50 protein-coding genes and 1 riboswitch (1 of these 51 running past the window's edge) are annotated in these 57,671 nt (G+C 71.6%); of the genes, 15 read left to right on the top strand and 35 right to left on the bottom strand.

All coding sequences use genetic code 11. The annotated features are described in order from the left end of the window. Positions 1–1,610: the 3' portion of an alkaline phosphatase D family protein gene (locus tag ACFYQA_RS15515; RefSeq protein WP_388916989.1), read on the top strand. It extends 76 nt beyond the left edge of the window; 1,610 of the gene's 1,686 nt are visible here — the last part of the coding sequence; its start codon lies beyond the left edge, outside the window; it ends in the stop codon at positions 1,608–1,610. A 43-nt stretch (positions 1,611–1,653) separates the two neighbouring features. Here the strand turns inward: ACFYQA_RS15515 and ACFYQA_RS15520 are convergent, their stop codons facing one another. Further along, positions 1,654–2,232 (bottom strand): dienelactone hydrolase family protein, encoded by a 579-nt coding sequence (locus ACFYQA_RS15520; protein WP_388916992.1) that lies wholly within the window; start codon positions 2,230–2,232, stop codon positions 1,654–1,656. A 128-nt stretch (positions 2,233–2,360) separates the two neighbouring features. Between ACFYQA_RS15520 and ACFYQA_RS15525 the strand changes: the two genes are divergently transcribed. Then, a complete protein-coding gene (locus ACFYQA_RS15525) occupies positions 2,361–3,536 on the top strand; it encodes a mechanosensitive ion channel family protein (RefSeq protein ID WP_388916995.1) in 1,176 nt (391 codons plus the stop codon). 7 nt (positions 3,537–3,543) lie between these two features. Here the strand turns inward: ACFYQA_RS15525 and ACFYQA_RS15530 are convergent, their stop codons facing one another. The 6 genes from ACFYQA_RS15530 to ACFYQA_RS15555 form a co-directional block, all read right to left on the bottom strand. Beyond that, the gene (locus ACFYQA_RS15530; RefSeq protein ID WP_388916998.1) at positions 3,544–4,290 is read right to left on the bottom strand and encodes an SDR family NAD(P)-dependent oxidoreductase; all 747 of its coding nucleotides are present in this window, start codon (positions 4,288–4,290) and stop codon (positions 3,544–3,546) included. A gap of 41 nt (positions 4,291–4,331) precedes the next feature. Further along, a complete protein-coding gene (locus ACFYQA_RS15535) occupies positions 4,332–5,918 on the bottom strand; it encodes a Na+/H+ antiporter (RefSeq protein WP_388917001.1) in 1,587 nt (528 codons plus the stop codon). Positions 5,919–6,222: 304 nt separating this feature from the next. Continuing rightward, positions 6,223–6,690, bottom strand: coding sequence for a GNAT family N-acetyltransferase (locus ACFYQA_RS15540; protein WP_388917004.1), 468 nt, complete (start codon positions 6,688–6,690; stop codon positions 6,223–6,225). Then, entirely contained in the window at positions 6,687–7,631 is a 945-nt protein-coding gene (locus ACFYQA_RS15545) for an RluA family pseudouridine synthase (protein WP_388917007.1), read from the bottom strand. Before ACFYQA_RS15545 ends, ACFYQA_RS15540 begins: the two co-directional genes overlap by 4 nt. Positions 7,632–7,686: 55 nt before the next feature. Continuing rightward, complete coding sequence (gene lspA / locus ACFYQA_RS15550) at positions 7,687–8,313, bottom strand: signal peptidase II (RefSeq protein ID WP_388917010.1); 627 nt, start codon at positions 8,311–8,313, stop codon at positions 7,687–7,689. 88 nt (positions 8,314–8,401) lie between these two features. Then, the gene (locus tag ACFYQA_RS15555; protein WP_388917013.1) at positions 8,402–9,379 is read right to left on the bottom strand and encodes a TraR/DksA family transcriptional regulator; all 978 of its coding nucleotides are present in this window, start codon (positions 9,377–9,379) and stop codon (positions 8,402–8,404) included. Between the two features lie 648 nt (positions 9,380–10,027). Between ACFYQA_RS15555 and ileS the strand changes: the two genes are divergently transcribed. Continuing rightward, entirely contained in the window at positions 10,028–13,195 is a 3,168-nt protein-coding gene (gene ileS, locus ACFYQA_RS15560) for an isoleucine--tRNA ligase (RefSeq protein WP_388917016.1), read from the top strand. Positions 13,196–13,485: 290 nt separating this feature from the next. Here the strand turns inward: ileS and ACFYQA_RS15565 are convergent, their stop codons facing one another. From ACFYQA_RS15565 to rsmH, 16 genes are all read right to left on the bottom strand, one after another. Beyond that, positions 13,486–14,802 carry a DivIVA domain-containing protein gene (locus tag ACFYQA_RS15565; protein WP_388917019.1) on the bottom strand — a complete coding sequence of 439 codons (1,317 nt, stop codon included), beginning with the start codon at positions 14,800–14,802 and terminating at the stop codon, positions 13,486–13,488. A 52-nt stretch (positions 14,803–14,854) separates the two neighbouring features. Next, entirely contained in the window at positions 14,855–15,145 is a 291-nt protein-coding gene (locus ACFYQA_RS15570) for a YggT family protein (protein ID WP_332426778.1), read from the bottom strand. Positions 15,146–15,195: 50 nt separating this feature from the next. Continuing rightward, a complete protein-coding gene (locus ACFYQA_RS15575) occupies positions 15,196–15,846 on the bottom strand; it encodes a cell division protein SepF (RefSeq protein ID WP_055593378.1) in 651 nt (216 codons plus the stop codon). Positions 15,847–15,976: 130 nt separating this feature from the next. Next, a complete protein-coding gene (locus tag ACFYQA_RS15580; RefSeq protein ID WP_388917023.1) occupies positions 15,977–16,708 on the bottom strand; it encodes a YggS family pyridoxal phosphate-dependent enzyme in 732 nt (243 codons plus the stop codon). Positions 16,709–16,714: 6 nt separating this feature from the next. Continuing rightward, the gene (gene pgeF, locus ACFYQA_RS15585) at positions 16,715–17,443 is read right to left on the bottom strand and encodes a peptidoglycan editing factor PgeF (RefSeq protein ID WP_388917026.1); all 729 of its coding nucleotides are present in this window, start codon (positions 17,441–17,443) and stop codon (positions 16,715–16,717) included. Further along, a complete protein-coding gene (ftsZ, locus tag ACFYQA_RS15590; RefSeq protein ID WP_388917029.1) occupies positions 17,440–18,633 on the bottom strand; it encodes a cell division protein FtsZ in 1,194 nt (397 codons plus the stop codon). Before ftsZ ends, pgeF begins: the two co-directional genes overlap by 4 nt. A 280-nt stretch (positions 18,634–18,913) precedes the next feature. Next, complete coding sequence (locus tag ACFYQA_RS15595; protein ID WP_388917032.1) at positions 18,914–19,711, bottom strand: cell division protein FtsQ/DivIB; 798 nt, start codon at positions 19,709–19,711, stop codon at positions 18,914–18,916. A 75-nt stretch (positions 19,712–19,786) separates the two neighbouring features. After that, positions 19,787–20,878 carry an undecaprenyldiphospho-muramoylpentapeptide beta-N-acetylglucosaminyltransferase gene (gene murG / locus ACFYQA_RS15600; protein WP_388917035.1) on the bottom strand — a complete coding sequence of 364 codons (1,092 nt, stop codon included), beginning with the start codon at positions 20,876–20,878 and terminating at the stop codon, positions 19,787–19,789. A gap of 6 nt (positions 20,879–20,884) precedes the next feature. Then, positions 20,885–22,237, bottom strand: coding sequence for a putative lipid II flippase FtsW (ftsW, locus tag ACFYQA_RS15605; RefSeq protein WP_388917038.1), 1,353 nt, complete (start codon positions 22,235–22,237; stop codon positions 20,885–20,887). Between the two features lie 80 nt (positions 22,238–22,317). After that, a complete protein-coding gene (murD, locus tag ACFYQA_RS15610) occupies positions 22,318–23,784 on the bottom strand; it encodes a UDP-N-acetylmuramoyl-L-alanine--D-glutamate ligase (RefSeq protein WP_388917041.1) in 1,467 nt (488 codons plus the stop codon). After that, entirely contained in the window at positions 23,766–24,857 is a 1,092-nt protein-coding gene (mraY, locus tag ACFYQA_RS15615) for a phospho-N-acetylmuramoyl-pentapeptide-transferase (RefSeq protein ID WP_388917252.1), read from the bottom strand. Before mraY ends, murD begins: the two co-directional genes overlap by 19 nt. Then, positions 24,857–26,263, bottom strand: a complete 1,407-nt coding sequence (murF, locus tag ACFYQA_RS15620) for a UDP-N-acetylmuramoyl-tripeptide--D-alanyl-D-alanine ligase (protein ID WP_388917044.1) — start codon at positions 26,261–26,263, stop codon at positions 24,857–24,859. The genes mraY and murF overlap by 1 nt, the downstream gene beginning before the upstream one ends. 4 nt (positions 26,264–26,267) lie before the next feature. Further along, positions 26,268–28,007 (bottom strand): UDP-N-acetylmuramoyl-L-alanyl-D-glutamate--2,6-diaminopimelate ligase, encoded by a 1,740-nt coding sequence (locus tag ACFYQA_RS15625; RefSeq protein WP_386400749.1) that lies wholly within the window; start codon positions 28,005–28,007, stop codon positions 26,268–26,270. Positions 28,008–28,059: 52 nt separating this feature from the next. After that, positions 28,060–30,036 carry a peptidoglycan D,D-transpeptidase FtsI family protein gene (locus ACFYQA_RS15630; protein ID WP_388917047.1) on the bottom strand — a complete coding sequence of 659 codons (1,977 nt, stop codon included), beginning with the start codon at positions 30,034–30,036 and terminating at the stop codon, positions 28,060–28,062. A gap of 5 nt (positions 30,037–30,041) precedes the next feature. Beyond that, a complete protein-coding gene (locus ACFYQA_RS15635; RefSeq protein WP_388917050.1) occupies positions 30,042–30,530 on the bottom strand; it encodes a hypothetical protein in 489 nt (162 codons plus the stop codon). A 56-nt stretch (positions 30,531–30,586) separates the two neighbouring features. Next, entirely contained in the window at positions 30,587–31,570 is a 984-nt protein-coding gene (gene rsmH, locus ACFYQA_RS15640) for a 16S rRNA (cytosine(1402)-N(4))-methyltransferase RsmH (protein WP_388917053.1), read from the bottom strand. A gap of 436 nt (positions 31,571–32,006) precedes the next feature. On the opposite strand from rsmH, the gene ACFYQA_RS15645 reads away from it, so the two are divergent. From ACFYQA_RS15645 to ACFYQA_RS15660, 4 genes are all read left to right on the top strand, one after another. Further along, positions 32,007–32,555, top strand: coding sequence for a beta-class carbonic anhydrase (locus tag ACFYQA_RS15645; RefSeq protein ID WP_388917056.1), 549 nt, complete (start codon positions 32,007–32,009; stop codon positions 32,553–32,555). A gap of 297 nt (positions 32,556–32,852) precedes the next feature. After that, positions 32,853–33,926, top strand: a complete 1,074-nt coding sequence (locus tag ACFYQA_RS15650; protein WP_388917059.1) for an AAA family ATPase — start codon at positions 32,853–32,855, stop codon at positions 33,924–33,926. After that, the gene (locus tag ACFYQA_RS15655) at positions 33,926–35,290 is read left to right on the top strand and encodes a DUF58 domain-containing protein (RefSeq protein WP_388917062.1); all 1,365 of its coding nucleotides are present in this window, start codon (positions 33,926–33,928) and stop codon (positions 35,288–35,290) included. Before ACFYQA_RS15650 ends, ACFYQA_RS15655 begins: the two co-directional genes overlap by 1 nt. Continuing rightward, entirely contained in the window at positions 35,287–37,689 is a 2,403-nt protein-coding gene (locus tag ACFYQA_RS15660) for a DUF3488 and DUF4129 domain-containing transglutaminase family protein (RefSeq protein WP_388917065.1), read from the top strand. The genes ACFYQA_RS15655 and ACFYQA_RS15660 overlap by 4 nt, the downstream gene beginning before the upstream one ends. Positions 37,690–37,930: 241 nt before the next feature. On the opposite strand, the gene ACFYQA_RS15665 is transcribed toward ACFYQA_RS15660, so the two are convergent. From ACFYQA_RS15665 to ACFYQA_RS15675, 3 genes are all read right to left on the bottom strand, one after another. Next, entirely contained in the window at positions 37,931–38,341 is a 411-nt protein-coding gene (locus ACFYQA_RS15665) for a DUF3040 domain-containing protein (protein ID WP_386400764.1), read from the bottom strand. Positions 38,342–38,632: 291 nt separating this feature from the next. Next, positions 38,633–39,403: a methyltransferase gene (locus ACFYQA_RS15670; RefSeq protein ID WP_388917068.1), complete on the bottom strand. Its 771-nt coding sequence runs from the start codon at positions 39,401–39,403 to the stop codon at positions 38,633–38,635. 182 nt (positions 39,404–39,585) lie between these two features. Then, entirely contained in the window at positions 39,586–40,224 is a 639-nt protein-coding gene (locus ACFYQA_RS15675; protein ID WP_388917071.1) for an SAV_6107 family HEPN domain-containing protein, read from the bottom strand. A gap of 182 nt (positions 40,225–40,406) precedes the next feature. On the opposite strand from ACFYQA_RS15675, the gene ACFYQA_RS15680 reads away from it, so the two are divergent. Both ACFYQA_RS15680 and ACFYQA_RS15685 read left to right on the top strand, forming a co-directional pair. Further along, positions 40,407–41,036 carry a TetR/AcrR family transcriptional regulator gene (locus ACFYQA_RS15680; protein ID WP_388917074.1) on the top strand — a complete coding sequence of 210 codons (630 nt, stop codon included), beginning with the start codon at positions 40,407–40,409 and terminating at the stop codon, positions 41,034–41,036. Between the two features lie 465 nt (positions 41,037–41,501). Further along, a complete protein-coding gene (locus ACFYQA_RS15685) occupies positions 41,502–43,031 on the top strand; it encodes a phytoene desaturase family protein (protein ID WP_388917077.1) in 1,530 nt (509 codons plus the stop codon). 82 nt (positions 43,032–43,113) lie between these two features. Here the strand turns inward: ACFYQA_RS15685 and ACFYQA_RS15690 are convergent, their stop codons facing one another. The 6 genes from ACFYQA_RS15690 to ACFYQA_RS15715 form a co-directional block, all read right to left on the bottom strand. Further along, the gene (locus ACFYQA_RS15690; RefSeq protein WP_388917079.1) at positions 43,114–44,088 is read right to left on the bottom strand and encodes a hypothetical protein; all 975 of its coding nucleotides are present in this window, start codon (positions 44,086–44,088) and stop codon (positions 43,114–43,116) included. Between the two features lie 56 nt (positions 44,089–44,144). Then, positions 44,145–45,068: a methylenetetrahydrofolate reductase [NAD(P)H] gene (gene metF / locus ACFYQA_RS15695; protein ID WP_388917082.1), complete on the bottom strand. Its 924-nt coding sequence runs from the start codon at positions 45,066–45,068 to the stop codon at positions 44,145–44,147. Between the two features lie 171 nt (positions 45,069–45,239). After that, entirely contained in the window at positions 45,240–45,920 is a 681-nt protein-coding gene (gene thiE, locus ACFYQA_RS15700) for a thiamine phosphate synthase (protein WP_388917085.1), read from the bottom strand. Positions 45,921–46,278: 358 nt separating this feature from the next. Then, positions 46,279–46,644, bottom strand: coding sequence for an Rv2175c family DNA-binding protein (locus ACFYQA_RS15705; protein WP_388917088.1), 366 nt, complete (start codon positions 46,642–46,644; stop codon positions 46,279–46,281). An 83-nt stretch (positions 46,645–46,727) separates the two neighbouring features. Further along, complete coding sequence (locus ACFYQA_RS15710; protein ID WP_388917091.1) at positions 46,728–47,969, bottom strand: NAD(P)/FAD-dependent oxidoreductase; 1,242 nt, start codon at positions 47,967–47,969, stop codon at positions 46,728–46,730. A 39-nt stretch (positions 47,970–48,008) separates the two neighbouring features. Next, positions 48,009–48,353 carry a hypothetical protein gene (locus ACFYQA_RS15715; protein ID WP_388917094.1) on the bottom strand — a complete coding sequence of 115 codons (345 nt, stop codon included), beginning with the start codon at positions 48,351–48,353 and terminating at the stop codon, positions 48,009–48,011. 59 nt (positions 48,354–48,412) lie between these two features. Beyond that, positions 48,413–48,524: riboswitch (TPP riboswitch) on the top strand. On the opposite strand from ACFYQA_RS15715, the gene thiO reads away from it, so the two are divergent. The 5 genes from thiO (at position 48,522) to ACFYQA_RS15740 (ending at position 54,280) form a co-directional block, all read left to right on the top strand. After that, positions 48,522–49,718 (top strand): glycine oxidase ThiO, encoded by a 1,197-nt coding sequence (gene thiO / locus ACFYQA_RS15720; protein WP_388917097.1) that lies wholly within the window; start codon positions 48,522–48,524, stop codon positions 49,716–49,718. Its footprint overlaps the riboswitch before it by 3 nt. Further along, positions 49,715–49,951 carry a sulfur carrier protein ThiS gene (gene thiS / locus ACFYQA_RS15725; RefSeq protein ID WP_388917100.1) on the top strand — a complete coding sequence of 79 codons (237 nt, stop codon included), beginning with the start codon at positions 49,715–49,717 and terminating at the stop codon, positions 49,949–49,951. The genes thiO and thiS overlap by 4 nt, the downstream gene beginning before the upstream one ends. Positions 49,952–49,953: 2 nt before the next feature. Continuing rightward, positions 49,954–50,748: a thiazole synthase gene (locus tag ACFYQA_RS15730; protein WP_388917103.1), complete on the top strand. Its 795-nt coding sequence runs from the start codon at positions 49,954–49,956 to the stop codon at positions 50,746–50,748. Positions 50,749–51,255: 507 nt separating this feature from the next. Next, complete coding sequence (gene pknB, locus ACFYQA_RS15735) at positions 51,256–53,253, top strand: Stk1 family PASTA domain-containing Ser/Thr kinase (protein ID WP_388917106.1); 1,998 nt, start codon at positions 51,256–51,258, stop codon at positions 53,251–53,253. A 145-nt stretch (positions 53,254–53,398) separates the two neighbouring features. Next, positions 53,399–54,280 (top strand): deoxyribonuclease IV, encoded by an 882-nt coding sequence (locus tag ACFYQA_RS15740; protein WP_386400792.1) that lies wholly within the window; start codon positions 53,399–53,401, stop codon positions 54,278–54,280. A gap of 37 nt (positions 54,281–54,317) precedes the next feature. Here ACFYQA_RS15740 and ACFYQA_RS15745 read toward each other — a convergent pair whose 3' ends face one another. After that, positions 54,318–54,965 carry a sulfite oxidase-like oxidoreductase gene (locus ACFYQA_RS15745; RefSeq protein ID WP_388917109.1) on the bottom strand — a complete coding sequence of 216 codons (648 nt, stop codon included), beginning with the start codon at positions 54,963–54,965 and terminating at the stop codon, positions 54,318–54,320. Between the two features lie 184 nt (positions 54,966–55,149). Here ACFYQA_RS15745 and bfr point away from each other — a divergent pair, with 184 nt between their 5' ends. Further along, positions 55,150–55,662 carry a bacterioferritin gene (bfr, locus tag ACFYQA_RS15750; protein WP_388917112.1) on the top strand — a complete coding sequence of 171 codons (513 nt, stop codon included), beginning with the start codon at positions 55,150–55,152 and terminating at the stop codon, positions 55,660–55,662. 11 nt (positions 55,663–55,673) lie between these two features. Here bfr and ACFYQA_RS15755 read toward each other — a convergent pair whose 3' ends face one another. After that, entirely contained in the window at positions 55,674–55,910 is a 237-nt protein-coding gene (locus tag ACFYQA_RS15755) for a bacterioferritin-associated ferredoxin (RefSeq protein WP_388917115.1), read from the bottom strand. 207 nt (positions 55,911–56,117) lie between these two features. Beyond that, complete coding sequence (locus ACFYQA_RS15760) at positions 56,118–57,470, bottom strand: class II 3-deoxy-7-phosphoheptulonate synthase (protein WP_388917118.1); 1,353 nt, start codon at positions 57,468–57,470, stop codon at positions 56,118–56,120. Positions 57,471–57,671: the final 201 nt, after the last annotated feature.

A 57,671-nucleotide genomic window follows, 5' to 3' on the forward strand; every position in this document is an offset into this window, starting at 1 on the left:
GTTCGGTCGTCAAGGCGGCCGCCGCGACCGTGATTCTCGCCGCACCGCTCACCTCCGCACTGCCCGCCCGCGCCGCCACCGCCGTGGCCCCCGTCTTCCTGCACGGGGTGGCCTCCGGCGATCCGCTGCCGGACGGCGTCCTGCTGTGGACGCGCGTGACGCCGACGCCGGAGGCGATACCCGGCTCGGGACTCGGCCCCGACACCGAGGTCGGCTGGACCGTCGCCCGCGACAAGGCGTTCACCACCGTCGTCGCGAAGGGGTCGACCCGCGTCACCGCGGCCACCGACCACACCGTCAAGGCCGATGTCCGCGGCCTCGCGCCGGCCACCGACTACTGGTTCCGCTTCTCCGCCGGCGGCACCGACTCCCCCGTCGGCCGCACCCGCACCGCCCCGGCCGCCGACGCCGCCGTGACCGGTCTGCGCTTCGGCGTGGTCTCCTGCTCCAACTGGGAGGCTGGCCACTTCTCGTCGTACCGCCATCTCGCGGCCCGCGGCGACCTCGACGCCTGGCTGCATCTCGGCGACTACATCTACGAGTACGGGACCGGCGAGTACGGCACGCGCGGCAGGACCGTCCGCGCGCACGCGCCCGCCCACGAGACTGTCACCCTGGCCGACTACCGCCTGAGGCACGCGACGTGCAAAACCGACCCCGACCTCCAGGCGCTGCACGCCAAGGCGCCGGTCGTCGCGATCTGGGACGACCACGAGATCGCCAACGACACCTGGTCCGGCGGCGCCGGGAACCACACCGAGGGTGAGGAGGGCACCTGGGCAGCACGTCAGTCCGCCGCCAAGCAGGCCTACTTCGAGTGGATGCCGGTACGCCCCGCGCTGGCCGGCACCACCTACCGCCGGCTGCGGTTCGGCAGGCTCGCCGACCTCTCGCTGCTGGACCTGCGCTCCTTCCGCTCCCAGCAGGTCTCCCTGGGCAACGGCGGGGTGGACGACCCCGACCGTACGCTCACCGGCCGCGCCCAGCTCGACTGGCTGAAGTCGGGGCTGGCGGCGTCCGACACCACCTGGCGGCTGGTCGGCACCTCGGTGATGATCTCGCCGCTCGCGATCGGCTCGCTCCCGGCCAGTCTGCTGAAGCCGATCGCCAAGCTGCTCGGCCTGCCGCAGGAGGGCCTCGCCCTCAACACCGACCAGTGGGACGGCTACACCGACGACCGCCGGGAACTCCTCGCCCATCTGCGGACGAACGCGATCCGCAACACGGTCTTCCTCACCGGCGACATCCACATGGCGTGGGCCAATGACGTGCCGGTGAACGCGGGCACGTACCCGGCTTCCGGCTCGGCGGCCGCCGAGTTCGTCGTGACCTCGGTCACCTCGGACAACCTCGACGACATCGTCAAGGTTCCCGAGGGCACCGTCTCCGCGGTCGCCTCCCCGCTGATCAGGGCCACCAACCGGCACGTCCACTGGGTCGACACCGACCGCCACGGCTACGGCGTGCTGGACATCACGTCCGAGCGGGCGCAGATGGACTACTACGTGGTCTCCAGCCGCACCGACCCGGGCGCCACGTCCACGTGGGCGCGCTCCTACCGGACACTCCACGGCACCCAGCGAGTAGAACGCGCCGACCGCCCGGTCTGACCCGCACGGTCCGGATACGCCGGTCCGGGCCGCGCGCCCTCCGTCAGCCGTCAGCCAGCGAATCGAGGAAGCCGAGCGCCACCCGCCAGGTGGCCTCGGCGGCCTCCTCGTCGTAATCCGGCAGGCCGGGGTCGGTGTAGAGGTGACCTGCCCCGGCGTACCGGTACACCTCGACGTCGGCTCCGGCGCGGCCCATCTGCAGATACCAGGCGCTCAGCCAGTCGTCGGTCTCGAACGGGTCCGGCTCGGCGACATGGAGCTGCACCGGCAGAGCGTCCACCGCCGCGTTCGCCGCGATGTCCGACGTGCCGTGCAGGAGCAGCAGTCCGCGCGCCCGGCCGTCGCCGAGGGCCAGCGTCTGGGCGACGGAGGCGCCGAAGGAGAACCCGGCGTACACCAGCCCCCGCTCCGAGTAGGGCGCGGCGGCGAGCACGGCCCGCCTCAGCAGTTCGTCCCTGCCGATGGACTCCTGGTGGGCCATGCCCTCCTCGACCGTGTCGAACGTACGGCCCTCGAAGAGGTCGGGAGTCCACACCTCGTGTCCGGCGCCGCGCAACCGGTCCGCGGCCGCGGACACCGCGGGCCGCGGGCCGTAGATCGAGTGAAACAGCATGATGTTCATGACGCCATGGTGCCAGCCGGGTCCGACAGCCGGTGTCTGCCGGCGTCCCGCTCCGGTGCGCCGGCCCTACCCACGGCTCCGCGGATGTCACATGTTCACTGCGCGCGAGGCCGGTTAGGTTCAAGGACATGGAAGACGTGCTCCGCCCCCTGATCGTGTTCGGCGGCTCGGTCGTGCTCACCCTGACGCTCGGCTGGGCCACCGACCGACTGCTGCGCAAGGCCGACGCCCGGCACCCCGAGACCCCCATGTGGGAACTGCTCCGGCGCGGCCGCATCCCCTACCAGCTGCTCATCTGCGCGGCCCTGCTGAGAGGTTCGTTCAGCGAGGCCAGGATGTTCCAGGGGTACCGGGAGAGCATCGGCCGGGTGCTGACGCTGGTGCTGATCGGGTCGGCCGCCTGGCTGGTGATCCGGATCGCGGCGGCCGTCGTCGAAACCTCGTACACCCGGTACGCCAACGTGCACCGCGAGCGCGACCCGGCCAGGGTCCGCCGGGTGCGCACCCAGGTGACGCTGATCCGGCGGGTCGTCTCGGCGATCGTCGGCGTGGTGGCGGTGGCCGCGATGCTGCTGACCTTCCCCGCCATGCGCGCGGCCGGGGCCTCACTGCTGGCCTCGGCGGGCATCCTCGGCATCGTCGCCGGTGTCGCCGCCCAGTCCACGCTCAGCAACCTGTTCGCCGGGCTGCAGATCGCCTTCGGCGACATGGTCCGCATCGGCGACACGGTCGTGGTGGACGGCGAGTGGGGCACGGTCGAGGAGATCACCCTGACCTTCCTCACGGTGAACACCTGGGACGAACGCCGGATCACCATGCCGGTGTCGTACTTCACGTCCAAGCCGTTCGAGAACTGGTCCCGCGACTCCCCGCAGATGACCGGGACGGTGGTCTGGCACCTCGACCACCGGGCCCCGCTGGACGCGATGCGCGACCGGCTCCGCGACATCCTGCGCGAGTGCCCGGCCTGGGACGGCCGGGCCTACAACCTGACCGTCGTGGACACCACGCCCAGCACCATGCACGTGCGGGCCCTGGTGACGGCCAAGGACGCCGGCGACATCTGGACGGTACGGGTCGAGGTCCGCGAGCAGATGATCCGCTGGCTGGCCGAGCGGCATCCCTACGCCCTGCCCCGGATCAGCACCGCCCCGGCCGACCCGGCACCCGTCCTCGACAGGAGCCACCACTCCCCCGGCGGCGCCGCCGGCATCACCCGTCCCCCCGGTATCCCCGGCCCCTCCGGCCCCCCGGAGGGCAGAGCGCCCGCCCACGACCCGCAGGCCGCGGCGCAGGATTACTGACGGCGTTTCAGTGGCCGCGTTCGGCGCCACCGTTGACCTGGATGATCTGCGAGGTGATGTGTCCGGCGCCCGGGGAGGCCAGCCAGTGCAGGGTGGCGGCCACGTCCCCGGGCGTCCCGGCCCGCCTGTCGGCGGTCTCTTCGATCAGCTCCGCCCGCCGCTCCCCGTCGATGCCGTCGCCGAAGAACGCGGTGTCCTCGATGTAGCCGGGCGCGACCACGTTCACCGTGATGCCGTGCGGCCCCAGCTTCCGGGCGAGGTCATGGGCGTACGGATGGAGTCCGGCCTTGGCCGCCGCGTACCCGGTCTGCCCGGAACCCCGGTAGGCGGCGATGGAGCTGAGGAACAGCACCCGTCCGCCGGGCTCGGCGAGCCGGTCCTTGAGGGCCTCCGTGAGCAGGACTGCGGTCAGCAGGTTGAGCCGGAAGTTGACCGTCCAGTGGCGGGCGACGGCGTCGAGCGGATCGTCCGCCCCGGCCTGGCGCTCGAGGAGGCCGTTGCCGCCGGCGCTGTGGATCAGTACGTCGACGGCTCCGAACTCCCGGCCGACGTAGCCGGCGACGCCCCGCACGGCGACCGGATCGGCGAGGTCCGCGGCGTACACCTCGGCCCCCGGCACCTCTGCCCCGGCCCGCTCCAGGACGTCCCCGCGCCGCCCGAGCAGCAGCACCCGGTCCCCGTCGGCGGCGAAGACCCGTGCCGCCGCCAGCCCGATCCCCGTACCGCCCCCGCTGATCACCACGTTCCGCGTCATGCCCCGACCTTACGAACCAAACGCCGTACCGCGGGGAGAACTCACCGCATACTGCGCACATCGAGGTGACGCAGTACCCGGTCCACCACCTCGGGGTCGGCCCCCGCCTCGCTCCGCGCCGCCAGTACCTCGTGCCGTGCGGCGCTCAGCATCTCCCCCCGGATCCGCCGCGCCGCCTTGACCCACTGCGCCCGGTGCCGGTACGCCTCCCGCCGCTCGTCCTCGACGACATCGGGGCTGATCCGCGCCCCGATGTCGAAGGCGCTGCGCAGCATCTGCTCGGCCAGTTCCTCCGGCAGTTCCTCGGACTCCTCGATCTCGCGCAGCCGGTGCTTCGCGGCCTGGGACGCCCGCAGCGCGAGGTCCCGTTCGAGTTCCTTCTCCCGTCTGGTGTCGGCCCGCACCCCCAGCCGTTTCACCAGCCACGGCAGGGTCGTCCCCTGGACCAGCAGCGTCGCCATGATCACGCCGAACGCGATGAAGACGATCTCGCCCCGGGCCGGGAAGTCGCCCCCGGTGTCGGTCTCCAGCGGAATCGCCAGCGCCAGCGCGACGGAGGCCACCCCGCGCATCCCCGACCACCACATCACCACGGTCTCGCGCCAGCTCACCGGGATGTCCTCACCGGTGTCCCGCGCGGCGTGCAGCCGCCTCGTCAGCCAGGTCGCCGGCAGCAGCCACAGCAATCGGACGAGGACGACCACGCCCACGATCACCCCGGCCCAGCCGAGCAGTTCGCCCCAGTGGCCGGACGCGGTCCGGACCGCGTTGTGCAGTTCGAGGCCGACCAGTCCGAACGCGATGCCGGTGACGAGCGTGTTGACGATGTCCCAGAAGGCGTGTCCGGCCAGCCGGGTCATGACGTCGTCGGCGTCGGTGGCGTACTCCACGAGGAACAGCGCGGTGGTGAGCACGGCGAGCACCCCCGAGCCGTGCAGTTCCTCGGCCAGGACGTAGGAGAAGTACGGCACCAGCAGGCTCAGCGCGACCTGCAGGGTCGCGTCCCCCAGCAGGTCCATGAGCCGGTTGGCGCCCCAGCCGAGCACGAGCCCGACCGCGACCGCCACCACGGCCGACAGGACCAGGTTCAGGCCCGCCGCCCAGGGCGAGAAGGTGCCGCTCACGGCGGCGGCGATCGCCACGTGGTACAGGACGATGGCGGTGACGTCGTTGAACAGCCCCTCGCCCTCGAGGATCGACACCAGCCGGCGCGGCAGCCCCAGTTTCCCGGCGACGGCGGTCGCCGCGACCGGGTCGGGCGGTGCGACCAGCGCGCCGAGGGCGACCGCGGCGGCCAGCGGCAGGCCCGGCACGATCGCGTGGGCGACGACGGCCACGCACAGCGTGGTGACGAACACCAGCGCCACGGCCAGCAGGAGGATCGGTCTCGCGTTCGCCGCGAACTGCCGCCAGGACGTCCGGCGGACGGCGGCGTAGAGCAGGGGCGGCAGCAGCAGCGGCAGGATCAGGTCCGGCGGGACGTCCACGTTCGGGACGAACTCCAGGAGTGCGAGGACGATCCCGAAAACCGTCATCAGCACCGGTGCCGGAAGCCCCAGCCTGTCTCCCAGGGGAACGCACACCACGGCCCCGAGCAGCAGGGCGAACAGCAGGGCCAACTGGTCCACGGTCGGTGCTCCGGGCGGTTCGACGGTCAAACGGCAGGGCGCCCAGCCTGCCACGCCGGCGCCCCGCGCCAGGCGTGCGGCGCCGACCGTTCGGCGTCGGGCGTTCGACGCCACTGGTCACCCCGCGGGCCCGGTCACGGGACGCTTACGCGTGCGGAGTCCGACCGGCCGGAGTGTGTAAGACCGGAGTGTGTACGACCGGAGTGTGTACGACCACGGTGACCGGCCTGCCGCGAGGCGGTCCGGGGGTCCGGCTGCCAGACCCCCGGACCGCCTCGCGCCGACCGCTATGTGTCCCGTCCGGTCACAGAGTGCACCGCATGGCCCGGTGCGGCATCCCCGCGTCCGGGAACTCCGGCCCGTAGGCCACGTATCCCAGCCGCTCGTAGAACCCCAGGGCATGGGTCTGCGCGTGCAGGTCGACGGCGGTGAGACCACGGGCGCGGGCCGCCTCCTCGACGCCCCGCACCAGGGCGGCCCCGACGCCGAGCCCCCGCGCCCGGCGCGTCACCGCCAGGCGTCCCAGGGACCCGACCGACGCGTCACCGCCGGTCTTCGCCGCGGCGGCCCCGCCGTGCAGCAGCCGCCCGGTGCCGAGCGCCTCGCCGTCCTCACCGACCGCGAGCACATGCACGGCGCCGGCGTCGTACGCGTCGTACTCCAGGTCCTCGGGCACGCCCTGCTCGGCGACGAAGACCTCCTTGCGCACCGCGAAGCACGCCTCCCGGTCGCCGGGTTCCACCGCCTCGCGGACCACGTACGGGGTGCTCACGCGTAGGTCTCCTCCCGGACCAGGTCGAGCGCCTGGCGCAGGTCCTCGGGGTAGTCGCTGGTGAACTCCGCCCACAGGCCGTCCCCGGGGTGCTCGAAGCCGAGCCCCACCGCGTGCAGCCACTGGCGGGTGAGGCGGAGCCGCTTGGCGAGCGTGGGGTCGGCGCCGTAGGTCAGGTCGCCGACGCAGGGGTGCCGGTGGGCGGCCATGTGGACGCGGATCTGGTGGGTGCGGCCGGTCTCCAGCTTGACGTCGAGGAGCGAGGCTGCCCGGAAGGCCTCGACGAGGTCGTAGTGCGTGACGGAGGGCTTGCCCTCCGCGGTGACCGCCCACTTGTAGTCGTGGTTCGGATGACGACCGATGGGCGCGTCGATGGTGCCGCTGGTCGGGTCGGGGTGGCCCTGGACCAGGGCGTGGTAGCGCTTGTCGACCGTGCGCTCCTTGAACTGGCGCTTCAGCGACGTGTACGCGTACTCCGACTTGGCGACCACCATCAGACCGGAGGTGCCGACGTCGAGGCGGTGCACGATGCCCTGGCGCTCGGCGGCGCCGGAGGTCGAGATGCGGTACCCGGCGGCGGCGAGGCCGCCGATCACGGTCGGTCCGGTCCAGCCCGGCGAGGGGTGGGCGGCGACCCCGACCGGCTTGGCGATCACGACCACGTCGTCGTCGTCGTGCACGATCTCCATGCCCTCGACGGGCTCGGCGACCACCCGCACCGGGGCGGGCGCCTGCGGCATCTCCACCTCGAGCCAGGCGCCCCCGCTCACCCGCTCCGACTTGCCGACCACCGATCCGTCGACCGTGACCTTCCCCGAGGTGGCGAGTTCGGCCGCCTTGGTACGGGAGAAGCCGAACATGCGGGAGATGGCGGCGTCGATGCGCTCGCCCTCCAGTCCGTCGGGCACGGGCAGGGTTCGGATCTCGGGAATGGTGCTCACCCGTCGAGTATGCCGGACCGGCCCGGCAACCCCGTACCCGCGCTCCCGGTCCTGCTCAGTCCTTGTGGACGGTCCCGTCCGGGTCGAGGCCCCGGAAGGACAGCAGGACGATCAGGATGCCGCCGCAGACGATCGCCGAATCGGCCAGGTTGAAGACGGCGAAGTGCTTGGGCGCGATGAAGTCGACGACCGCTCCCCGGAAGACACCCGGGGAGCGGAAGATCCTGTCCGTGAGGTTGCCCAGGGCACCGCCGAGCAGCAGGCCCAGCGCGATCGCCCAGGGCAGGCTGTACAGCTTGCGGGCCAGCCGGACGATCACCACGATCACCGCCGCCGCGATCAGCGTGAAGATCACGGTGAAGGCCTCGCCGAAGCCGAAGGCCGCGCCCGCGTTGCGGATCGCCTCGAACCTCAGCCAGTCCCCGATGATCTCGATGGGCTCGTGGTGCTCCAGCTCGGCGACCACGATCATCTTGCTGATCAGGTCGAGGGCGTAGGCGACGACGGCGACGGCGAACAGCACGGCCACCCGCCGCTTGCCGCGGGGCGTTTCGGCCGCTGCCTCCGCATCCTGGGCGTCGGCCCGGACCTCCTCGGCCCGGTCGTGCTCGGCACGGTCCTGCCCGTCCCGGTCCGCGCCCGGGGTCTCCGGCGTACCGATGATGCGTTCCGCCTCTGCCACGTGAGTCCCTCAACCTAGGTACCTGACTGAGGACGAGGGTACGGCACACCCCGCGCGACTCTCGTGCTCAGGCGGTGTACAAGGGTGCTCAGTACCGGCGCTCCTGTTTCTGCTTGCACTCGACGCACAGCGTGGCCCGGGGGAAGGCCTGCGTCCGGGCCTTGCCGATGGGGTTGCCGCAGCTCTCGCACAGGCCGTAGGTGCCGGCGTCCAGCCGCTGCAGGGCGCGCCCGTACTGGGTGAGCATCTCGCGTGCGTTGGCGGCGAGCGCCAGTTCATGCTCGCGCGTGACGTTCTTCGTGCCGGTGTCGGCCTGGTCGTCACCCGCCCCGTCCCCGGAGTCCCGCATCAGGCCGGCCAGCGACCGTTCGGACGAGGTGATCTCCTCACGCAGCCGCAGCACCTCGGCCGTCAGCTCGGTCCGCGCGTCCTCGACCTCCTCCGGTGTCCAGGGCTCCTCGCCCGGACGCACCGCGAGGTCGCCGGGCTCCACTGCAGCGAACCGCGCCTTGGGCACGGCGGTCTTCGCCGTCGTCGCCGTGCCAGGAGTCTTCTCAGCACCCACCGTCGTCGCTCCCGTCTGCGTCGCGGCCTCGGCCGCACCCGCGTCAGTGGCCGTGCCGTGCCCGGCCGTGTCCTGTGTGCCCCCGCTGGTCCTGGTGGTGCTCCTGCTCGTACCGCCCCCGCGCGCGGCATCCCGCTCGGCGCCGGCCTCCGTCCCCCGGGCGGCCGCCTTCTTCCGGGAACTCCTGGCCTCGGCGGCTCGGGAAGCCGTCGCTTTCGATCGCGTGGCTCCGGAGGCCGCCGTTCCCTTCTCTTTCTCCTTCTCCGCCTCCGTTTTTGTCTTCGTCTTCGCAGAGGCGGAGGCGGAGGCGCCCTTCCCGGCCCCGGTCTCCCCCGCCGTGCTCTTTCCCGCCCCGGCCTTCCCGGGTCCGGCCTTCCCGGCCGACTGCTTCGTGGCCGCCTTCCCCGCCTGAGCCTTCGCCTTCGTGTCCTCCCGGGACTCCTCGGCGGGCACGGCTCCGCCGGACGCCGACTGCTGTACGGCGGTCTTCTTCGCCACCATGGCCGCGGCCCCTTTTCACATACTGTGATCTTGCGCACGCATCATGCTGGGACGATAAATCGACTTGGGTCCCGCGGCAACGGGGCGCACCGCCCGATTCACCCGCCCCGCGGCCACCGCGCGGCGGACCTTCATGCGTTGTGCCCAGCTCCCCGCCGGGTATGCCACCAAGTCGGACGCCATAGAATCCGAACACCCGTACCGCTCCATTCGGTGGCATGTCTCACTATTTGCGACTCGCACGGCATGCGCACGGACTCCCCCTGGCCCTGCCCGGGCCCACTCACCGCCCGCGGGAAATCCGGTCGGCCGCTGTCCGCTCCGCGCCGTACACTGGGCGGAGCGAAAAGCATGGATGGGGACGAGTAGCGGCGTACGCAGCCCAGAGCGACCCGGGGACGGTGTGAGCCCGGGGGCGAGCGCGACGCGAAGATCACCCCTGAGCCGCCGGAAGAAAGCCGCAGCCTGACAGCAGCGGCGAGTAGAACCGGCATCGCGACCCCAATGAGGGGGTTCACCGGCGCACACGACGCACCGGGGGACCAAGGAGGGTGGTACCGCGGGAGCGCGCCGACGACGGCGCAGGGATCGACACGGCTCTCGTCCCTCCGGACGGAAGGCAGCAAGTCCGCCGGAGGAAACCCGCTGATGACAACGCCGATGTACCGACAGGTGCCCGCCCAGGTCGACCTGCCCGCTCTCGAGCACGCTGTGCTCGATTTCTGGCAGGAACAGAAGACCTTCGCCAAGAGCCTGGAGCAGTCCGAGGGCCGCCCCGAGTGGGTGTTCTACGAGGGCCCGCCCACCGCCAACGGCATGCCGGGCGCCCACCACATCGAGGCGCGCGTCTTCAAGGACGTCTTCCCCCGCTTCCGCACCATGCGCGGCTACCACGTGGGCCGCAAGGCCGGCTGGGACTGCCACGGCCTCCCGGTGGAACTGGCGGTGGAGAAGGAACTCGGCTTCTCCGGCAAGCAGGACATCGAGGCGTACGGCATCGCCGAGTTCAACGCCAAGTGCCGCGAGTCGGTGACCCGCCACACCGACGCCTTCGAAGAGCTCACGACCCGCATGGGCTACTGGGCCGACCTCCAGGACCCGTACCGCACGATGGACCCGGAGTACATCGAGTCCGTCTGGTGGTCGCTGAAGGAGATCTTCGACAAGGACCTGCTGGTCCAGGACCACCGCGTCGCCCCCTGGTGCCCCCGCTGCGGCACCGGCCTGTCCGACCACGAGCTGGCGCAGGGCTACGAGACGGTCGTCGACCCGTCCGTCTACGTCCGTTTCCCCCTCACCTCCGGCCCGCTGGCCGGCGAGGCCGCGCTCCTGGTGTGGACGACCACACCGTGGACGCTGGTGTCCAACACCGCGGTCGCCGCGCACCCCGAGGTCACCTACGTCGTCGCGACGCAGGGCCCCGAGGGCACGGAGAAGGTCGTCGTCGCCGAGCCGCTTCTCGCCAAGGCCCTCGGCGAGGGCTGGGAGACCACCGGCGAGAGCTTCACCGGCGCCGAGATGGAGCGCTGGACCTACCAGCGTCCCTTCGAGCTCGTGGAGTTCCCGGCCGAGGCGCACTACGTGGTGAACGCCGACTACGTCACCACCGAGGACGGTACGGGTCTGGTCCACCAGTCCCCCGCCTTCGGTGAGGACGACCTCAGGGTCTGCCGCTCCTACGGTCTGCCCGTGGTGAACCCGGTGCGCCCGGACGGCACCTTCGAGGAGGACGTCCCGCTGGTCGGCGGCGTCTTCTTCAAGAAGGCCGACGAGAAGCTGACGGAGGACCTGGGCGACCGGGGCCTGCTGTTCAAGCACATCCCGTACGAGCACAGCTATCCGCACTGCTGGCGCTGCCACACCGCGCTGCTCTACTACGCGCAGCCCTCCTGGTACATCCGCACCACGGCCGTCAAGGACCGCCTGCTCGAGGAGAACGAGAACACCAACTGGTTCCCGGACTCCGTCAAGCACGGCCGGTACGGCGACTGGCTGAACAACAACATCGACTGGGCGCTGTCCCGCAACCGCTACTGGGGCACCCCGCTGCCGATCTGGCGCTGCGAGGACGACCACCTCACCTGCGTCGGCTCGCTCGCCGAGCTGACCGGGCTGACCGGCACCGACCAGTCGGGGCTCGACCCGCACCGCCCGTTCATCGACGAGGTCGTCTTCGCCTGCCCGCAGGACGGCTGCGGGCAGACGGCCACGCGGGTGCCCGAGGTCATCGACGCCTGGTACGACTCGGGTTCGATGCCGTTCGCGCAGTGGGGCTACCCGCACAAGAACAAGGAACTGTTCGAGAGCCGGTACCCGGCGCAGTTCATCTGCGAGGCCATCGACCAGACCCGCGGCTGGTTCTACACGCTGATGGCGGTCGGCACCCTGGTCTTCGACAAGTCCTCGTACGAGAACGTCGTCTGCCTCGGCCACATCCTCGCCGAGGACGGCCGCAAGATGTCCAAGCACCTGGGCAACACCCTGGATCCGGTTCCGTTGATGGACCGGCACGGCGCGGACGCGGTCCGCTGGTTCATGGCGGCCGGCGGTTCCCCGTGGGCGGCCCGCCGGGTGGGCCACGGCACCATCCAGGAGGTCGTCCGCAAAACGCTCCTGACCTACTGGAACACCGTCGCCTTCCAGGCGCTGTACGCGCGTACGTCCGGCTGGGCCCCGTCCGGGGCCGACCCGGCACCCGCCGACCGCCCGCTGCTGGACCGCTGGCTGCTCTCCGAACTGCACGCGCTCACCGATCAGGTGACCCGGGCGCTGGACAGCTACGACACCCAGCGCGCCGGCAAGCTGCTGTCCGCGTTCGTCGACGACCTGTCCAACTGGTACGTCCGCCGCTCCCGGCGCCGCTTCTGGCAGGGCGACAAGGCCGCACTGCGCACCCTGCACGAGGTCGTCGAGACGGTCACCAGGCTGATGGCCCCGCTGACCCCGTTCATCACCGAGCGGGTCTGGCAGGACCTGGTGGTGCCGGTCACCCCCCACGCCCCGGAGTCCGTCCACCTGTCCTCCTGGCCCGAGGCCGACCTGACGGCGATCGACCCGAAGCTGTCGCAGCAGATGGTGCTGGTGCGCCGCCTGGTGGAGCTGGGACGGGCCACCCGCGCGGAGTCGGGCGTCAAGACCCGCCAGCCGCTCAAGCGCGCCCTGATCGCGGCGAGCGGCTTCGGCGACCTCCACCCCGAGCTGCACACGCAGATCACCGAGGAGCTGAACGTCGAGTCCCTGGCGTCCCTGTCCGAGGTGGGCGGCTCGCTGGTGGACACGACGGCCAAGGCCAACTTCCGTGCACTGGGCAAGCGGTTCGGCAAGCGCGTCCAGGACGTCGCCAGGGCCGTCGCGAACGCGGACGCCGCCGCGCTGTCCCTGGCGCTGCGCGAGGGCACCGCCTCGGTGGAGGTCGACGGTGAGACGATCACCCTCGCCCCGGACGAGGTGATCATCACGGAGACCCCGCGGGAGGGCTGGTCGGTGGCGTCCGACGCCGGTGCCACGGTCGCCCTGGACCTGGAGATCACCGAGGAGCTGCGCCGGGCCGGTCTGGCCCGGGACGCGATCCGGCTGATCCAGGAGGCTCGCAAGAACAGCGGCCTCGACGTGGCCGACCGGATCGCCCTGCGCTGGTCGGCGACGGAGGACGCCACGGTCGCGGCCCTGACCGAGCACGCCGGTCTCATCGCCGACGAGGTCCTCGCCGTGGCCTTCGTGAATGAGCACAGCGCCCGGGGCGAGACGGACGACACCTACGGTCAGCCGTTCACCGACGAGGGCCTGTCCCTGACGTTCCGCCTCCGCAAGGCGTAAGTGTCCTCAAGGGCGTAACGCCCTGGGGCGCGGATCACGCCGGTGCGCCCAGCGCGTCCCGCCCCGCCCTGCACAGCGAAGGGCCCGGGTCCACCGAGAAGAACTCGGTGGACCCGGGCCCTTCGGCGTTGCGTCCCGAGGACAACTGCCCCACACCTTGAACAACCACCGCATCCACCGCAAAGGGGCCCCAACGCGCGTAGCACGAGGGCGGGGCCCCGGGTTCTCCAACCCGGGGCCCCGCCCTGAACGCTGTCGGCCGCTACGCCGTACTCATGGCCATCAAACCGTCAGTTGTCGTCCTCGTCGATCAGGAACCCGCGCATCGGCGAGGGCGCCTGGCCCATCGGCGACGGTCCCTGCGGACGCACCGGCGCCATGGGCTGGGTCATCGCCGGCTGCATCTGCTGCTGGCCACCACCGTAGGACGGGCCGGGCTGTCCGGGGCCGCCCATCTGCTGGTTGCCGCCGTAGGACGGCGCACCGGCACCGGCCGGGGCCATCGAGGGTGCCGGGGACGGCGGCAGCGACGGGGCGGCGGACTGACGCGGCGGGGCGAGCGAGTCGTCCGCCTGGGTCTCCAGCTGACGCAGCTGCGATTCCAGGTAGGACTTCAGCCGCGTGCGGTACTCGCGCTCGAAGCCGCGCAGGTCCTCGACCTTGCGCTCCAGCGTGGCGCGGGCGGACTCCAGGGAGCCCATCGCAACGCGGTGCTTCTCCTGCGCGTCCCGCTCCAGGGCGTCCGCCTTGGAGCGGGCGTCCCGCTCGAGACCCTCGGCACGCGAACGCGCCTCGCCGACAATCTTGTTGGCCTCGGAACGGGCCTCGGCGATCGCCTGGTCGGCGGTCTGCTGGGCCAGCGAGAGCACGCGGGCCGCGCTGTCGCCGCCGGGAGGACCGCCCTGCTGTCCGGGGAGGCCGGGAGGGCCGCCCATGGGACCGCCGGGACCGCCCATCGGACCGCCGTGGCCCATCTGCCCCTGCATCGGACCGCCGTGGCCCATCTGCCCCTGCATCTGCCCCTGCATCGGACCGCCGTGGCCCATCTGCCCCTGCATCTGCCCCTGCATCGGACCGCCCTGGCCCATCTGCCCCTGCATCTGCCCCTGCATCTGCCCCTGCATCGGACCGCCCTGACCCATCGGGCCGCCCTGACCCATGGGACCAGGACCCTGGCCCATCGGGCCGGGACCCTGCGGACCGCCCTGACCGCCCTGCCCGGCGGGCAGCTGCGGCGCACCGCTCGGCAGCTGGGGCGGTCCACCCATGGGGCCACCCATCTGCTGCTGCGGCGGGCCCGATATGCCGGCGGGCACCGGGCCGCCGGGACCTCGCATGCCCTGCTGGGGCATCCCCTGGGGCGGCCCCTGCTGTTGCTGCTGCTGGTCCTGCGGTTCCGGAGGCTTGCGCATGTTCTGCTGGTTCTGGGCAGCAGCGCGCGTGGCCGCGGCCAGTTTGGCGCGCAGGTCCTCGTTCTCTCGGAGCAGGCGCGTCAGTTCGGCTTCGACCTCATCGAGGAAGGCATCGACCTCGTCCTCGTCATAGCCTTCTCGGAGGCGGACGGTCGTGAACTGCTTGTTCCGCACGTCCTCGGGGGTCAACGGCATCTCTTCACCTCAACGTAGTCATCGGCAGTCGGCAGGCCCATGTCGTCCACAGTCACCTCAGCGCATTGCCCACGAGGGAGATCAGGATGTAGACGATGATCATCAGCACGAAGAAGGACAGGTCGAGCGCCACGCCCCCGAGACGCAGCGGCGGGATGACCCGCCGCAGAAGCTTCAGCGGTGGATCGGTGACAGTGTAGGTGGCCTCCAGGACGACCACCATCGCCTTGCCGGGTTGCCACGAGCGGGCGAACTGAAAGACGTAGTCCATGACCAGACGGAAGATGAGCACGATGAGGAACACCATCAGCGCGATGTAGATCACCTGCGCGAACACGCTCATGGTCTGGTTGTCCCTCTCCCCTGTGCACTGCTTCTGTCCGGTCCTGCGTCTCAGCTCTGGTTGAAGAACCCGCCCTCTGCGATACGGGCCTTGTCCTCCGCCGTGACATCGACGTTAGCAGGAGACAGCAGGAACACCTTCTGCGTCACCCGCTCGATGCTGCCGTGAAGACCAAATACCAAACCGGCCGCAAAGTCGACAAGTCGCTTGGCGTCCGTATCGTCCATCTCGGTCAAATTCATGATCACCGGCGTGCCTTCACGGAAGTGTTCCCCGATGGTACGGGCCTCGTTGTAGGTCCGCGGGTGAAGTGTGGTGATCCGGTAAGGCTCTCGTTCCGACACGACCTTGGGCATGATCACCGGTGCGTTCTTCTCCAGGCTGGCGCGTTCTTGTGTGATGGATGCCACGGGCGCGATACGCGCCGGGCGTGCCGATTCAGCGGGAAGCGAAGCGGACCGGGCGACCGGCTCGCGAAGTGGGGGCGAGGGGGCGACTCTCACCTCTTCGTCCCTTTGGAGTTGATGTGCACCATGTACACCGTGCGACTGGTGCGACGGCTCGTGCCGCCGGTGATCCCGCTCGGGCTCCGGGTCGAGTTCGGGTTCGAAGTCGTCGTCTGGGTCAAATCCGCGGCCGTCGTACCCATCGTCCTCCACGAGGCCGAGGTAGACCGCCATCTTGCGCATCGCGCCGGCCATTCTCCGTGCCCTCCGCTCTGTGGTGGATCCGCTGACGACCGCCAAGTGCCCGCGATCCACAAGGTCCTCAAGTCCGCCCGATCAGCGGCAATGACCATATTTTCTGCTGTGGTCCGACTTCCTGGCGACGTTACCCGAGCCTGGGTCGGACTCCGAGTACCGCACTGCCTACGCGCACATGTGTCGCTCCGGCCGCAACAGCCTGTTCGAGATCCGCACTCATTCCCGCGGAGACCATGCTCGCAGCAGGATGGGCCGCGCGCAGGTCGGTCGACAAATCCATCAAGCGCTCGAACGCCGCCTGTTGACGCCCGGCGTACTCCCCGGTGAGCGGAGCGACGGTCATCAGTCCGTCCAGCCGCAGGCCTTCGGCCCCGGCGACGAGACGAGCCAACTCCGCGACACCGCCCGGCGTCACGCCGCCGCGCTCCCCCCGGCCCCCTCCCGTCGCGGGCTCATCGGCGTCGAGCGCGACCTGAATGAGGCAGCCCAGTTCACGCCCGGTGCGCACGGCCTCCTTCGAAAGGGCCGTGACCAGTCGGGAACGATCGATGGACTGCACGAAATCGGCATAACTTGCCACAGATCGCACTTTATTGGTCTGAAGTTGCCCGACAAAATGCCACTTAAGGGGCAAGTCGGCACATTCGGCGGCTTTCGGGGCGGCGTCCTGGTCGCGGTTCTCGGCGACATGACGCACACCGAGTTCCGACAGGATCCGCACATCACTCGCGGGGAAGGTCTTGGTGACCACGATCAGAGTCACCTCCTCCCGCCCGCGCCCGGCGGCCGCGCACGCGGCGGCGATCCGCTCCTCCACATCCGCGAGGTTCGCGGCGAGTTCTTCCTTACGCTCCGTCATGCCTCATCAGTCCAGCCACACATAGCCCGCGAGCCGCCCGGTGGTGCGGTCCCGCCGGTACGAGAAATGATCGTCCGACTCCAGCGTGCACACCGGCGACCGCTCCCGGTCACCCACCCCGAGCCGTTCGAGCTGGGCGTGCACACCCCCGGCCACATCGACCGCCGGCGTACCCCAACTCGTCTCGGCGTACGCCGCCGGCTCGACGGCGGCCACCTCGGCACGCATCTGCGACGGCACCTCGTAGCAACGGCCGCAGACGGCGGGGCCGGTACGGGCGACGATGCGGGCCGGGTCGGCGCCGAGTTCCGTCATGGCGTGCACGGCGGCGGGGACCACTCCCGAGACCAGTCCGGGCCGGCCCGCGTGGGCCGCCGCGGCAACACCGGCGGCGGGGTCGGCGAGCAGCACCGGGACGCAGTCGGCGGTGAGGACGGCGAGGGCGAGGCCCCGCCGCGCGGTGACCACCGCGTCGGCCTCGGGAACGGGACTCCCGCCCCACGGCTCGTCCACCACGACCACATCGGCTCCGTGCACCTGGTTCATCCAGACCACCCGCGCCGGGTCGAGGGCGAGGGACTTCGCGGCCAGTTCGCGGTTGGTGCGCACCGCGCCGGAGTCGTCGCCGACCGCACCGCCGAGATTGAGCTCCGCATACGGAGCGGCGCTCACCCCGCCCCACCGGTCGGTGAGGGCGAAGTGCGCGCCGCGCACGCTTTCGCGCTGTCCTATCACTTGAGGAAGTCCGGTACGTCCAGTTCCTCGGCCGCGCTGTCCGCGTAGGTGCGGGACGGCGGGACGGGCGGCTGGGCGACCGGGATGTCGCTGACCGGCTCGGGTGCCTGCTCCGGCTCCTCCCTGGGCGTGACGCTGCCCAGGGAGCCGAAGGACGGGCGGCCCTCGGGCTGCCGCGCGGGGGCGGGCTCCTCGCGCTTGGCCGAGGACGAGCCGAGGACGTTGTCCCGCTTCGAGGGCGGCTGGCCACCGTCGAAGCCGGCCGCGATCACCGTGACCCGGACCTCGTCGCCGAGGGCGTCGTCGATCACCGCGCCGAAGATGATGTTGGCTTCGGGGTGGGCCGCCTCACTCACCAACTGGGCGGCCTCGTTGATCTCGAACAGACCGAGGTCGCTGCCGCCGGAGATGGACAGCAGGACGCCCCTGGCGCCGTCGATGGAGGCTTCCAGCAGCGGGGAGGAGATCGCCATCTCGGCGGCGGCCACCGCGCGGTCGTCGCCGCGGGCCGAGCCGATGCCCATGAGGGCCGACCCGGCCTCGGACATGACTGACTTGACGTCGGCGAAGTCGAGGTTGATCAGGCCGGGGGTGGTGATGAGGTCGGTGATGCCCTGGACACCGGAGAGCAGGACCTGGTCGGCCGACTTGAAGGCGTCCAGGACCGAGACCTGGCGGTCCGAGATGGACAGCAGCCGGTCGTTGGGGATGACGATGAGGGTGTCGACCTCTTCGCGGAGTTCGGCGATGCCGTCCTCCGCCTGGTTGGCGCGGCGCCGGCCCTCGAAGGTGAACGGGCGGGTGACCACGCCGATGGTGAGAGCGCCGAGCGAGCGGGCGATGTTGGCCACCACGGGGGCGCCGCCGGTGCCGGTGCCGCCACCCTCGCCGGCCGTCACGAAGACCATGTCGGCCCCCTTGAGGACCTCCTCGATCTCCTCGCGGTGGTCCTCGGCCGCCTTGCGGCCGACGGCCGGGTTGGCTCCGGCGCCGAGTCCGCGGGTGAGTTCACGGCCGACGTCGAGCTTGACGTCGGCGTCGCTCATCAACAGGGCTTGCGCGTCGGTGTTGATGGCGATGAACTCGACGCCCTTGAGACCGACCTCGATCATCCGGTTGATGGCGTTGACACCACCGCCGCCGACACCGATGACTTTGATGACTGCGAGGTAGTTCTGCGGTGCTGCCACGTCGAAGGCCTCTCGCCTCGATTTACGTGTCGCCGGCTCGCGGCCGTGCCGCGGTTCGACGACTGATGCCGATGTGGGGCGGTCCGTATTGCCGACCCGAACCCTAACGTTGAAGTTTAGGGTTACCAGTGTGCCTGTTCCCTGGAGTCTTCTGAACAGGACACTAAGTCGACAAGTGGCGCGCGTTCAACGAACACGCCGAACCTCCCGTTTTTCTTTTCACCCTATGTGATCAGCCGTGGCACCCCCCAACCAGGGGGCTGGCCTGCACTGATACCCGTCAACTCCCTGTTGATGCGGGTGCCGTGGGGACACTCACATCGAAGTGCCGTGCGTCCGGCGCCGCTTTCAGCAGAGCGGTGAGGGCACGACCCTTCGCGGCACCATCCTCGCCGCTTCCCCAGGCGATCGTCCTGCCGTCCGCCAGTTCCAGCGAGATGTCGTCGTAGGAACGGACCTTGACGCTCCGCGCGGTACGGGCGACGGCGTCCGGCACCTCACGGGCGACCCGTACCGCCTCGCGCACCAGCCGGCCCTCGCCGAAGCGGCGCAGGCTCGCGGCCGTGGTACCGCTCCGGCGCACGTTCAATTCCAACCGGGGAACACCCTTCGATGCTTGGGGAACCGTGGCGTACCGGACACCTTCGTCGTCGATCTCGGTGAACTCCCCGCCCTTTTCGACCAGAAGAACCGGCGTGCGCTCGGTGATATTCAGCCCGATTTCATGCGGCCAGGAACGGACCACGTCAACTGTGTCGATTCGGGGCAATTTCTCGCGGAGCCGTGCGGCGATCGCGTCCGTGTCCACCGCGACCAACTGGTCCCCGACGGGGACACCGGCGGCCTCGCGCACTTCCCCGGGGGTCAGGACCCGGGTGCCGGACACGGACACCCTCTCCACCCGGGCCAGATCGGACCCGTACAGCAGCCAGAACGTACCGCTGCCGAGGAAGGCCAGGGCGACCGCCAGGATGATGATCAGACGAAGATGTCTCCGCCTCAACCGCCGCCGCCCGGGCGGCGGCCCGGACGACTCCCGCCGGCGTTCACCGCGCTCGGCGGCAGTCGATCCGGCCACAGCACTCCCTTTCCCGCGGCGCGGTCCGCCTCCGGGGCGCCACGGCCGCGCCCCTTCGGCTCACTCGCCGGTGTCCTAGCGGTGACGTGAGGCGATCGCCTCGTACACCATGCCGACGAGCAGGTCGTCGGCGTCCCGGCGGCCGAACTCGGTGGCGGCTCGGGACATCTCGTACAGCCGGTGCGGATCGGCCAGGACGGGCAGCACGTTCTGCTGGACCCACTCCGGCGTCAGCTCCGCGTCGTCGACCAGAAGTCCGCCGCCGGCCTTGACCACCGGCTGGGCGTTCAGCCGCTGTTCGCCGTTGCCGATGGGCAGCGGGACGTAGACGGCCGGGAGCCCGACGGCGGAGAGTTCGGCGACGGTCATCGCGCCCGCGCGGCAGAGCATCATGTCGGCCGCGGCGTACGCGAGGTCCATCCGGTCCACGTAACCTACCGGGATGTAGGGGGGCATTCCCGGCATCTGCTGCACCTGGGGCAGTTCGTTCTTCGGGCCGACCACGTGCAGGATCTGGACGCCGGCCTGCTGGAGCCACGGCGCGACCTGCTGGACGACCTCGTTCAGCCGACGGGCACCCTGCGAGCCGCCGGAGACCAGCAGCGTGGGCAGGTTGGGGTCGAGCCCGAACGCGGCACGGGCCTCGGGCCGCACGGCGGCCCGGTCCAGGGTGGCGACGGAGCGGCGCAGCGGAATCCCGATGTAGCGGGCGTCGCGCAGCTTGCTGTCCGGGGTGGAGACGGCGACCCTGGCCGCGTACCGGGAGCCGATCTTGTTGGCCAGGCCGGGGCGGGCGTTGGCCTCGTGGACGATGATCGGCACACCGAGCCGCTTGGCGGCGAGGTAGCCGGGCAGGGCGACATAGCCGCCGAAGCCGACCACGGCGTCCGCCTTGGTCCGTTCCAGGATCTGCTCGGTCGCCTTGATGGTGCCGCGCAGCCGGCCCGGGACGGTGATCAGCTCGGGGGTGGGCTTGCGGGGCAGCGGCACGGCGGGGATCAGCGCCAGTTCGTACCCGCGCTCGGGTACCAGACGTGTCTCGAGACCGCGTTCCGTGCCCAGGGCCGTGATGCCCACGGACGGATCCTGCCTGCGCAGGGCATCCGCGAGGGCGAGCGCGGGCTCGATGTGGCCCGCGGTTCCTCCGCCGGCGAGTACGACATGCACCGAAATTCACCGCTCTCCGGACGAACGTGCCACCATGGCGCGCCGTCGCATCGTGTTCCATCTGTGGGGTCTTTGAGTACCCCGGTCCCGCTTTCTACCAAAGCGAGGTTGCCGCATCGCAAGCGCCGCCCGCGCAGCGGGCTCGTCACGCGCGAAGGCGATCAGCAGCCCGATGGCGAACATGGTCGGCAACAGGGCGGAGCCCCCGTAGGAGAACAGCGGGAGGGGAACGCCTGCGATCGGCAGCAGCCCGAGGACCGCACCGAGGTTGATCACGGCTTGGGCCATGATCCAGGTGGTCACGCCTCCCGCGGCATACCTCACGAAGGGGTCCTCCGTGCGTCCGGCCACGCGGATACCCGCATAGCCTAGAGCCGCGAACAGGGCGAGCACCGACAGCGTCCCCGCCAGGCCCAGTTCCTCACCGGTGATGGCGAAAATGAAGTCGGTGTGGGCTTCCGGTAGTTGGCCCCATTTCTCCACACTCGCGCCGAGTCCGGACCCGAAGATCCCGCCGGACGCGAGTGCGTAGATCCCGTGCACGGCCTGCCAGCAGTCGACGGGACCCGTCTGGGGTTCGGTGGCGCCGAGACAGGCCAGCCGGGCCATGCGGTTCGGGCTGGTCCTGATGAGGAGCGCGCCGATCAGCGCGGCGACGGCCAGCACGCCGGCGAACAGCCGGGTGGGCGCCCCGGCCAGCCAGAGCAGGCCGAAGAGGATCGCCGTCAGGATGATCGCCGTGCCCATGTCGCCGCCGAGCATGATCAGTCCCAGCAGCATGAAGGCGGCCGGAACGAGCGGCACCAGCATGTGCTTCCACTGGGACAGCAGCCGCCTCTCCTGCTTGCGGGCGAGTAGGTCGGCGCCCCACAGCACCAGGGCGAGCTTGCCGAACTCGCTGGGCTGGAGCTGGAAGGAGCCGCCGACGCCGATCCAGTTCTGGTTGCCGTTGACCTCCATCCCTATCCCCGGCACCTGTACCAGGATCATCAGGAAGACGGCGCCCGCGAGAATGGGGTAGGCCAGCGCCCGGTGCAGCTTCACCGGCATCCGGGAGGCCGCGAGCAGCAGCACGGCCCCGATGCCGGCGGCCAGGAGCTGCTTGCGGAAGAAGTACGAGCCCGGCAGCGACATCTGCAGCGCGGTGATCTGGGAGGCCGAGTAGACCATCACCAGGCCGAGCACGGTGATCAGCGCGCTGCCGCCGAGGATCAGGTAGTAGGCGGTCAGCGGCCGGTCCCAGGCCCTGTACGCCCGCGCGTGGAGGGCCCTCAGGGGGTTCTCGCGGGCCGGCCGGGCGGCGGCGGGGCGGCGGGGCGCCCGCCGCACGGGAGGCCGCCCGGTACGGCTACCGGGCATGCCGGCCTCCGCTGTGCGCCCCATGGTGCCTCGACGGTCCCACGCGTCCCTCCCAAGGTCGCCCGGCGCAGGCAGCCGGGTCAGGCACCGAGTTCGCGCACCGCCTGTGCGAACGCCTCACCGCGCCTGTTGTAGTTGGCGAACATGTCCATCGAGGCGCAGGCCGGGGCCAGCAGCACCGTGTCGCCGGGTCGGGCCAGCCGCTTCGCCTCCTGAACAGCCTGGAGCATCGCCCCAGTGTCGGTCCGGTCGAGGTCGACCACGGGTACTTCCGGTGCGTGTCGCGCCAGGGCTTCGCGGATCAGCGCGCGGTCCGCGCCGATCAGGACGGCGCCGCGCAGGCGTTTCGCCGAGCTCGCGACCAGTTCGTCGAAGGTGGCGCCCTTGGCGAGTCCGCCGGCGATCCACACGATCGACTCGTAGGCCGCCAACGAGGCCTGTGCGGCATGGGTGTTGGTCGCCTTGGAGTCGTCGACATAGGCGACCTCGTCCACGTCGGCGACGTGCGCGATGCGGTGGGCGTCCGGGGTGAAGGCGCGCAGCCCGTCCCGTACGGCCGCCGCCGGCACTCCGTAGGCGCGCGCGAGGGCGGCGGCGGCGAGGGCATTGGCGATGTTGTGCGGGGCGGGCGGGTCGACGTCGGTGACCTCGGCGAGTTCCTGGGCGCTGCCCCGGCGGTCCTCGACGAAGGCGCGGTCGACCAAGATGCCGTCGACGACGCCGAGTTGGGAGGGTCCGGGGGTGCCGAGGGTGAAGCCGACGGCGCGGCAGCCCTCTTCGACGTCGGCCTCCCGGACCAGGTCCTCGGTGGACGGCTTGTCGGTGGCGTCGGCGTTGTAGACGCAGGCGATGCGGTTGCCCTCGTAGACGCGGCCCTTGTCGGCGGCGTACGCCTCCATGGAGCCGTGCCAGTCGAGGTGGTCGGGGGCGAGGTTCAGCACCGCCGCCGAGTGCGCGCGCAGGGAGGAGGACCAGTGGAGCTGGTAGCTGGACAGTTCCACGGCGAGCACGTCGTACTGCTCGTCGCCGAGGACCGCGTCGAGGAGCGAGACGCCGATGTTGCCGACGGCCGCGGTGCGCAGGCCCGCCGCCTCGAGGATCGAGGCGAGCATCCGGACGGTGGTGGTCTTGCCGTTGGTGCCGGTGACCGCGAGCCAGGGCGGGGCGTCGGGGCCGCGCAGCCGCCAGGCCAGTTCGACGTCGCCCCAGACCGGAACGCCGGCCTGTGCGGCGGCGGCGAACAGCGGCTTGCCGGGCTTCCAGCCGGGGGCGGTGACGACGAGTTCGGTGCCCTCGGGGAGGGTGCTCGCGGCCTGCTCGCCGAGGCGGACGGCGATGCCGAGCCGTTCCAGTTCGGCCGCCTGGGTCCGGGCGAGGTCGTCGTCGCCGTCGTTGACGACCGTGACGTGCGCGCCGAGGCCGTGCAGCGCCCTGGCCGCCGGGACGCCGGAGACGCCGAGCCCGGCGACGGTGATGCGCCGGCCCCGGAACCGGTAGGGCTCCGGGGACTGCGATGCCACTGGTGCGGTCACTTGTCCGCTGCCCATCCCGCGTAGAAGATGCCGAGTCCGACGATCACGCAGATGCCCTGGATGATCCAGAAGCGGACCACGACAAGGACTTCGGACCACCCCTTGAGTTCGAAGTGGTGCTGGAGCGGTGCCATCCGGAAGACGCGTTTCCCGGTGAGCTTGAAGGAGCCGACCTGGATGACCACCGACATGGTGATGAGGACGAACAGGCCGCCCAGAATGGCGACCAGCAGCTCGGTGCGGGAGCAGATCGCGAGGCCCGCGAGGACGCCGCCGAGGGCGAGCGAACCGGTGTCGCCCATGAAGATCTTGGCCGGCGAGGTGTTCCACCACAGGAAGCCCAGGCAGGAACCCATCAGCGCGGAGGCGACCACCGCGAGGTCGAGGGGGTCCCTCACCTCGTAACAGGCACCCGGGTTGGTCAGGGTCGTCGCGTTGGCGCAGGACTCCTGGAACTGCCAGACGCCGATGAAGGTGTAGGCGCCGAAGACCAGGACGGAGGCGCCGGTGGCCAGGCCGTCCAGGCCGTCCGTCAGGTTCACGCCGTTCGACATGGCGAGGATCATGAACAGCGCCCAGAGGACGAACAGCACCGGGCCGATGGTCCAGCCGAAGTCGGTGATGAACGACAGCTTCGTGGACGCCGGGGTGTTGCCTCGGCTGTCCGCGAACTGCAGGGCGAGTACGGCGAAGGCGATACCGACGATCAGCTGGCCGGACATCTTGGCCTTGGCCCGCAGGCCCAGCGAACGCCGTTTGACGATCTTGATGTAGTCGTCCAGGAAGCCGACGATGCCCATGCCCACCATCAGGCCGAGCACCAGCAGACCCGAGAAGGTCGGCGACGCGTCGGCCTTCGGGTCCACGTAGTCCGTGACCAGTTTCGCCAGGAAGTACGCGGCGACCGTCGCCAGGATGAAGGCGATACCGCCCATCGTCGGCGTACCGCGCTTGCTGGCGTGCTCGCGCGGGCCGTCGTCGCGGATGTACTGCCCGTACCCCTTGCGTGCGAGCAGCTTGATCAGCAGCGGGGTGCCGACCAGCGTCAGAAAGAGGCCAATGACTCCTGCGAACAGGATCTGCTTCATCATCGGGCGACGACCTCGCCCTCGGTACCGGTCGCGAGCAGCGCCTGCGCCACACTCTCGAGACCGACCGACCGGGACGCCTTCACGAGAACGACGTCTCCCTGGCGCAATTCACTGCGCAACAGGTCGACAGCCGCCTGTGCGTCGGACACGTGCACCGACTCCTCACCCCACGAACCCTCGTTATATGCGCCCAGTTGCAGCCAGGCGGCTTCCCTGCCCCCGACCGCGACGAGCTTGCTGACGTTGAGCCGGACGGCGAGCCGTCCGACCGCGTCGTGCTCGGCGAGCGCCTCGTCCCCGAGCTCGGCCATCTGGCCGAGCACCGCCCACGTACGACGTCCCTTGCCCATGGACGCGAGCGCGCGCAGGGCGGCTCGCATGGACTCGGGGTTCGCGTTGTAGGCGTCGTTGACGACCGTCACGCCGTCCGGGCGCTCGGTGACCTCCATCCGCCAGCGGGAGAGGGAGCCCGCTTCGGAGAGCGCGAGTGCGATCTCGTCTGCGGACATGCCCAACTCGTGGGCGACGGCGGCCGCTGCGAGCGCGTTCGACACGTGGTGCTCACCGTACAGGCGCATGGTCACATCGCTTGCACCGGAGGGTGTGTGAAGCCTGAACGACGGCTGTCCGCTGTCCATGAGTCGTACGTTCTCGGCCCGAACGTCCGCTTCGTCGCTCTCTCCGAAGAGGAGCACCTTCGCCTTCGTGCGGGACGCCATGGCGCGTACGAGCGGGTCGTCCGCGTTGAGGACCGCGGTGCCGTCCTCGGGGAGGGCCTCGACGAGTTCGCCCTTGGCCAGGGCGATCTGCTCCCGGCCGCCGAACTCGCCGATGTGCGCGGTTCCCACGTTGAGCACGAGGCCGATCTTCGGCGGGGTGAGACCGGTGAGGTAGCGGATGTGGCCGATCCCGCGGGCGCCCATCTCCAGCACGAGGAACCGGGTTTCCCCGGTGGCGGTGAGCGCGGTCAGCGGCAGCCCGATCTCGTTGTTGAGGGAGCCGGGGGTGAAGACGGTCGGTGCCTTGCGCCGCAGCACCTGTGCGATGAGGTCCTTGGTGCTGGTCTTGCCGGCCGAGCCGGTCAGGGCGACGAGGGTGGTGCCGAGCCGCCGTACGACGTGCCGGGCGAGGGCACCCAGCGCGCTCTGGACGTCCTCGACGACGATCGCGGGCACCCCCACGGGCCGGGAGGCGAGCACGGCGGCCGCACCGGCCTCCACGACCGCGGCCGCGAAGTCGTGGCCGTCCACGCGTTCACCGGCGAAGGCGACGAACAGGCTGCCCGGCACCACCTCCCGTGAGTCCCGGACCACCGGCCCGGTGACCGGGACGGACGGATCCGGTATGTCGTACGTCTGTCCGCCGACGACTTCTGCAATCTCGGCGAGGGAGAGGGCGATCACAAGTTCATCCCTGGGTCTGCTGGATAGCTTCGCGAAGCACCTGGCGGTCGTCGAAGGGACGCACCACCCCGGCGATGTCCTGTCCCTGCTCGTGGCCCTTGCCGGCGACCAGCACGGCGTCGCCGGGCTGTGCGCGGGCGACGGCCGCGGCGATCGCCGCGGCCCGGTCCTCGAAGACCTGCACCTCGCCGCGCTCGTGGGCGGGCACGGAGGCCGCGCCCTCGAGCATGGTGGCGAGGATCGCGAGGGGGTCCTCGGAGCGGGGGTTGTCGGAGGTCAGTACGGCGGTGTCGGCAAGCCGGGCCGCCGCGGCGCCCATCGGCCGGCGCTTGGTGAGGTCCCGGTCCCCGCCGCAGCCGAGCACCACGTGAACCTTGCCCTCGGTGACCCTGCGCAGGGCGCGCAGCACCGATTCGACGGCGTCGGTCTTGTGCGCGTAGTCGACCACCGCGAGGTACGGCTGGCCCGCGTCCACGCGCTCCAGCCGGCCGGGCACGCCGGGGACGGCGGCGACGCCGTCGGCGGCGGTCTGGGGGTCCAGCCCGGCGGCGGCGAGGGCGACGATCGCGGCGAGGGTGTTGGCCACGTTGAAGGGGCCCGGCAGCGGCGACCGGGCGGTGATCCGCTCGCCCTCGGGGCCGGTCACGGTGAATGTGGAGTCGGTGGGGCCGACCACGACGTCCTCGGCACGCCAGTCGGCGTCGGGGTGGCCCTCGGCGGAGTAGGTGATGACGGGCACGCCGGCTTCCTTGGTGAGACGGCGGCCGTACTCGTCGTCGGCGTTGACCACGGCGAGGCGGCTGCGCAGCGGAGTGAACAGCTGCGCCTTGGCCCCGAAGTAGTCCTCCATGTCGGAGTGGAACTCCATGTGTTCCGGGCTCAGGTTGGTGAAGACGGCGATGTCGAAGACGCAGCCGTCCACCCGGCCCAGTACCAGGGCGTGGCTGGAGACCTCCATGGCGACCGCGTCGACACCGCGCTCGCGCATGACGGCGAACAGGGCCTGGAGGTCGGTGGCCTCCGGCGTGGTGCGTTCGGACTTGATGCGTTCGTCGCCGATGCGCATCTCGACGGTGCCGATCAGTCCTACCCGTCGCCCACCGTCGTCCTCGGCCGTGCCGCGGACGGTCTTCAGGCCGCCCTCGACGAGATAGGCGGTGGTGGTCTTGCCCGAGGTGCCGGTGATGCCGATCTGGAGCAGATCGCGGCCCGGGTGGCCGTAGATCGTGGCCGCCAGTTCGCCCATGCCCGCGCGGGGGTCGTCGACCACCAGGGCGGGCAGCCCGGCCGCGGCGACGCGTTCGGCGCCGCTCGGGTCGGTGAGCACGGCGACCGCGCCGAGGCCCGCGGCCTGGTTGACGAAGTCGGCGCCGTGCACGCGGGCACCGGGGAGGGCGGCGTACAGGTCGCCGGGGCGCACCGCGCGCGAGTCATGGGTGATGCCCGTGACGTCGGCGGTCCGCTGCGGCACGGTGGTACCCAGTTGACCGGCGAGTTCCGCGAGAGGGGTGGCGGTGACCCGCGCCGGCCGGGGCGGCCCGGGAAATGTCACGGGATGGCCCTTCTGAGTGGTTCGGGACTGATCAGCGTGTGGCACGGCGGTGAGCGTACCGGGCGCACCCGCCGCGGAGCGAAAGAGGGGGCCTCGCGCGGTGCCGTCCGGCGGGGAGCCGTGCCCGGGGGCGGGGTCCGGTGCGGGGCGGGGGGTGTTCCGCTCCCCGGGGTCGGGGGTGATCGTTGTCACGGGCTGTTCCTGGGTGGTTCCGTGCCGGCCGGGCGCGAGGGTTCGCGACCGGTCAGCGCTTGAAGGTGACCGGGAAATTGGCCGGTTCGGCGCCGGTCGGCGGCACCTGGAGGGTCTTGAGGGCGAACTCCATGACCTGCTTGTAGACGGGTCCGCAGATCTGGCCGCCGAAGTAACTGCCCTCGGTGGCGTTCTGGATGACGCAGGAGACGGTGACGCGGGGCTGGTCGGCGGGTGCGAATCCGGCGAAGGAGGAGGTGTAGCCGTGGTACTTGCCGGTGGCCGGATCCACGCGGTTGGCCGTACCCGTCTTCCCCGCCACCCGGTAGCCGGGGATGCGCGCCTTGGTGCCGGTGCCCTCCTCGTCGTCCACGACCGACTCCAGCATCCGGGCGAGCGTCTTCGCCGTCTTCTGGCTGACGACCCGTGTCCTCTCCGGCTTCGGGGCGGGGGTGAAGTTTCCGTCGGGTTCGTTGGTGCCGCGCACCAGTGCGGGTTCGACGCGTACGCCGCCGTTGGCGATGGTGGAGTAGACGGACGCGGCCTGCATGGCGTTGACGGACACGCCCTGACCGAAAGGAATCGTGTACTGCTGGGAGGTCGACCAGGTGTCGGGCGGGGCGAGGATGCCCTTGGTCTCGCCGGGGAAGCCGAGTCCGGTGTGGCTGCCGAGGCCGAACGCGCGCAGGTAGTCGTAGAGCACCTTGTTGGCGGCGGCCTGGGTCTTGCCGAGCTGGCCGGTGGCCAGAATGGTGCCGATGTTGCTGGACTTGGCGAGCACTCCGTTGAGGGTGAGGTACCAGGTCGGGTGGTCGACGTCGTCCTTGAACAGGCGGTCGCCGCGGTGCAGCCGGTTCGGCACGACGACATGCGTCTGCGGGGTGGCCGCTCCCTCCTCCAGTACGGCCGCCATGGACATGATCTTGGCGGTGGATCCGGGCTCGAAGGCGTCCTGGAGGGCCGCGTTGCCGAGGGCCGCCGGATCGGCCTCGGAGAGGTCATTGGGGTCGAAGCCGGGTGCGTTGGCCATGGCGAGGACCTCGCCGGTGCGGGTGTCCTGGACGATGATGTAGCCGCGGTCGGCCTTCGACTTCTCCACCTGCTCGCTGATGGCGTTCTGCGCGGCCCACTGGATGTCGCGGTCGATGGTGAGCTCGACATCGCTGCCGGGGACGGCCGGCGTCTCGCTGGAGTCCACGGTCGGCACCAGACGGCCGCCGGACTGGGCGTAGCGGATCTTGCCGTCCTCGCCGGCGAGCCGCTTGTCCATCTGGAGTTCGATACCGCCGCCGCCCTTGCCCTCGGCGTTGACCCAGCCCAGTATCCCGGCGGCGAGTTCGTTGTTGGGGTACACCCGCTTGCTGGTGGGCACGGACAGGACGCCGGCGAGGACGTTGACGGAGGACGCGTCGGTCTCCGCCTTCTTGGCCAGCGCGGACTTCAGGTCCTTGATCTGCTGCCACACCTGGGGGGTCTGACGGCTCGCGAGTTTGACGTAGCGCAGGGCCTTGTTCTCCGGCCGCAGCTTCTCGACCAGCCGGTCCTGGTCCTGGCCGAGAATCGGGGCGAGGAGGGCGGCGGCCTGTTCGGGGCCGTCGGCGATCTCCAGCTGGTCGGGGGCGAACAGCGTGGGGTCGGCGGTGATGTCGTAGGCGTCCTCGCTGGTCGCCAGGGCGACGCCGTGGCGGTCGGTGATCCTGCCGCGCTCGGCGTCCAGCACCTGGCCGACGTAGAGGTTCTGTCCGGCCTTCGCGGCGTAGGTGTCGGCCTTGACGGCCTGCACCTGGAGCAGGCGTACGACGAAGACGCTCAGGACCAGGGCCAGCGCCAGACCGACCAGGCGCAGCCGGGGGCGCGGGCTGCCCAGCCGGATGACCTTCGGGGCCGCCGGGCCCGGCGGCCGGGGGCGCGGGTCCGGGCGGGGGGTACGGGCCCGCCGGGTGCCGGGTCCGGGGCGCTGCCCGGCGCCCGGGCGGGCGGGCCGGGCGGGGCCGGGCACGCGACGGCGGGGCGGTTCCCTGTCGGACACTTCCGTCACCTGCCGGGAGTCGATGCGGGGGTGGACGTGGGGTCTGCTGCCGCGCCGGGCGTCGTGCCCGGAAGCGGGGCCGTCGCGGTGGCCGGCGCCTCGGGGGCGAGCACCAGGGGGGCGCGGGAGGCGGTGGCGGGGCCGGGGACACCCTTGACCTTGCCGTCGGGGTTCAGGAAGGCGGGGTCGCCGCCGGGCACCATGCCGAGCTCGCGGGCCCGGCGCTGGAGGGCGTCGGGGGCGGAGTAGGCGTCGATGTCCCGCTGGAGGGCCTGCTCCTCGTCGGTGAGGCTCTTCTTCTCCCGCTTGAGGTCGTCGAGCCGGAACGCGCCCTCACTGAGCGCCGAGTTCAGCACCAGGAGCCCGATCAGGCCGCCGCCCAGGAGAAGGACGACCAGCAGCACGAAGGGGGTACGGGCCGCCTGGGCCCGTCCCGTGGGGAGGAACTGCGCGAGACGGGCCGCCCTCCCCCTCAGTTCGGGTTTCCTGCTCACTCACACTCCCCTGGGTTCGCCCGAAGCCTGCCTTCCGCACCCGAGTGCCCCGCACGTCATTCGAGGTGCTCCCGGACGCGCTGGGCGCCCCGCAGCCGCGCGGGTGCCGCTCGCCGGTTCTCGGCGATCTCCTCCTCGGTGGGAAGTTCGGCACCGCGCGTGAGCAGCTTGAGCCGGGGCTGGTAGCGCTCGGGCACGACCGGCAGCCCGGGGGGTGCGGTGATGGCGGCGCCCGCCGCGAGTACCTGCTTGACCAGCCGGTCCTCCAGGGAGTGGTAGGACAGCACGGCGATCCGGCCGCCGACGTCGAGTGCCCGCACCGCGGCCGGGATCGCCCGCTCCAGCACCGAGAGCTCGCCGTTGACCTCGATGCGCAGGGCCTGGAAGGTGCGCTTGGCCGGGTTGCCGCCGGTGCGCTTGGCGGCCTGCGGCAGCGCGTCACGGATCAGCTCGACCAGGCGGGCACTGGTGGTGAACGGTTCCTTCTCCCGCTCGCGCACCACCGCGGCCACGATCCGCTTGGCCTGCTTCTCCTCGCCGTAGGCGCGCAGGATGCGGACGAGGTCGCCGGGCGGGTAGGTGTTGAGGACCTCGGCGGCGCTGATGCCGGCCGACTGGTCCATGCGCATGTCGAGCGGGGCGTCCTGGGCGTAGGCGAAGCCGCGGTCGGCCTCGTCGAGCTGCATGGAGGACACGCCCAGGTCGAACAGGACGCCCTGCACACGCGGGACGCCGAGCCGGTCGAGCACGTCGGGGAGTTCGTCGTAGACGGCGTGGACCAGGGTGGCTCGCTCGCCGAAGGGGGCGAGCCGCTCGCCGGACAGGCGCAGCGCCTCCTTGTCCCGGTCCAGGGCGATCAGCCGCGCCTCGGGGAACCGTGTCAGCAGGGCCTCGCTGTGGCCGCCGAGGCCGAGGGTGCAGTCGACGACCACGGCTCCCGGCCGCTCCAGGGCGGGCGCCAGCAGGTCCAGGCACCGCCGGAGCATCACCGGGACGTGCCGGGTCTGCCCGCCCGTGTTCGCATGCGCTTCGCGCCCCATGGGTTCTGGGCCCTCTTCTCAAGGTCCGGCGCGGCCGTGACGCACCGCCGGGTCCCCGCCCCTCCCCCGGTGTGGACGGGGCGGCCGGCCGGCGCCGGAGGCGACAGCCGGCCGGGAACGGGAGGAGGCCGAGCCGTACGTACGCGCAGCGCACGCGGGGGGATCTCCGGGACGCTGCCCGGTTCTCCGGGGGAAATCAGTGCAGCGGGGAGTCTCGCCTCCCGCTTCGCGTCACTTTAGTCCACGGTGTCGCCCGGTCAATCAACCGGCCTGCGCGGCGCGGCCCTCGGCACGAGGACAACCGCATCACAGGGAAGCCACTCGTACGAGGCGGCTCACACCATCCTTGTGGGTCATCTCACACCAAAGACGGATGACGTTCTTTGTCCTGTCTCACAGCGAGCCCGGACGGTGGGTGCCCAGTAACGTCATTGCTATGACGACTTCTGCATCGGTTCCCGCGGGCCCTGAAAGCGCGACAGTCGGCCAGGGCACGGTCACCGACCGCCTGGTGGACGCGAACGAGCAGTACGCCAACGCCTTCGCCGATCCCGGGATGGACGCCCGCCCCGTCCTCCGTGTCGCCGTGGTGGCCTGCATGGACGCCCGGCTCGACCTGCACGCCGCGCTCGGTCTCGAGCTCGGTGACTGCCACACCGTCCGCAACGCCGGAGGCGTCGTCACCGACGACGTGATCCGGTCGCTGACCGTCAGCCAGCGGGCACTCGGCACCCGCAGTGTGGTGCTCATCCACCACACCAACTGCGGCCTGGAGTCCATCACCGAGGAGTTCCGGCACGACCTGGAGATGGAGGTCGGCCAGCGTCCCGCCTGGGCCGTGGAGGCCTTCCGGGACGTGGACCAGGACGTACGGCAGTCGATGCAGCGGGTGCGCACCTCACCGTTCCTGCTGTACACCGACGACGTGCGCGGATTCGTCTTCGACGTGAAGACCGGTCTGCTGCGCGAGATCGACCCCACCTGACCCGCCGGCCCGCTCCGAGGCCTTCCTTCGTCGAGGGTTCGCGCGCCCGTTCTCCGGATTTCAGAAGGTCGAACGACATTCACAAAAGTCGTATGACCTGACATACCACCGCCAGTTATCCACAGGCGAGTGACACGAATCGGTAACGGCGGCAAGAATGCGGGAGTGGTGCCGTGTGGAACTTTTCCCGCGCGGCGTCCGTGATTCGGGGTGGGCCGGTCCACACAGCAAGGCGTCGGCCCGGACATTTGTGGCCCTCGTTCCTTCGGAGCGGGGGCAAAGGCCTAGGAGGGCCGGGTGACGACCTATGAGGATCGTGCGAGCCATGGGGGCGCCCCCGACCGAGCGTATTCGAGGGTGGGGGACGATCTGACCGCCGTGGTCGAGCGCGTGCGGGATTCGGTGGAGAGCGTGATCGAGGGCAAGCCCGAGGTCGTACGGCTCTCGCTGACCGTGCTGCTCGCAGAGGGGCATCTGCTCATCGAGGATGTCCCGGGCGTCGGCAAGACGATGCTGGCCAAGGCGCTGGCGCGGTCCATCGACTGCTCGGTGCAACGCATCCAGTTCACACCGGATCTGCTGCCGTCGGACATCACCGGTGTGTCCATCTGGGACCAGCAGCGCCGCGACTTCGAGTTCAAGCCGGGAGCCATCTTCGCGCAGGTGGTGATCGGCGACGAGATCAACCGCGCGTCGCCGAAGACACAGTCCGCGCTCCTGGAGTCGATGGAGGAGCGACAGGTCACCATCGACGGTACAACCTATGAACTGCCCAGCCCCTTCATGGTGGTGGCGACGCAGAACCCGGTCGAGATGGAGGGCACCTATCCGCTGCCGGAGGCCCAGCGCGACCGGTTCATGGCCCGCGTCTCGGTCGGCTACCCGAGCCCCGAGGCCGAGCTGGAAATGCTGGACGTGCACGGGGGCGTCTCCCCGCTGGAGGACCTCCAGCCGGTGGCGCACGCGCACGAGATCCTGAAGCTGATCGAGACGGTGCGCGCCGTCCATGTGGCCGAGCCGGTCCGCCGGTACGTGGTGGAGCTGGTCTCCGCCACCCGCACGCACCCCGACCTCAGACTCGGCGCCTCCCCGCGCGCGACGCTGCACCTGCTGCGTGCCGCGAAGGCGGCCGCGGCGCTGAACGGCAGGGAGTACGCGCTGCCGGACGACGTGCAGGCGCTCGCCGCGGCCGTCCTGGCGCACCGGCTGCTGCCCACCGCCCAGGCCCAGCTCAACCGCCGCACGGCCGAGCAGGTGGTGCAGGAGATCCTGCAGCGCACGCCGGTACCGGCCGCAGCCCCGCACGAGACCGGCATCGGCATGGGCCGTGGCGGCCTCAGGTACGGCCGTCAGCAGCCGCGGAGGCTGTGATGACGACCGCGGGATCGGTCCGCGTGGAGGGCGACCACAGCGACCGGGGCGGCCTGCGCACAGCCCTGGCCGGGCTGACCACCCGCGGGCGCTCCTTCCTGGCCGCCGGTGCGGCCGCCGCGGCCTGCGCCTACGTGCTCGGGCAGAGCGATCTGCTGCGGGTCGGGCTGCTGCTGGCGGTGCTGCCACTGCTGTGCGCGGGCGTGCTCTACCGGACCCGCTACCGGGTCGCCGGCAGCCGCCGGCTCTCCCCCTCGCGGGTACCGGCCGGCTCCGAGTCCCGGGTGCATCTGCGGATGGACAACGTGTCACGGATGCCCACGGGCCTGCTGATGCTCCAGGACCGGGTGCCCTACGTACTCGGGCCGCGGCCCCGGTTCGTGCTGGACCGGGTGGAGGCGGGCGGGCGCCGCGAAGTGTCCTACCGGGTCCGCTCCGACCTGCGCGGCCGCTATCCGCTGGGCCCGCTGCAGCTGCGCCTGTCCGACCCGTTCGGGATGTGCGAGCTGACCCGGTCCTTCTCCACGCACGACACGCTGACGGTGATCCCGCGCGTGGAGCCGCTGCCGCCGGTGCGGCTGAGCGGTGAGGCCAGGGGGCACGGCGACGGGCGGCAGCGTTCGCTGGCGCTGGCCGGCGAGGACGATCTGATCCCGCGCGGCTACCGCTACGGCGACGATCTGCGCCGGGTGCACTGGCGTTCCACCGCGCGCTACGGCGAGCTGATGGTGCGCCGTGAGGAGCAGCCGCAGCGCGCCCGGTGCTCGGTACTGCTGGACACCCGCGCCATCGCCTACGACGGCGCGGGTCCGGACTCGGCGTTCGAGTGGGCGGTGTCGGGTGCGGCGTCCGTGCTGACGCACATGCTGGAGCGGGGTTTCTCGGTGCGGCTGCTGACCGACACCGGCACGTCGGTGCCGGGCGAGGGCTCCGACGGGTTCGCGGGCACGAGCCAGGGGTCGGCGGACGCGGCCGGGCTGATGCTGGACACCCTCGCGGTGGTCGATCACTCCGACGGGGAGGGTCTGTCCCGGGCGTACGACATGGTCCGCGGTGGGAGCGAGGGGCTGCTGGTGGCCTTCCTCGGTGATCTCGACGAGGAGCAGGCGGCGTTGCTCGCCCGGATGCGGCAGCGCAGCCGGGGCGCGGTCGCCTTCCTCCTGGACAGCGGGGCCTGGCTGCGGGAACCGCCGGACGGGTCCGGTCCGTCGGACGGTGGCGGGGAGCGGTCGCGGATGCTGCGCGAGGCGGGCTGGACGGTGGTGGGCGTGCCACGGGGCGCCTCCCTGGAGGAGCAGTGGCGGCTGGCGGACCGGGAGCGTTCCGGCCTGGCGGCCGCGAGCGGTGGGGAGGGAGCAGGGTGAGTGGACGACTGCGGCTGACGGTTGCCTCGTGGGCGGCCACGCTGCTGGCCGCGTGCGCGCTGCTGCCACTGGTCGATCCGCCCTTCTGGATCGTGCAGGCGGCTTTTCTGCTGGCGGTGCAGTCGGGCGTGGGCGCGCTGGCCCGGCGGGTGCCGCTGGCGCGTCCGCTGACGGTGGCGGTGCAGGCCCTTGTCGCGCTCGTGCTGCTGACGCTGGTCTTCGCGCGTGAGCACGCGTTCGCCGGCCTGCTGCCGGGACCGGACGCGTTCCGCTTCTTCGCCGAGCTGCTCGACCAGGGCGGGACGGACGTCGGCCGTTATGCGATACCGGCGCCGCTGTCCGGGGGCATCCGGCTGATGCTGATCGGCGGCGTCCTGGTGATCGGGCTGCTGGTGGACGCCCTCGCGGTGACCTTCCGCGGCGCGGCACCGGCCGGGCTGCCGCTGCTCGCGCTGTACTCCGTCGCCGCGGGTCTGTCCGAGGGCGGGGCCGACTGGCTGTGGTTCCTGCTGGCGGCGACCGGTTATCTGATGCTGCTGCTCGTGGAGGGGCGTGAGCGGCTCTCCCAGTGGGGGCGGGTCTTCGGCGGGGCGGCGCAGGGCTCGCCCGGCGAGCCGGGCGGGGCCCGTGCCCCGGTGCGCACCGGCCGGCGGATCGGGGTGCTCGCGGTGGGCGTTGCCCTGGTGGCGCCGCTCGCTCTGCCCACCATGAACGGCGGCCTGCTGGACCCGGCGGGTTCGGGGGTCGGCCCCGGCTCCGGCGGGGGTGGCACGATCTCCGCGGTGAACCCTCTGGTGTCACTGCGCGACTCGTTGAACGTGAACGAGGACCGCCAGGTCCTGTCGGTGCGCTCCGAGGCGGAGAACGTCTCGGACCTGTATCTGCGCATCGTGTCCCTGGACGACTTCGACGGCACCACCTGGAAGCCGTCCAAGCGGTCCATCACCACGGTGCCCGACGGCGCCTTCCCCACCCCGCCCGGCCTCGGCCCGGACATCGAGCGCGAGGAGATCGGCACGACGATCTCGACCGCCGACCGGTACGGGCAGGACTGGCTGCCGATGCCGTATCCGCCGAGCGGCGTGGACATCAGGGGCAACTGGCGCTACGAACCGGTCGGGATGACGCTGGTCGGCGACCACGGCCAGAACACCCGGGGGCTGACCTATCAGGTCCGCAGTCTGAACGTGCGGCCCACGGCGGAGCAGCTGGCCGACGCGTCGGCGCCGCCGGCCGCCCTGCGGCGGGACTACACCGAGCTGCCCGACTCGCTGCCCGCGGTGGTGTCCCGGACCGCCCGCGAGGTCACCGAGGGGGCGACGAACGCGTACGACCGAGCGGTCATGCTCCAGGAGTACTTCACCTTGAGGGGCGGCTTCGAGTACGACACCGAGGTCGACGTCGGCAGCGGCTCGGAGGCTATCGCCCGCTTCCTGAGGGACAAGGAGGGCTTCTGCGTCCACTTCTCCTTCGCCATGGCGTCGATGGCCCGCTCCCTGGACATACCCGCCCGGGTCGCGGTGGGCTTCGCGCCCGGCACCCCGCAGGCGAACGGCACGGTGGCGGTGGGGCTGCGGGACGCGCACGCCTGGCCCGAGCTGTACTTCGAGGGCGTGGGCTGGACCCGTTTCGAGCCGACACCCACACGCGGTTCGGTGCCGGCCTACACCGTGCCGGACACCCCGGACAGCACGCTGCCCGACCCGGCACGGCCGTCCGCGGCGGAGCCCTCGGAGCCCTCGGCCGCCCCGTCGCAGAGCGAGAGCTGCTCGGTGCGGCAGCAGCAGCTGGACGGCTGCGCGAGCGAGGCACCCCTGGCGACGCTGCCCACGGGCGGCGACGGGCCGAAGTGGTACATGGTCCTGGCGTGGGCGCTGGGCGGCCTCGCCGTCCTGGTGCTGCCGCTGGCACCGATGCTGTGGCGGCTGCGGGCCCGTTCGGTGCGCCTGGGCGCGCACGGCCGGTCCGAGGCGGGCACAGCGGCGCACACCCTGGCCGTCTGGGACGAGCTGACGGACACGGCGTGGGACGTCGGCATCTCCCCGGACGAGTCGCTGACCCCACGCAAGGCGGCGGCCCGGATCGGCCTGCTCGGCCGGCTCGGCCCGGACGCCGTGGCCTCGGTGCACCGGGTGGCGGATGCCGTGGAGCAGGTCCTCTACGCACCGCGGCCGCGCCCGACGCCGGGCCTCACGGACGATGTGCGCCGGGCGGCGGCCGGACTGAGGTCCGGGGTCGGCCGGGGCATGCGGCTGCGCGCGCTGTTCCTGCCGCGTTCCACGGTGCGGGTGGTGTGGGCGCTGTCGGCCCGGTGGGCCGCAGTCCGCAACCGCGTCCTCGCCCTGCGGCCGGCATGGCGCAGGACCACGTGGCGCAGGCCCTCGCGACAGCAGGGGTGACGGGGCGGGTCCGAGCCGGTCGGCGCCGGGCCCGGACCCGGGCGGGCGGGCGGGCGGGCGCACGGTGAAGGGGCAGGACGGCCGGAAGCCGTCCTGCCCCTTCACCCCTTCGTACCGCTCCTTGCCATGACCGGCGCCCGGCGTCGGCCCGAGTACGGATATGCGTCAGGGGGTGATCACCGAGCCGGTGGTCACCCCCTGATGCAGGTCCGTGCGCAGGTCCTGAAGTGGTGTGGGGGAGCTACTGCCCGCCGCCCTGTTCGTCGCGGCGGCGCTGCCAGCGCTCCTCTATGCGGTTCATCACGGAGCGCCGCTGCCTGCCCTGCCGGCCGGACTGCGGCACGCCGGTGGAACCGGCGTCGGCCGCCTGCTCACCGGGCTTGGGCGCCTTGCGCCAGCCGGTCACCCCGAGCACCGCGCAGCCCAGCATGACGAGGAAGCCCACCACACTGAGCCAGACCTGCTGGGCGACCATTCCGGCCATGAGGAGCGCAATACCTACGAGGAAGCCCACGATCGCCTGGTAGACCCGCCGACGGGTGTACGTACGCAGGCCACTTCCCTCGAGCGCCGACGCGAACTTGGGATCTTCGGCGTACAGCGCTCGCTCCATTTGCTCGAGCATGCGCTGCTCGTGCTCCGAGAGCGGCACGGCGTCCTCCTCATCGTGCAGTCGCCGGGGCGACCCGGGGGGTCCCTTCAGGATAGGCAGGGATTCGCCCCCATGAAACCCGCCCCTCTGCGCCAATTGGCCGACCGGCACCCGCCATGGGCGTCCTGGCCCTCTCGGGGCTTCTCATTCCCCGACGGCCAGGCCGTCATGCCGAACGGTCTCCCTCGATCATACGGTGCCCAGCCGCCATTCGGGGGGCCCGGGGCGGACTCCATGCATGGTGCGGCCGACGGACGCGTCGCTGATCAGCGACGCGTCACAGGCGGCTGCTCAGGCCCCTTCGGCCCCCGGTGCCTCACCGAGCACATGGAGCTGGGTGGCCACCGAGTGGAAGGCGGCGATTTCGGCCGCCGCGGCCTCCAGCTTCAGCAGCGCGTCGAGGGCTCCGGGTTCGGTGTCCACCAGCCCGCCGGGGACGAGGTCGGCGAAGACCCGCACCCCGTGCACGGCGCCGACCCGCAGTCCCGCTCCCTCGACCAGACCGCTGAGCTGATCGGCGGTGAAGCGGTGCGGCACGGGATCGCCGGTGCCCCATCGGCCGTTCGGGTCGTCGAGCGCCTGCCGGGCCTCCTTGAAGTGACCGGCGAGGGCGCGGGAGAGCACGGCGCCACCGAGGCCGGCGGCGAGCAGACTGAGGACGCCTTCGGGGCGCAGGGCGGCCACGGTGTTGCGCACGCCCTCGGCCGGGTCGTCGACGTACTCCAGGACTCCGTGGCACAGCACCACGTCGTAGCCGCCGCGCTCGGCGACGTCGAAGAGGCCGTGGGCGTCGCCCTGGATGCCGCGGACCCGGTCGGCGACGTCGGCCTCGGCGGCGCGGCGTTCCAGTGCGAACAGCGCGTCGGGGCTGGGGTCGACGACGGTGACCCGGTGGCCGAGGCGGGCCACGGGCACGGCGAAGTTGCCGCTTCCGCCACCGGTGTCGAGGACGTCCAGAGCCGGCCGTCCCGTGGCCTTGACCCGGCGCTCCAGGGCGTCCTGGAGGACCTCCCAGACCACGGCGGTACGGAGAGCGGCGCGGGGGCGCAGGGTGTCCGACACGGCAGTTGACTCCTCGGCGCGGCACCGCCTCGTTCACGGCGGAGCGATCGGGCGGCCTCCCCGGTCCGGACAGGGAACGCGGAGGCTTCAGGCGTCTTCCACCCTATTGCCTGCGCCGCATTGCCCGCGCCGCGCTGCCCCGCCACCGCCGGGCGGGGCAGCGCGGGGACCGGGAGGAGCGCTCAGCCCGCGTCGGGCATCTCGCGGCTCGGGCCGCCGCCCGGGTGATGGCCGTCCGGGCTGCGGCCGCCGGGGTCCCGGCCGCCCGGGTGATGGCCGTCCGGGTGGCCGGGGTGACCGGGATGATCCGCGTCCGTGCGGGGCTGTGGGAGGACGGGCTGGAGCACGAGCATCCGCTCTACCAGTCGCAGGAACATCGCCACGTCCCGTATCAGGTCGTCGGCGTCCCGGCCGCCGGCCGCGCCCCGGATGCCCGCCTCTGCGCGGGCGCGGCGCTGGGCCCCCGAGGCGAACAGGACGCTCCATTCGGTGAGTTCGGGAGCGATCTCGGGGAGCACTTCCCAGGCGCTCCGGATTCTGCTCCGGGCCCTGGGCGAGGTCTCGGGCCGCCCCCGTGCGGCGAGCACGGCGGCGGCGGTGCGCAAGGCGGCGAGGTGGGCCGTCGCGTAACGCTCGTTGGGGGTCTCGAGGACGGTGGCCTCGTCGAGTCCGGCACGGGCCTGGGCGAGCAGGTCGAGGGCGGCGGGCGGGGCGGTGGCGCGGCGCAGCACGGGGTGGACATCGCTTGTGGGGCCGGTCAGTGAGGGGGCAGGGCCGGTGGCGCGGCGCCGGCGGGCGGCGGCTGCGGACGAGTGGGCCATGACGAACCTCCTGTCGTCTTCGTGACGGCTTCTGTGGCCGTATCGGTTCATCGTGAGGTATGCCACTGACAAACCGTTCCGACCTGGACTTTTGCTTCGATCGGCTGTTCGGTGCCGGGTGGGCCGGCCAGGGGGTCGAGCCTGTGGCGGGGCGGGCCGGCGGTGCTGTGAGAATCAGGGGCATGGAACGCAGCAGCACCACGTCGGTCGGCAGCACCCGCCGCGAGGCCACCCGGCAGAAGCTCTACGAGGCGGCCGTCACGCTCATCGCCGAGCAGGGCTTCTCCGCCACCACCGTGGACGAGATCGCCGAGCGGGCGGGGGTCGCGAAGGGCACGGTCTACTACAACTTCGCGAGCAAGTCGGTCCTCTTCGAGGAACTGCTGCGGCACGGGGTCGGGCTCCTCACCGCCTCTCTGCGGGAGGCGGCCGAGCGGACGGCCTGGGCGGGCGGCAGCAAGGTCGACGCCCTGGACGCGATGGTCCGCGCGGGGCTGGTCTTCATCGACCGCTACCCGGCCTTCACCCAGCTGTACGTGGCCGAGCTGTGGCGCACCAACCGGGCCTGGCAGTCCACGCTGCTGGTGGTCCGGCAGCAGGCGGTGGCGGTGCTCGAGGATGTGCTGCGCGAGGGCGTGGACAACGAGGAGTTCAGTGCGGAGATCGACATTCCGCTGACGGCGGCGGCGCTGGTCGGCATGGTGCTGGTGGCCGCGCTGGACTGGCAGGCCTTCCAGCCGGAGCGCTCCCTGGACGACGTGCATTCGGCTCTGTCCCGGCTGCTGCAGGGACGCGTGAGCGGCCACCGCTGAGGCGGCGGGCGGCCGCATCCGGCGACCGGCGGCGGTCGTCGACCGGACCGGGGAGACGAAAAGTGCCGGTCCGACGGTGGCTGCGTCCCCCGCGAGCCACTGCCGGACCGGTGCCTTCCTTGCTTCTCCGTACGTCCCCCTGTGGGACTCCCCTCTCGGTCGTCCCCCGGGTTCCCCCGTGCCTCGCTTCCACCGACACCGTCGGCGGAAGGAGCGGATCGCGGGCACGGTCCGTTCCGGCGCCCCGTGTCGCCGGTTCCGGAGTCGTGTCCCTCTCCGTGGTCTCCACTCTCTCGTTTTCGCAGGCCGTGGCCCATCCGTGCGCGTACTCATCTCGGGGACCAGGTACGGATACTCACTCCTGCGCACCCGGCCCCACACGGCACGGCCGCCGGCCGGCCACCGGGACGTGGGTGACGGTACTCGGGTCCGGGGGTGTCCGTGGGGGCGGATAAAGTCCCTGACATGGCACGGATTGCGGTGATCGGCGCCGGGCTGGGCGCGATGACGGCCGCCGCCAGGCTGGCCGTCGCGGGCCACCGGGTGACGGTGTACGAGCGGACGGACACGTACGGCGGCGCGCTGCGCCGGCTGGAGCGGGAGGGTTTCTCGTTCGACACCGGCCCCGGGCTGCTCCCGCTGCCGGCGGTCTACCGCGATCTGTTCCTGAAGACGGGCAGGGAGCCGCTGGAGGCCCGCGTCGAGCTGGTCCAGGTCGACCCGTCGTCGCACCACGTGTTCGCGGACGGTACGCGCGTCCCGTTGCCGAACGCGTCCCGCGCGGGGGTCGTCTCCGCCCTGGACGCAGCCCTCGGACCTGCCGCCGCCAAGCGCTGGGGCGACTTCCTGGTGCGGGCCCGCGAGGCCTGGGACAGGACCCGCAGGCCGCTCCTGGAGGAGCCGCTGTGGCCCGACTGGCAGGTGCTGGCCGGGCGCGAGCCCTACCCGGCCGTCCCTCACAGGAAACTGCTGCGCACGCGCACGGCGGGCACGCTCGCCGAGGTCGGCGCCTGGGAGCTGCGCGATCCCCGGCTGGTCTCCCTGCTGGAGGGTTACGCGCTCGAGCACGGCCTGGACCCCCGGTCCACCCCGGCGAGCGCGGCGGTGCTGCCGTACATGGAGCACGCCTTCGGCACCTGGTACGTCCGCGGCGGCATGCGGGAGCTGGCCCGCGCGGTGTACGAGCGGTGCCTGGCCCGCAGGGTGGAGTTCCGTTTCGGCGCCGAAGTCACCGGGGTGCTGGAGAAGGACGGCCGGGTGGCGGGCGTGGAGTTCACCGAGGGCGCCTCCCCCGGCTCCGGGAGCGGTGGCGAGGCGGTGGCAGAGGCGGATCATGTGATCGCCGGGGTGACGCCCGGTGCGCTGGACCGGCTGACGCGGGGGGCGCGAGTACGGGGCGAGGGCGAGGTTCCCGGCCGCCTCGGCACAGCGAGCCGTCTGACGGTGCTGCTGGCACTGCGCGGCGGACGTCCCGAGGGGACACCGCACCGGACGGTCGTGCACACCCGGGACCGGGAGGCCGAGCTGGAGTCCCTGTTCGGCTCCCCCGCGGGCCTGCCCGCGCACCCCACGGTCACGGTCCTGCGCCCCGACGACCCGGCCCTGGTCCCCGACACGGACCACGAGGCGGTCACCCTCACCTCGGCGGTGCCCGCGGGCTCCGCGGGGCCGGGCCTGGACGAGCACGCGCGGAACATGATCATCGCCGCCGAGCGGGCCGTACCCGGCCTGCGCGACCGTCTCCTGCACAGTGAGGTCCGCACCCCGGACGACATCGCGGAGGCCACGGGCGCGAAGGGCGGAGCAGTGCCCGTCCCGGCGCTCGCCGCGGCGGGCGGGCGCCTGCTGCACCCGTCCAACAGCACCGGCATACCGGGGCTGTTGACGGTGGGCGGCTGGTCGCATCCCGGCGGGGGCCTCCCGCACGCCGGGATGTCGGGCGCGCTGGTCGCGGGCCTGATCGTGGAAGGACCGGAGTTCCGCGGATCCCAGTGAGCGGCGGCGCACCGAGGCGGTTCACCGGCCGGGACGGATCACCGGCCGGGACCGACGGTCGCGGCGGGCCGGGCCGGCCGGGTCAGTAACGGTACTGCTGCTCGTCGTACCCGTTGCCGTTCCCGTTGCCCGGGGTCTGGCCCTGCTGGCCGTTGTCCTGGTGCGGGTACGGCTGCTCCTGCGGGAGTTCGCCGCCGTACAGGTCGTCGGTGTTGCGCTGCTGCGGGACCCACAGGCCGCCCGCCGGGGTCTCGCCGCCGTAACCGCCGTACTGGTCCTGGCCGTAGCCCTGCTGGCCGTACTGCTGCTGCGGGTCGGTGTATCCGGTGTCGTACGAGGTCCCGTCGTAGGTCGGGTTGCCGATGTACGGGTCGGAGTAGGCCGCGTACTGCTGTTGCTGACCCGTGTCGTAGGACTGCTGCTGGCCGTAACCGGAGTAGTCGTAGGCGTAGTTCTGGCCGGTGTCGTAGCCCTGGTCGGTGCTCTGGGCGGTGGCCGCGTACTGGTCCTGGGCGGGGATGCCGTACCCGTTGTCGCCGTAGACGCCGTACGAGCCGGTGTCGTCGGGCATGGGCTGCGGCTCGTAGACGGCGGTGGTCTCGGCGGCCGTCTGCTGCTCGCCGCGCACGGGCGTGAACACGTCGTCGCGGTCGTAGTCGTCGGCTCCGTAGGAGTCCCGGTCGTGGCGCCGCTCGGCGCCCTCGTCGCCGTACCCGTCGCCGGTGGCCTCCAGGTCGGAAACCTCCAGGGTCGGCTCCTCCCGCCCGCGGTCACCACGGCCGCCCTTGACGGCGGACAGCAGCGGGGCGTTGACCGCCCAGCCGGCCGCGAAGCCGCGGCGGAACGACAGCGTGACGTAGGTCTGGCCGATCGCGAAAGCGATGGCGCCCAGGCCGATCACGACGACGGACGGGATCAGCACACCGAGCACGACGCCCAGAAAGCCCCCGAAGGCGAGCAGCCGCCAGCGCAGGCGTGCCTTGTACTGCAGCAATACCTCGCCGAGCAGCCACAACGCGACCACACCGAACGCGATGTAGAGGACCGTCCAGCCCATGTACGCCCCTCTCCCAGTGGCCGCTACGCAGTGTGTCGTACACCGGTGCGACCGGTCTAGGCCCGCGGTGGGTGATGCAGGCCCAGGTTCTCGTAGATTTCCAGTGTCGCCGTGGAGTTGTTCAGCGTGATGAAGTGCAGTCCGGGCACTCCCTCGGCCAGCAGCCGTGCGCAGAACTCCGTGGCGAACTCGATACCGATGGAGCGTACCGCCGCCGGATCGTCCGCCGCTGTGAGGATCCGCTCTTTCAGGGCATCCGGGAACGACGCGTTACTGAGCTGCGGCAACCTCTCCAACATCTTCACACTGGTCACCGGCATGACCTCCGGAATCACCGGTGTCCCGCAACCCGCCGCGTCGACCCGATCACGCAGGCGCAGATAGGACTCGGGCTGGAAGAACATCTGAGTGATCGCGTAGTCGGCACCGGCCCGGCACTTGTCGACGAAGCGTGCGACGTCCGTGTCCCAGTCGGAGGACCTCGGGTGCATCTCCGGAAAGGCGGCGACACCCACACAGAAGTCGCCCGACTCCTTGATGAGCCGGACGAGTTCGGCGGCGTAGGTCAGGCCCTGCGGATGCGGGACCCAGTCGGCCGTCGGGTCGCCGGGCGGGTCGCCCCGCACGGCGAGCATGTTGCGGATCCCGGCGTCGGCGTACTGGCCGATGATGTTGCGCAGTTCGGCGACGGAGTGGTCGACCGCGGTGAGGTGGGCGACCGGGGTGAGGGTGGTGTCGGCGACGATCTGCTCGGTCTCGTGGACCGTGCCCGCGCGGGTGGACCCTCCGGCGCCGTAGGTGACGGAGACGAAGTCCGGAGCGACCGCCTCGACCCTGCGCAGCGCGCTCCAGAGGTTCCGCTGCCCCTTGGGCGTCTTGGGCGCCGAGAACTCGAACGAGTACATCGTCTTTCCGGCAGCGAGCATGTCACGCACAGTGCGCGCGTGATCAGTCCTGACGGATGCTGTTCCGAGGGCCATACCGGCAGGTTAGCCAGGGGGCGCCGGTCCCCCAACCGGATGCGGGGGATTTGCCGGAATTGCCGACTTGTTGTCCACCCTTTGGACACGCGGTGACGAGCGGGGGCGGCGGGCCGCAGTGGCGGGCGGCGGAAGCGGTGCCGGCGGCGGGTGAAGGGCGCCGGTGGCGCGTCAGGGGCGGGTGGCCGGCGCCGCCTGCCGCAGCCGCCTCGCGAACTCGGCCGCCGCCGCGCCCGGGTCGCCCGCCTCGGTGATGGCCCGTACGACGACGACCCGGCGGGCGCCGGCCTCCAGGACCTCGTCGAGGTTGCCGAGGTCGATGCCGCCGATGGCGAACCAGGGGCGGTCGGTGCCGAGGCCGGCCGCGTACCGGACCAGGCCGAGGCCGGGGGCGTGGCGGCCGGGCTTGGTGGGGGTGGGCCAGCAGGGGCCGGTGCAGAAGTAGTCCACGCCGTCCTGCACGGCGGCCGCGGCGGCCTCGGACTCGGCGTGCGTGGAGCGGCCGATCAGGGTGTCCTCGCCGAGGAGGGCCCGGGCCGCGGGGACGGGGAGGTCGCCCTGTCCGAGATGCAGTACATCGGCGCCGGCGGCGTGGGCGACGTCCGCGCGGTCGTTCACCGCGAGCAGCTTGCCGTGCCGGGCGCAGGCGTCCGCGAGGACCTCCAGGTGTTCCAGCTCCTCGGCGGCCTCCATGCCCTTGTCCCTGAGCTGGACGATGTCGACGCCGCCGGCCAGCACCGCGTCCAGGAACTCCGCGAGGTCGCCCTGCCTCTTGCGGGCGTCGGTGCACAGGTAGACCAGGGAGTCGGCGAGGCGGGCGCGCGGGGCGGTGCCTGCGGCGGTGTCGGGCATGCGGGAATCCCCCTGTGTGTCGGTGCCGGCCGGGCCCGGCCGGCGCGGGGCCGGGTCCTGGTGGGTCGTCGGCGGATGCCCCACGACCCACCGGGACCGGCGGAGCGCACGCCGCAACGGACCCTATGCCGCCGCCCCGGCGACCGGGAGAGCGTCCGCGAGCGGGGCCGGGCGGCCGCCCGGCCCGCGGGGTCCTCCCGGCACCCTGTGGCAGCGGCGCCGGGTGGCGGTTTCACGGCCGGGTACCTGCGCACGAGTGCGAGGGCGGGCCAGGCACGTGCCCGTAACCGGGTGCGGGCGCGCGAGGAGGTGCGTACCGGTGCTGGTGCGGGTCCCGGACTCGGTGTTCCGCCCCGGGTCAGACGGCGAGCGCCTGGGCGCGGCGCTTCACCTCCGTGCCGCGGTTCTCGCTCAGTGCCTGCGCGGGCGTGCCCGGCAGGCTCTCGTCGGGGGTGAAGAGCCATTCCAGCATCTCTTCGTCCGTGAATCCGTCGTCCCGCAGGAGCGTCAGGGTCCCGGAGAGGCCCTTGACGACCTTGTCCTCGTCGATGAAGGCGGCGGGGACGTGCAGTGCGCGGTTCTCACCTCGGCGTACGGCGATGAGCTGGCCGTCCTTGACCAGCTGCCGGACGCGCGTCACCTCGACGCCGAACATCTCGGCGATGTCGGGAAGGGTGAGCCAGGCGGGGACGAGAACATCGATCTTTGCGTCAATCTCGGTCACGGGACAAGCCTGCCATCTGGCACCGACAGCCGGAAGCCGGACCCCTCCACCCGGGCGGACGTTCAACCCGGACGCCCGGATACTCACGCCTTTGCCGACTTCAGGGGTCGCGCCGGGTCGGCCAGCAGCGTCTCGTCCATCACCGTGCCCGCCTCGATCAGCCGGCGCCCCTGGGCCAGGTCGCGGGGGCGGCCCACCGCCAGCAGCGCGACCAGCCGGGACGCACGGAGCCAGCAGACCGTCCACGCCGGGCCGTCGGCCTCCCCCCGCCACACCGTCCGGTCGGCGTCCGCGTGGTGCCCGGCGTACTGGACGAAGCGTCCGAACTGCTCGGACCAGAAGTACGGCACCGGGTCGTACACCGCCGGGGATGCACCGGTGGCCGCCCCGATGATGTTCGCCGCGACCGTGCGCGGGCCCTGGAGGGCATTGTCCCAGTGGTGCACCAGCAGGCGTTCGCCGTACCGCTTCGAGGGGAAGGACGCGCAGTCGCCCACCGCGTACACGTCCGGCACGGAGGTCGTCAGACGGGCGTCGGTGACCACCTCGCCGTGCTCGCCGAGTTCGATCCCCGAGCCGGCCAGCCAGGCGGTGGCGGGGCGCGCACCGATACCGACGACGACGGCGCCCGCGGGCAGTCGCGAGCCGTCGTCGAGCACCACCGCGCCGGGCTCGACGCGCTCCACGCGCGCGTGTGTCCGCAGCACCACTCCCGCGTCGTCGTACCAGGCGGTCATGGGGGCGGCCGCCTCGGCGGGCAGTGCCTCGGCCAGGGGCCGGTCGGCGGCCTCCACGACGGTGACCGTGCAGCCCGCCTCGCGCGCGGCCGTGGCGAACTCCGCGCCGATCCAGCCGGCACCGACGACCACGACGTCCTGCCGGCGCGCGAGCACCGGTCGCAGCCGTTCGACGTCGTCCAGGGTGCGCAGCAGATGGACGCCCGGAACCCCTTCCGCGCCCGGCAGCCGGACCGGCTCGGCGCCGGTCGCGACGACCAGGACGTCGTAGGGGACCGGCCCGGCCTCCGTGTCCAGCTCGTGGTCGGCGGGGCGCAGCCCGAACACCTCGCAGCCGAGCCGCAGTTCGATGCCGAGCGTCTCGAAGTCGACGTCGAAGGCGGAGTTCTCCGCCGTGCCCAGCAGCACCGCCTTGGACAGGGGTGGCCGGTCGTACGGCTGGTGGGGTTCGGCGCCGATCAGTGTCACGGTGCCGGTGAAACCCTGCTCCCGGAGGGCGACGGCGGTCTGTACGCCGGCCATTCCGGCCCCCGTCACCACCACGCGCCGCGGCCCGGACGGTCCCCGTTCCTGCGTCTGCTCGCTCACCTGATCACCATAGACACCTGTCCCATGGCCGGACAGGTGTTAGGGGGCCGTGAGCTGCTCCACCACGCTGGTGCCGCTGCCCGGCTGCGACTCCCACTTCCAGGTCTCCTCCAGCCGCACCCGCCCGTCGGGCAGTTCCACGACCGTCGACTCGCAGTGGCCCGAGGCGGTGGTGCCGTCGTGCTTGAGCTGCACGTACCGGAAGTCCAGCCGGTCCCCCTCCCGGGTTCCCACCAGGTGTCCGCGCACGACGTCACCGCCCGCGTACTCGGCCCAGATCCGGCCGTTCCGCTCGTGGTAGACGAACCGGGTGCGGGTGCCGACCTGCCCCGGTGCCTGGTCGGCGACCGGGGAGAGAACCAGGCCGTCGAGCGAACCAGCCATCTGAGGGCTCCCTGTACGTTCGTTGTTCCGGCATTGTTCCGGGGCTAGGCTGGCCACCGTAAAGCACTCGCGGGAGCCCGGACGCACCGGGCTGAGAGGGAGGCTGGCAGCCTCCGACCGTATGAACCTGATCCGGGTCATGCCGGCGAAGGGAGGGGCTGGACGCCCATGTCGCCCACACACACCTCGGGCTCCCCGCGCGATCCGGGGCGTTCTCCGGACGTCCTCGTCGTCGGGGGCGGGATCATCGGCCTGGTCACGGCCTGGCGGGCCGCGCAGCGCGGGCTGGCCACGACCGTGCTGGACCCCGAGCCGGGCGCCGGCGCCGCCCGGGTGGCCGCCGGGATGCTGGCCGCCGTCACGGAACTGCACTACGGCGAGCAGACCCTGCTCGGTCTGAACCTCGCCTCCGCGCGCCGCTACCCCGGCTTCGCGGCCGAGCTCACCGAGGCCACCGGCCACGACCTCGGCTACCGCCGCTGCGGCACCCTCGCGGTCGCGCTGGACGCCGACGACCGTGCCCATCTGCGCGAACTGCACGTCCTGCAGCAGCGGTCGGGGCTCGACGCGCAGTGGCTGTCCGGGCGGGAGTGCCGACGCCTGGAGCCGATGCTCGCACCGGGTGTGCGCGGCGGGCTGCGGGTGGACGGCGACCACCAGATCGACCCCCGGCGCCTGGCGGCCGCGCTGGTGACCGCCTGCGAGCGGGCGGGAGTGGTGTTGCACCGCGCGTGGGCCGAACGGCTCACCGTCGCCGGGGAGCGGGCCACGGGTGTGGTCACCGCCGAAGGCACCGCGCTGAGCGCCGGGCAGGTGGTGCTCGCCGGGGGCAGCCTCAGCGGGCGGCTCGCGGGGATCCCGGCGGATGTGCTGCCTCCGGTACGTCCTGTGAAGGGGCAGGTGGTCCGGCTCACGATGCCGGACCGGTTCGGCCCGTTCCTGAGCCGGACGGTACGCGCGGTGGTGCGCGGCAGCCATGTGTACCTGGTGCCGCGCGAGAACGGGGAACTGGTGATCGGGGCGACCAGCGAGGAACAGGGCTGGGACACGACCGTCACCGCGGGCGGGGTGTACGAACTGCTGCGCGACGCCCACGAACTCGTCCCCGGGATCACCGAACTTCCGCTCACCGAGACCCGGGCCGGGCTGCGCCCCGGCTCCCCCGACAACGCGCCGCTGCTCGGCCCGTCCGCGCTGGCGGGGCTGGTCCTCGCGACCGGGCACCACCGCAACGGCGTGCTGCTCACGCCGGTCACGGGCGACGTCCTGGCCGAGGTCCTGACCACCGGTGAACTCCCGGCCGAGGCCCGTCCCTTCACACCCCGGCGGTTCACCGCCGCCGCACTCACGGAGCAGTCCGCATGAACGATCCGGCGAATGTCGCGACCGGCCCCACCGTCTCCGTCTCCGTCAACGGGGAGCCGCGCGAGGTGGCTTCCGGTACGGCGCTCGACGCGCTGGTCGCCACCCTGACCTCGGCTCCCTCCGGGGTGGCCGCCGCCCTCAACGAAACCGTCGTCCCGCGCGCGCGGTGGCCGCTCACGTCCCTGTCCGAGGGGGACCGGGTGGAAGTCCTGACCGCCGTCCAAGGAGGCTGACCATGGCCGACGATCCGTTCGTTCTCGGCGGTACGTCCTTCACGTCCCGGCTGATCATGGGGACCGGTGGGGCGGCCGGCCTCGAGGTGCTGGAGCGGGCGCTGGTGGCGTCCGGTACGGAGCTGACGACCGTCGCGATGCGGCGGGTGGACCCCTCGGTGCACGGCTCGGTCCTGTCGGTGCTGGACAAGCTGGGCATCCGGGTGCTGCCGAACACGGCGGGCTGCTACACCGCCGGCGAGGCGGTGCTCACCGCGCGTCTCGCACGGGAGGCGCTCGGCACCGATCTGGTCAAGCTGGAGGTCATCGCCGACGAGCGCACCCTGCTGCCGGACCCGATCGAGTTGCTGGAGGCGGCGGAGACACTGGTCGACGACGGGTTCACGGTGCTGCCGTACACCAATGACGACCCGGTGCTGGCGCGGAAACTGGAGGACGCCGGCTGTGCGGCGATCATGCCGCTCGGGTCACCGATCGGATCGGGACTCGGCATCCGCAACCCGCACAACTTCGCGCTGATCACGCAGCACGCGCGCGTGCCGGTGATTCTGGACGCGGGCGCCGGTACGGCGTCGGACGCGGCGCTGGCGATGGAACTGGGATGCGCGGGAGTGATGCTCGCCTCGGCGGTGACGCGGGCGCAGGAGCCGGTGCTGATGGCCGCCGCCATGCGCGGTGCGGTCGAGGCGGGGCGGCTGGCCAGGCGGGCGGGACGGATTCCGCGGCGGTACTTCGCCGAGGCGTCGTCTCCTGCGGAGGGTCTCGCCGCGCTGGATCCGGAGCGGCCCGCGTTCTGAGCGGCCCGCGTTCTGAGGGGACCGTCGTCACCAGGTTGCTCTCCCGCCCATGCACCGCCCGTCTCCGGTCGGCCGGGAGGCGGGGGCTTCTCATGGGGGTGCGCCGCCATCGGCGGCTGCCGTGCCATGGCCCGGACCACGTCCCACCACGCCCCTGAACCGGAACCCGGCCCGCGTCGGAACGCCTTCCAGGCCGAAGCCGAATCCGCTTCGGAACACGTTCCGGAGCCGGGACGCACTCGCGCCGGAGCCTGACCCCGGTGCCGGGTCGGGCCCGTCGGAACGCGTCGCCGCGCCGGAACCGGACCCGCCGCGGAGCACGGTCCGGGGCCGCACCCGCACCCGCACCCGCACCCGCACGGGGACGGGGACGGGGACGCGTTCCGGAGCCGGAACCGCACCCGCCCCGGCCTGTGTGCGTGGGTTGCGTCACAGGTCGGCTGCAGTCGCGGACCGATCCGCGACGAAGCGGTCGGGGGTGTCGGCGGCTGCTCGTAGACTCCCTGCGTGGACACGACCCTTCAGGACCCTCTGGTCGGGCAGGTGCTCGACGGTCGGTATCGCGTCGAGGCGCGTATCGCGGTCGGCGGGATGGCCACGGTCTACCGGGCCGTGGACACCCGCCTCGACCGCGTGCTCGCGCTCAAGGTGATGCACCCGGCGCTCGCCGCCGACGGTTCCTTCGTCGACCGGTTCATCCGCGAGGCGAAGTCGGTGGCCCGTCTGGACCATCCGAACGTGGTGCAGGTCTTCGACCAGGGCACCGACCGGGAGTACGTGTATCTGGCGATGGAGTACATCGCCGGCTGCACCCTGCGGGACGTGCTACGTGAGCGCGGGGCGCTGCAGCCGCGTGCCGCGCTGGACATCCTGGAGCCGATGCTGGCCGCGCTCGGTGCCGCGCACCGGGCCGGTTTCGTGCACCGGGACATGAAGCCGGAGAACGTCCTGATCGGGGACGACGGCCGGGTCAAGGTCGCCGACTTCGGCCTGGTCCGGGGCGTGGGCACGGTGACGAACACCACCGGCACCGTGCTGGGCACGGTCTCGTACCTGGCACCGGAGCAGATCGAGAGCGGTACCGCCGACCCTCGCGTGGACGTCTACGCGTGCGGCATCCTGCTCTACGAGATGCTGACCGGTGAGCGGCCGCACGAGGGCGACTCACCCGCGATCGTGCTCTACAAGCATCTGCACGACGACGTGCCGCCGCCGTCGGCCGTCGTCCCCGGTATGGCGTACGCGCTGGACGAGCTGGTCGCGTCGGCGACCGCGCGCAACCCGGAGATCCGTCCGCACGACGCGGTGGCGCTGCTCGCCCGGGTCCGCGTGGCCCGCGGCGGCCTCGACGCGGCGCAGCTGGACGCGGTCCCGCCCCAGGCGCTGTCGTCGGAGCACCACAACGCGGACGACCGTACGAGCGTCATCCCGCGCGCGCTGACCTCCCCCACGCTCGGCTTCGCTCGCGCGGGGGGACCCCCGTCCCGCCCGCTGCCCGTCAACGAGGACGACGAACAGCAGGGGCACGGCGGCGGTGCGGACTCCTACCACCGCACCAGCCGGCTCCGGACCCCGGCGCCGCTGCCGCCCCGGCGCGGCCCGGGGCTGCGCGCTCAGGCACTGCTGCGCGGCCCGATGACGATCGTCGTCGTGGTGCTGCTGGCCCTCGGGGCCGGAGCGGGCGTCTGGTACATCAACTCGGGTCAGTTCACCAAGGTCCCGCCGCTGCTGGCGAAGACCGAGAAGGAGGCCCGGGACCGGCTGGCGGAGGCCGGGCTGGACGTCGGCCGGGTCGAGGAGACGTACAGCGACTCCGTGAGGCGGGGCACGGTGATCCGTACGGACCCGGCGGCGGGTGCCCGTATCCGCGGCACCGACTCGGTCTCGCTGACCCTCTCCAAGGGGCCGAAGACCGTGAAGGTGCCCGATGTGGACGGCGTCGCGCTGGGCAGTGCACGGTCCGTGCTGAAGAAGGCGGGCCTGGAGCCGGGCATGGTCACCCGGGAGTTCAGCGAGGACGTGGCCAAGGGTTCCGTGATCTCCACCGGGCCGACCGGGGGTACCGAGGTCCGTGCGGGCTCGGCGGTGGCACTCACCGTGAGCAAGGGCAACCCGGTGGACATCCCCGACGTGACCGGCGAGGACCTGGCGGACGCGCGCGCCGGGCTGGAGAAGGCCGGCCTCGAGGTGGAGGTCGCCACCGAGCGGGTCACCTCCGAGCACGACGCGGGCCGGGTGGCCCGGCAGAACCCGGAGGCGGGCGGTGAGGCCGTCGAGGGGGACACCGTGACGCTGACGCTGTCCAAGGGACCCGAGATGATCGAGGTTCCCGACGTGGTCGGCGACAGCGTGGACGAGGCCACGAAGACGCTGGAGGCGGCCGGGTTCCGGGTCGAGGAGGACCGTGGGCTGCTCGGCCTGTTCGGCGACACCGTCAGGGGACAGTCCGTGGAGGGCGGGGGCACCGCGCCCAAGGGCTCGACGATCACCCTCAAGATCCGCTGAGCCGCTGAACTGTCGCCCGGTGAACTGCCGGCCCGGTGAGCTGCCGGCCCGGTGAGCTGCCGGCCCGGTGAGCTGCCGGCTCGCTGAACTGCCGGCCCGCTGATCCGGCGGCGGCCACCGGGCGGCGGCATGACACCCTGGACGGGTGAAGAGTCACCTGCCCGGCCCCGCCCGCAACCCGGTCGGCGGCCATGTCCCCGTGGCCGGCGGTCTGCATTCCGTCGGTCTGTCCTACGCCCGTGAGCTGCGTGCGGAAGCCGTTCAGGTCTTCGTCGCCAATCCGCGCGGCTGGGCGACGCCGTCCGGCAACCCGAAGCAGGACGCGGCCTTCCGCGAGGAGTGCGCGGCCGAGTCGATCCCGGCGTACGTGCACGCCCCGTACCTGATCAACTTCGGGTCCCACACCCGGGCGACCGTCGAGCGGTCCGTCGAGTCGCTGCGGCACTCACTGCGGCGCGGGCGCGAGATCGGGGCGCTGGGCGTGGTGGTCCACACCGGCAGCGCGACGGGTGGACGGGAGCGGTCGGTGGCGCTGGCGCAGGTACGGGAGTATCTGCTGCCGCTGCTCGACGAGCTCACCCATGACGACGACCCGTTCCTGCTCCTCGAGTCGACGGCCGGCCAGGGCTCCTCCCTCTGCTCACGGACCTGGGACTTCGGGCCGTACTTCGAGGCGCTGGACGCCCATCCGAAACTGGGCGTCTGCCTGGACACCTGCCATGTCTTCGCGGCCGGCCACGATCTGACCGGGCCGAGCGGGATGCATCAAACACTGGATCTGCTGGTGGACACGGTCGGCGAGGGACGGCTGAAACTGATCCACGCCAATGACTCCATGGATGTGGTCGGCGCGCACAAGGACCGTCACGCGAACATCGGCGACGGCCATATCGGCGAGGATCCGTTCCGCGCGTTGATGGCGCACCCCGCGACCGAGGGCGTCCCGCTGATCATCGAGACACCCGGCGGCAAGGAGGGCCATGCGGCGGACGTGGAGCGGCTGAAGAAGCTCCGGGAGTCGTCGTAGTCGCCTGCGGTCCCAGGAGGACGCACGCCGGACCGGCTCAGAGCTCGGGTCCCTCCCCGGGCTCCTCCTGGTACGAGTAGCGCTGTTCCTTCCAGGGATCGCCGACGTTGTGGTAGCCGCGCTCCTCCCAGAAACCGCGGCGGTCGGTGGTCATGTACTCCACCCCGCGGACCCATTTGGGCCCCTTCCAGGCGTACAGATGGGGGACGATCAGACGGAGCGGGAACCCGTGCTCGGCGGTCAGCAGCTCACCGTCCTTGTGGGTGGCGAAGAGGGTCCGCTCGGACGCGAAGTCCGCCAGGCGCAGGTTGGAGCTGAATCCGTACTCGGCCCAGACCATCACATGGGTGGCGTCGGACGCCGGTGGGGCGAGTTCCAGGAGGGTGCGGACCGGAATGCCACCCCATTCGGCGCCGAGCATGCTGAACTTGGTGACACAGTGCAGGTCGGCCACGACGCTGCGGTACGGCAGGGCCGTGAACTCCTCGTGGTTCCAGCAGCGCTTGTCGCCGTCGGCGGTGGCGCCGAACACCCTGAACTCCCAGCGCTCGGGCCGAAACCTGGGCACCGGCCCGTAGTGCGTGACCGGCCAGCCCTTCTGCAGTCGCTGTCCCGGCGGGAGCTCGAACCGTGCCCCTTCCTCCGCTGTGCGCTCCCCCGATTCGCGTTCCGCCGGCTGACCCATGCTTCCATCCTGACAGACCCGGCGTAACGCATCGGACCGGGGCCCCATGAAACCGGGCAATACGTCTCAAAGTGCAGTAAGTATAGCCTTACTTACTAAGTCAACACTTACTGGACGATCTTCCCCACCGGTGGAATCATGCGGCGCATCTGGACCGTTCATCCGCACGGAAGGATCCTCCGCGATGCAGGGCGACCCCGAGGTCATCGAATTCCTCAACGAGCAGCTGACCGCCGAGCTGACCGCGATCAACCAGTACTTCCTGCACTCGAAACTGCAGGACCACAAGGGCTGGACCAGGCTCGCCGAGTACACGCGCGCCGAGTCCTTCGACGAGATGCGGCACGCGGAGGTCCTCACCGACCGCATCCTGATGCTCGACGGCCTGCCCAACTACCAGCGGCTCTTCCATGTGCGGGTCGGGCAGACGGTGACGGAGATGTTCCAGGCCGACCGGGAGGTCGAGGTCGAGGCCATCGACCGGCTGCGCCGGGGCGTGGAGGTCATGCGCAACAAGAACGACATCACGTCCGCCAACGTCTTCGAGGCGATCCTCGCCGACGAGGAGCAGCACATCGACTACCTGGACACCCAGCTGGAACTCATCGAGAAGCTGGGCGAGGCGCTGTACCTGTCGACGGTGATCGAGCAGTCCCAGCCGGACTCCTCGGGGAAGGGCACGCCCTCGACCTACTAGACCGACAGGACTTACGCGGCTTCGGGGAACTCCGTCGCGAGGGGCGGCCGGCCCTGGTCGGCCAGCTGCCGGCGGGGGCAGGCGCCACGGCCGAGCAGCGCCTGGATGCGCCGCACGCAGCCGCCGCAGTCGGTGCCGGCCTTGCAGGCGGAGGCGATCTGCCGGGGAGTGCAGGCCCCGGCATCCGCGTGACTCTTCACCTGTTCCTCGGTCACTCCGAAGCAGCTGCAGACGAACACGCGATTCACCTCCCGACGTAGCGTGGGTCGTGCCGTCCCGACCCCTGATCGGTGAGGCAAACCTAACCTTACCCGTCGCCCGGAGGGCATAAAAGTGGGGTGGGTGCGGATTCCGTGTGATCCGCGCCCCACCCCTCACCGTTCCGGCAGGTGAGCGGCGGGTGACCGGTACCGGCGTCCACTGGTCCGGTACCGGTCGCCCGCCGCTGTCGGTGCCTACTGGTCCCGGTACATCTCGGCGACGAGGAACGCCAGGTCCAGCGACTGGCTGCGGTTGAGCCGCGGGTCGCAGGCGGTCTCGTAGCGCTGGTGCAGATCGTCGACGAAGATCTCGTCGCCACCGCCCACGCACTCGGTGACGTCGTCGCCGGTGAGCTCCACGTGGATTCCGCCGGGGTGGGTGCCGAGCTCCTTGTGGACCTCGAAGAAGCCCTTCACCTCGTCCAGCACGTCGTCGAAGCGGCGGGTCTTGTGGCCGGAGGCCGCCTCGAAGGTGTTGCCGTGCATCGGATCGGTCACCCAGGCGACGGTGGCGCCGGAGGCGGTGACCTTCTCGACCAGCTCGGGCAGCTTGTCGCGGATCTTGTCCGCGCCCATGCGGACGATGAAGGTCAGCCGGCCGGGCTCGCGGTCCGGGTCGAGACGCTCGATGTACTGCAGCGCCTCCTCGACCGTCGTCGTCGGGCCGAGCTTGATGCCGATGGGGTTGCGGATCCGCGAGGCGAACTCGATGTGCGCGTGGTCCAGCTGCCGGGTGCGCTCACCGATCCACACCATGTGCGCGGAGACGTCGTACAGCCGTCCGGTGCGCGAGTCGACGCGGGTCAGCGCCGACTCGTAGTCCATCAGCAGCGCCTCGTGCGAGGAGAAGAACTCGACGGTCTTGAACTCCTCCGGCTCGGCCCCGCAGGCCTGCATGAAGTTCAGCGCCTGGTCGATCTCGCGGGCGAGCTGCTCGTAGCGCTGGCCGGACGGGGACGACTTCACGAAGTCCTGGTTCCAGGCGTGCACCTGGCGCAGGTCGGCGTAGCCGCCGGTGGTGAAGGCGCGCACCAGGTTCAGCGTGGAGGCGGAGGCGTGGTACATCCGCTTCAGCCGCTCGGGGTCCGGGATGCGGGCCGCCTCGGTGAAGTCGAAGCCGTTGACGGAGTCGCCCCGGTAGGTGGGCAGGGTCACGCCGTCGCGGGTCTCGGTCGACTTGGAGCGCGGCTTGGAGTACTGGCCGGCGATCCGGCCCACCTTCACCACGGGCACGGACGCGGCGTACGTCAGTACGGCACCCATCTGGAGCAGTGTCTTCAGCTTGGCCCTGATGTGGTCGGCGGACACCGCGTCGAAGGACTCCGCGCAGTCGCCGCCTTGGAGGAGGAACGCCTCTCCCTTGGCGACGGCCGCCATCCGGGCGCGCAGCTGGTCGCACTCGCCCGCGAAGACGAGTGGCGGATACGACTCGAGGTCCGCGATCACTGCGCGCAGAGCCTCGGTGTCGGGGTACTCGGGCTGCTGCGCCGCGGGCAGGTCTCGCCAGGTGTTGCCAGCGCTCGGGCTGGTCTTAGCGTTCACGGTCACGCCTCAACATTACGGGGTGGGATGGTGCCTTCCGGGCGATGCCCAGCAAGTGAGACGGAGAACGCGCTCCGTGACCGGACGACGGACGCACCGGGGCCGTGCGCGGGGCATGCGCTCGCGGGCCATGCGCTAGGGTGCGTCCCATGTCCGCGCTTTCGACCCGGAACGGTTCGGCCCAGAACCCTTCCGCCCCGAACTGGT

It is taken from the genome of Streptomyces sp. NPDC005774 (genome assembly GCF_042871645.1).
Classification (GTDB): domain Bacteria; phylum Actinomycetota; class Actinomycetes; order Streptomycetales; family Streptomycetaceae; genus Streptomyces; species Streptomyces pratens.

Bases quoted from the DNA above. Each gene is read 5' to 3' on its own strand.
- ACFYQA_RS15520 (WP_388916992.1), bottom strand. From the start codon at position 2,232: ATGAACATCATGCTGTTTCACTCGATCTACGGCCCGCGGCCCGCGGTG.
- ACFYQA_RS15525 (WP_388916995.1), top strand. From the start codon at position 2,361: ATGGAAGACGTGCTCCGCCCCCTGATCGTGTTCGGCGGCTCGGTCGTG.
- ACFYQA_RS15530 (WP_388916998.1), bottom strand. From the start codon at position 4,290: ATGACGCGGAACGTGGTGATCAGCGGGGGCGGTACGGGGATCGGGCTG.
- ACFYQA_RS15555 (WP_388917013.1), bottom strand. From the start codon at position 9,379: ATGGTGGCGAAGAAGACCGCCGTACAGCAGTCGGCGTCCGGCGGAGCC.
- ileS (WP_388917016.1), top strand. From the start codon at position 10,028: ATGACAACGCCGATGTACCGACAGGTGCCCGCCCAGGTCGACCTGCCC.
- ACFYQA_RS15565 (WP_388917019.1), bottom strand. From the start codon at position 14,802: ATGCCGTTGACCCCCGAGGACGTGCGGAACAAGCAGTTCACGACCGTC.
- ACFYQA_RS15570 (WP_332426778.1), bottom strand. From the start codon at position 15,145: ATGAGCGTGTTCGCGCAGGTGATCTACATCGCGCTGATGGTGTTCCTC.
- ACFYQA_RS15575 (WP_055593378.1), bottom strand. From the start codon at position 15,846: ATGGCCGGCGCGATGCGCAAGATGGCGGTCTACCTCGGCCTCGTGGAG.
- ACFYQA_RS15580 (WP_388917023.1), bottom strand. From the start codon at position 16,708: ATGACGGAGCGTAAGGAAGAACTCGCCGCGAACCTCGCGGATGTGGAG.
- ftsW (WP_388917038.1), bottom strand. From the start codon at position 22,237: ATGCCCGGTAGCCGTACCGGGCGGCCTCCCGTGCGGCGGGCGCCCCGC.
- murD (WP_388917041.1), bottom strand. From the start codon at position 23,784: ATGGGCAGCGGACAAGTGACCGCACCAGTGGCATCGCAGTCCCCGGAG.
- mraY (WP_388917252.1), bottom strand. From the start codon at position 24,857: ATGAAGCAGATCCTGTTCGCAGGAGTCATTGGCCTCTTTCTGACGCTG.
- rsmH (WP_388917053.1), bottom strand. From the start codon at position 31,570: ATGGGGCGCGAAGCGCATGCGAACACGGGCGGGCAGACCCGGCACGTC.
- ACFYQA_RS15645 (WP_388917056.1), top strand. From the start codon at position 32,007: ATGACGACTTCTGCATCGGTTCCCGCGGGCCCTGAAAGCGCGACAGTC.
- ACFYQA_RS15655 (WP_388917062.1), top strand. From the start codon at position 33,926: ATGACGACCGCGGGATCGGTCCGCGTGGAGGGCGACCACAGCGACCGG.
- ACFYQA_RS15675 (WP_388917071.1), bottom strand. From the start codon at position 40,224: ATGGCCCACTCGTCCGCAGCCGCCGCCCGCCGGCGCCGCGCCACCGGC.
- ACFYQA_RS15680 (WP_388917074.1), top strand. From the start codon at position 40,407: ATGGAACGCAGCAGCACCACGTCGGTCGGCAGCACCCGCCGCGAGGCC.
- ACFYQA_RS15685 (WP_388917077.1), top strand. From the start codon at position 41,502: ATGGCACGGATTGCGGTGATCGGCGCCGGGCTGGGCGCGATGACGGCC.
- ACFYQA_RS15690 (WP_388917079.1), bottom strand. From the start codon at position 44,088: ATGGGCTGGACGGTCCTCTACATCGCGTTCGGTGTGGTCGCGTTGTGG.
- metF (WP_388917082.1), bottom strand. From the start codon at position 45,068: ATGGCCCTCGGAACAGCATCCGTCAGGACTGATCACGCGCGCACTGTG.
- thiE (WP_388917085.1), bottom strand. From the start codon at position 45,920: ATGCCCGACACCGCCGCAGGCACCGCCCCGCGCGCCCGCCTCGCCGAC.
- ACFYQA_RS15715 (WP_388917094.1), bottom strand. From the start codon at position 48,353: ATGGCTGGTTCGCTCGACGGCCTGGTTCTCTCCCCGGTCGCCGACCAG.
- thiO (WP_388917097.1), top strand. From the start codon at position 48,522: ATGTCGCCCACACACACCTCGGGCTCCCCGCGCGATCCGGGGCGTTCT.
- thiS (WP_388917100.1), top strand. From the start codon at position 49,715: ATGAACGATCCGGCGAATGTCGCGACCGGCCCCACCGTCTCCGTCTCC.
- ACFYQA_RS15730 (WP_388917103.1), top strand. From the start codon at position 49,954: ATGGCCGACGATCCGTTCGTTCTCGGCGGTACGTCCTTCACGTCCCGG.
- ACFYQA_RS15745 (WP_388917109.1), bottom strand. From the start codon at position 54,965: ATGGGTCAGCCGGCGGAACGCGAATCGGGGGAGCGCACAGCGGAGGAA.
- bfr (WP_388917112.1), top strand. From the start codon at position 55,150: ATGCAGGGCGACCCCGAGGTCATCGAATTCCTCAACGAGCAGCTGACC.